Source organism: Nocardioides sp. WJ219, assembly GCF_058559815.1.
Map to the genome: position 1 here is coordinate 1 of NZ_JBZUJV010000004.1, position 56,037 is coordinate 56,037.

The 56,037-nt window shown below is 71.8% G+C and carries 52 protein-coding genes, 3 tRNA genes and 1 pseudogene (1 of these 56 only partly in view); 28 read left to right on the forward strand and 28 right to left on the reverse strand.

Annotation, left to right across the window (positions count from 1 at the left end; all coding sequences use genetic code 11):
* Positions 1-25: 25 nt before the first annotated feature.
* From AC4MBH_RS10865 to AC4MBH_RS10875, 3 genes and pseudogenes are all read right to left on the reverse strand, one after another.
* Positions 26-1,324 (reverse strand): IS110 family RNA-guided transposase, encoded by a 1,299-nt coding sequence (locus AC4MBH_RS10865; protein WP_491794885.1) that lies wholly within the window; start codon positions 1,322-1,324, stop codon positions 26-28.
* A gap of 528 nt (positions 1,325-1,852) precedes the next feature.
* Positions 1,853-2,014 carry a DUF4913 domain-containing protein gene (locus AC4MBH_RS10870; RefSeq protein ID WP_491794886.1) on the reverse strand — a complete coding sequence of 54 codons (162 nt, stop codon included), beginning with the start codon at positions 2,012-2,014 and terminating at the stop codon, positions 1,853-1,855.
* A 38-nt stretch (positions 2,015-2,052) separates the two neighbouring features.
* Positions 2,053-2,172: pseudogene (locus AC4MBH_RS10875) on the reverse strand (DUF4913 domain-containing protein); the annotation flags it as partial.
* Positions 2,173-2,471: 299 nt separating this feature from the next.
* Here AC4MBH_RS10875 and AC4MBH_RS10880 point away from each other — a divergent pair.
* Positions 2,472-2,981, forward strand: coding sequence for a SigE family RNA polymerase sigma factor (locus AC4MBH_RS10880; protein ID WP_491794887.1), 510 nt, complete (start codon positions 2,472-2,474; stop codon positions 2,979-2,981).
* On the forward strand, positions 2,965-3,852 hold the full coding sequence (locus AC4MBH_RS10885; RefSeq protein ID WP_491794888.1) for a hypothetical protein: 888 nt from the start codon (positions 2,965-2,967) through the stop codon (positions 3,850-3,852). Before AC4MBH_RS10880 ends, AC4MBH_RS10885 begins: the two co-directional genes overlap by 17 nt.
* A gap of 188 nt (positions 3,853-4,040) precedes the next feature.
* Here AC4MBH_RS10885 and AC4MBH_RS10890 read toward each other — a convergent pair whose 3' ends face one another.
* The 4 genes from AC4MBH_RS10890 to AC4MBH_RS10905 form a co-directional block, all read right to left on the reverse strand.
* Positions 4,041-5,177, reverse strand: a complete 1,137-nt coding sequence (locus tag AC4MBH_RS10890; RefSeq protein ID WP_491794889.1) for a hypothetical protein — start codon at positions 5,175-5,177, stop codon at positions 4,041-4,043.
* On the reverse strand, positions 5,174-6,385 hold the full coding sequence (locus AC4MBH_RS10895) for a hypothetical protein (RefSeq protein WP_491794890.1): 1,212 nt from the start codon (positions 6,383-6,385) through the stop codon (positions 5,174-5,176). The genes AC4MBH_RS10890 and AC4MBH_RS10895 overlap by 4 nt, the downstream gene beginning before the upstream one ends.
* Positions 6,382-6,894, reverse strand: coding sequence for a SigE family RNA polymerase sigma factor (locus tag AC4MBH_RS10900; protein ID WP_491794891.1), 513 nt, complete (start codon positions 6,892-6,894; stop codon positions 6,382-6,384). The genes AC4MBH_RS10895 and AC4MBH_RS10900 overlap by 4 nt, the downstream gene beginning before the upstream one ends.
* A gap of 80 nt (positions 6,895-6,974) precedes the next feature.
* Positions 6,975-7,826 carry a hypothetical protein gene (locus tag AC4MBH_RS10905; protein ID WP_491794892.1) on the reverse strand — a complete coding sequence of 284 codons (852 nt, stop codon included), beginning with the start codon at positions 7,824-7,826 and terminating at the stop codon, positions 6,975-6,977.
* Between the two features lie 738 nt (positions 7,827-8,564).
* Between AC4MBH_RS10905 and AC4MBH_RS10910 the strand changes: the two genes are divergently transcribed.
* Both AC4MBH_RS10910 and AC4MBH_RS10915 read left to right on the forward strand, forming a co-directional pair.
* On the forward strand, positions 8,565-8,858 hold the full coding sequence (locus tag AC4MBH_RS10910) for a helix-turn-helix domain-containing protein (RefSeq protein WP_491794893.1): 294 nt from the start codon (positions 8,565-8,567) through the stop codon (positions 8,856-8,858).
* Positions 8,859-8,930: 72 nt separating this feature from the next.
* Complete coding sequence (locus AC4MBH_RS10915; protein ID WP_491794894.1) at positions 8,931-10,151, forward strand: tyrosine-type recombinase/integrase; 1,221 nt, start codon at positions 8,931-8,933, stop codon at positions 10,149-10,151.
* Positions 10,152-10,213: 62 nt separating this feature from the next.
* Here the strand turns inward: AC4MBH_RS10915 and AC4MBH_RS10920 are convergent.
* Positions 10,214-10,289, reverse strand: a tRNA-Lys gene (locus tag AC4MBH_RS10920).
* Between the two features lie 57 nt (positions 10,290-10,346).
* The gene (locus tag AC4MBH_RS10925; protein ID WP_491794895.1) at positions 10,347-11,936 is read right to left on the reverse strand and encodes a phytoene desaturase family protein; all 1,590 of its coding nucleotides are present in this window, start codon (positions 11,934-11,936) and stop codon (positions 10,347-10,349) included.
* A gap of 75 nt (positions 11,937-12,011) precedes the next feature.
* On the opposite strand from AC4MBH_RS10925, the gene AC4MBH_RS10930 reads away from it, so the two are divergent.
* From AC4MBH_RS10930 to AC4MBH_RS10940, 3 genes are read left to right on the forward strand one after another with little or no spacing between them, the layout of a single operon-like run.
* Entirely contained in the window at positions 12,012-12,785 is a 774-nt protein-coding gene (locus AC4MBH_RS10930; protein WP_491794896.1) for a hypothetical protein, read from the forward strand.
* Between the two features lie 43 nt (positions 12,786-12,828).
* On the forward strand, positions 12,829-14,700 hold the full coding sequence (locus tag AC4MBH_RS10935; protein ID WP_491794897.1) for a penicillin acylase family protein: 1,872 nt from the start codon (positions 12,829-12,831) through the stop codon (positions 14,698-14,700).
* Positions 14,697-15,266: a GNAT family N-acetyltransferase gene (locus AC4MBH_RS10940; RefSeq protein WP_491794898.1), complete on the forward strand. Its 570-nt coding sequence runs from the start codon at positions 14,697-14,699 to the stop codon at positions 15,264-15,266. The genes AC4MBH_RS10935 and AC4MBH_RS10940 overlap by 4 nt, the downstream gene beginning before the upstream one ends.
* Here the strand turns inward: AC4MBH_RS10940 and AC4MBH_RS10945 are convergent.
* Complete coding sequence (locus AC4MBH_RS10945; protein ID WP_491794899.1) at positions 15,230-16,090, reverse strand: GNAT family N-acetyltransferase; 861 nt, start codon at positions 16,088-16,090, stop codon at positions 15,230-15,232. The genes AC4MBH_RS10940 and AC4MBH_RS10945 overlap by 37 nt on opposite strands.
* A 508-nt stretch (positions 16,091-16,598) precedes the next feature.
* Between AC4MBH_RS10945 and AC4MBH_RS10950 the strand changes: the two genes are divergently transcribed.
* Positions 16,599-19,274 (forward strand): glycosyl hydrolase, encoded by a 2,676-nt coding sequence (locus tag AC4MBH_RS10950; RefSeq protein ID WP_491794900.1) that lies wholly within the window; start codon positions 16,599-16,601, stop codon positions 19,272-19,274.
* A gap of 46 nt (positions 19,275-19,320) precedes the next feature.
* Here the strand turns inward: AC4MBH_RS10950 and AC4MBH_RS10955 are convergent, their stop codons facing one another.
* Complete coding sequence (locus tag AC4MBH_RS10955; RefSeq protein ID WP_491794901.1) at positions 19,321-20,418, reverse strand: RNA ligase; 1,098 nt, start codon at positions 20,416-20,418, stop codon at positions 19,321-19,323.
* Positions 20,419-20,944: 526 nt separating this feature from the next.
* Between AC4MBH_RS10955 and AC4MBH_RS10960 the strand changes: the two genes are divergently transcribed.
* Positions 20,945-21,085, forward strand: coding sequence for a hypothetical protein (locus AC4MBH_RS10960; protein ID WP_491794902.1), 141 nt, complete (start codon positions 20,945-20,947; stop codon positions 21,083-21,085).
* Between the two features lie 16 nt (positions 21,086-21,101).
* On the opposite strand, the gene AC4MBH_RS10965 is transcribed toward AC4MBH_RS10960, so the two are convergent.
* From AC4MBH_RS10965 to orn, 6 genes are all read right to left on the reverse strand, one after another.
* Positions 21,102-21,638 carry a hypothetical protein gene (locus tag AC4MBH_RS10965; protein WP_491794903.1) on the reverse strand — a complete coding sequence of 179 codons (537 nt, stop codon included), beginning with the start codon at positions 21,636-21,638 and terminating at the stop codon, positions 21,102-21,104.
* The gene (locus AC4MBH_RS10970) at positions 21,622-22,005 is read right to left on the reverse strand and encodes a hypothetical protein (RefSeq protein ID WP_491794904.1); all 384 of its coding nucleotides are present in this window, start codon (positions 22,003-22,005) and stop codon (positions 21,622-21,624) included. Before AC4MBH_RS10970 ends, AC4MBH_RS10965 begins: the two co-directional genes overlap by 17 nt.
* On the reverse strand, positions 22,002-22,793 hold the full coding sequence (locus tag AC4MBH_RS10975; RefSeq protein WP_491794905.1) for a TIGR04255 family protein: 792 nt from the start codon (positions 22,791-22,793) through the stop codon (positions 22,002-22,004). Before AC4MBH_RS10975 ends, AC4MBH_RS10970 begins: the two co-directional genes overlap by 4 nt.
* 37 nt (positions 22,794-22,830) lie before the next feature.
* A complete protein-coding gene (locus AC4MBH_RS10980) occupies positions 22,831-23,895 on the reverse strand; it encodes a tyrosine-type recombinase/integrase (RefSeq protein WP_491794906.1) in 1,065 nt (354 codons plus the stop codon).
* Between the two features lie 281 nt (positions 23,896-24,176).
* Positions 24,177-24,249: transfer RNA gene (locus AC4MBH_RS10985), tRNA-His, on the reverse strand.
* A gap of 59 nt (positions 24,250-24,308) precedes the next feature.
* Positions 24,309-25,004 (reverse strand): oligoribonuclease, encoded by a 696-nt coding sequence (orn, locus tag AC4MBH_RS10990; RefSeq protein ID WP_491794907.1) that lies wholly within the window; start codon positions 25,002-25,004, stop codon positions 24,309-24,311.
* 64 nt (positions 25,005-25,068) lie between these two features.
* Between orn and AC4MBH_RS10995 the strand changes: the two genes are divergently transcribed.
* Genes AC4MBH_RS10995 through AC4MBH_RS11005 form a run of 3 tightly spaced genes read left to right on the forward strand, consistent with a single transcriptional unit; the run spans position 25,069 to position 27,428 of the window.
* Entirely contained in the window at positions 25,069-25,644 is a 576-nt protein-coding gene (locus tag AC4MBH_RS10995; protein ID WP_491794908.1) for a DoxX family protein, read from the forward strand.
* 5 nt (positions 25,645-25,649) lie between these two features.
* On the forward strand, positions 25,650-26,369 hold the full coding sequence (locus tag AC4MBH_RS11000; RefSeq protein WP_491794909.1) for a DsbA family protein: 720 nt from the start codon (positions 25,650-25,652) through the stop codon (positions 26,367-26,369).
* A 33-nt stretch (positions 26,370-26,402) separates the two neighbouring features.
* Positions 26,403-27,428, forward strand: coding sequence for an adenosine deaminase (locus tag AC4MBH_RS11005; RefSeq protein ID WP_491794910.1), 1,026 nt, complete (start codon positions 26,403-26,405; stop codon positions 27,426-27,428).
* Positions 27,429-27,549: 121 nt separating this feature from the next.
* On the opposite strand, the gene AC4MBH_RS11010 is transcribed toward AC4MBH_RS11005, so the two are convergent.
* Positions 27,550-27,623 (reverse strand) — tRNA-Arg (locus tag AC4MBH_RS11010).
* Positions 27,624-27,689: 66 nt separating this feature from the next.
* Between AC4MBH_RS11010 and AC4MBH_RS11015 the strand changes: the two genes are divergently transcribed.
* Positions 27,690-28,106, forward strand: coding sequence for a group I intron-associated PD-(D/E)XK endonuclease (locus tag AC4MBH_RS11015; RefSeq protein WP_491794911.1), 417 nt, complete (start codon positions 27,690-27,692; stop codon positions 28,104-28,106).
* Positions 28,107-28,185: 79 nt separating this feature from the next.
* Here AC4MBH_RS11015 and AC4MBH_RS11020 read toward each other — a convergent pair whose 3' ends face one another.
* On the reverse strand, positions 28,186-28,998 hold the full coding sequence (locus AC4MBH_RS11020) for a hypothetical protein (protein ID WP_491794912.1): 813 nt from the start codon (positions 28,996-28,998) through the stop codon (positions 28,186-28,188).
* 61 nt (positions 28,999-29,059) lie between these two features.
* Positions 29,060-30,508, reverse strand: coding sequence for an aminopeptidase P family protein (locus AC4MBH_RS11025; protein WP_491794913.1), 1,449 nt, complete (start codon positions 30,506-30,508; stop codon positions 29,060-29,062).
* Between the two features lie 82 nt (positions 30,509-30,590).
* Here AC4MBH_RS11025 and AC4MBH_RS11030 point away from each other — a divergent pair, with 82 nt between their 5' ends.
* The 5 genes from AC4MBH_RS11030 (at position 30,591) to ettA (ending at position 37,614) form a co-directional block, all read left to right on the forward strand.
* Positions 30,591-31,712 (forward strand): PrsW family intramembrane metalloprotease, encoded by a 1,122-nt coding sequence (locus tag AC4MBH_RS11030; protein WP_491794914.1) that lies wholly within the window; start codon positions 30,591-30,593, stop codon positions 31,710-31,712.
* Entirely contained in the window at positions 31,709-33,484 is a 1,776-nt protein-coding gene (locus tag AC4MBH_RS11035; RefSeq protein WP_491794915.1) for a dynamin family protein, read from the forward strand. The genes AC4MBH_RS11030 and AC4MBH_RS11035 overlap by 4 nt, the downstream gene beginning before the upstream one ends.
* 61 nt (positions 33,485-33,545) lie before the next feature.
* Entirely contained in the window at positions 33,546-35,222 is a 1,677-nt protein-coding gene (locus AC4MBH_RS11040; protein ID WP_491794916.1) for a GTPase, read from the forward strand.
* Between the two features lie 225 nt (positions 35,223-35,447).
* Positions 35,448-35,852, forward strand: coding sequence for a single-stranded DNA-binding protein (gene ssb / locus AC4MBH_RS11045; protein ID WP_491794917.1), 405 nt, complete (start codon positions 35,448-35,450; stop codon positions 35,850-35,852).
* Positions 35,853-35,931: 79 nt separating this feature from the next.
* Entirely contained in the window at positions 35,932-37,614 is a 1,683-nt protein-coding gene (gene ettA / locus AC4MBH_RS11050; RefSeq protein ID WP_491794918.1) for an energy-dependent translational throttle protein EttA, read from the forward strand.
* A 3-nt stretch (positions 37,615-37,617) separates the two neighbouring features.
* On the opposite strand, the gene AC4MBH_RS11055 is transcribed toward ettA, so the two are convergent.
* Positions 37,618-38,277: a hypothetical protein gene (locus tag AC4MBH_RS11055; protein ID WP_491794919.1), complete on the reverse strand. Its 660-nt coding sequence runs from the start codon at positions 38,275-38,277 to the stop codon at positions 37,618-37,620.
* Between the two features lie 189 nt (positions 38,278-38,466).
* Entirely contained in the window at positions 38,467-38,964 is a 498-nt protein-coding gene (locus AC4MBH_RS11060) for a MarR family winged helix-turn-helix transcriptional regulator (protein ID WP_491794920.1), read from the reverse strand.
* A 325-nt stretch (positions 38,965-39,289) separates the two neighbouring features.
* On the opposite strand from AC4MBH_RS11060, the gene AC4MBH_RS11065 reads away from it, so the two are divergent.
* Entirely contained in the window at positions 39,290-39,757 is a 468-nt protein-coding gene (locus tag AC4MBH_RS11065) for a hypothetical protein (RefSeq protein ID WP_491794921.1), read from the forward strand.
* 83 nt (positions 39,758-39,840) lie between these two features.
* Here AC4MBH_RS11065 and AC4MBH_RS11070 read toward each other — a convergent pair whose 3' ends face one another.
* Together AC4MBH_RS11070 and AC4MBH_RS11075 are read right to left on the reverse strand one after the other, a co-directional pair.
* Entirely contained in the window at positions 39,841-41,055 is a 1,215-nt protein-coding gene (locus tag AC4MBH_RS11070) for an acetyl-CoA C-acetyltransferase (RefSeq protein ID WP_491794922.1), read from the reverse strand.
* Positions 41,056-41,133: 78 nt separating this feature from the next.
* Positions 41,134-41,907 (reverse strand): class I SAM-dependent methyltransferase, encoded by a 774-nt coding sequence (locus tag AC4MBH_RS11075; RefSeq protein ID WP_491794923.1) that lies wholly within the window; start codon positions 41,905-41,907, stop codon positions 41,134-41,136.
* 39 nt (positions 41,908-41,946) lie between these two features.
* Between AC4MBH_RS11075 and AC4MBH_RS11080 the strand changes: the two genes are divergently transcribed.
* Positions 41,947-42,813: an acyl-CoA thioesterase gene (locus AC4MBH_RS11080; protein WP_491794924.1), complete on the forward strand. Its 867-nt coding sequence runs from the start codon at positions 41,947-41,949 to the stop codon at positions 42,811-42,813.
* A 94-nt stretch (positions 42,814-42,907) separates the two neighbouring features.
* Here the strand turns inward: AC4MBH_RS11080 and AC4MBH_RS11085 are convergent, their stop codons facing one another.
* Genes AC4MBH_RS11085 through AC4MBH_RS11095 form a run of 3 tightly spaced genes read right to left on the reverse strand, consistent with a single transcriptional unit; the run spans position 42,908 to position 45,003 of the window.
* Positions 42,908-43,447 (reverse strand): hypothetical protein, encoded by a 540-nt coding sequence (locus AC4MBH_RS11085; protein WP_491794925.1) that lies wholly within the window; start codon positions 43,445-43,447, stop codon positions 42,908-42,910.
* 32 nt (positions 43,448-43,479) lie between these two features.
* Positions 43,480-43,860, reverse strand: coding sequence for a globin (locus AC4MBH_RS11090; RefSeq protein ID WP_491794926.1), 381 nt, complete (start codon positions 43,858-43,860; stop codon positions 43,480-43,482).
* 45 nt (positions 43,861-43,905) lie between these two features.
* Positions 43,906-45,003, reverse strand: a complete 1,098-nt coding sequence (locus AC4MBH_RS11095; protein ID WP_491794927.1) for a mechanosensitive ion channel family protein — start codon at positions 45,001-45,003, stop codon at positions 43,906-43,908.
* A gap of 63 nt (positions 45,004-45,066) precedes the next feature.
* On the opposite strand from AC4MBH_RS11095, the gene AC4MBH_RS11100 reads away from it, so the two are divergent.
* Both AC4MBH_RS11100 and AC4MBH_RS11105 read left to right on the forward strand, forming a co-directional pair.
* A complete protein-coding gene (locus tag AC4MBH_RS11100) occupies positions 45,067-45,441 on the forward strand; it encodes a hypothetical protein (protein WP_491794928.1) in 375 nt (124 codons plus the stop codon).
* Positions 45,428-45,811: a DUF5130 family protein gene (locus AC4MBH_RS11105; protein WP_491794929.1), complete on the forward strand. Its 384-nt coding sequence runs from the start codon at positions 45,428-45,430 to the stop codon at positions 45,809-45,811. Before AC4MBH_RS11100 ends, AC4MBH_RS11105 begins: the two co-directional genes overlap by 14 nt.
* A 117-nt stretch (positions 45,812-45,928) precedes the next feature.
* Here AC4MBH_RS11105 and pepN read toward each other — a convergent pair whose 3' ends face one another.
* Positions 45,929-48,487, reverse strand: coding sequence for an aminopeptidase N (pepN, locus tag AC4MBH_RS11110; RefSeq protein ID WP_491794930.1), 2,559 nt, complete (start codon positions 48,485-48,487; stop codon positions 45,929-45,931).
* 170 nt (positions 48,488-48,657) lie between these two features.
* On the opposite strand from pepN, the gene AC4MBH_RS11115 reads away from it, so the two are divergent.
* The 6 genes from AC4MBH_RS11115 to metG all read left to right on the forward strand — a co-directional run.
* Entirely contained in the window at positions 48,658-50,298 is a 1,641-nt protein-coding gene (locus AC4MBH_RS11115; protein ID WP_491794931.1) for a CHAP domain-containing protein, read from the forward strand.
* 100 nt (positions 50,299-50,398) lie between these two features.
* The gene (locus tag AC4MBH_RS11120; protein WP_491794933.1) at positions 50,399-51,025 is read left to right on the forward strand and encodes a mycothiol-dependent nitroreductase Rv2466c family protein; all 627 of its coding nucleotides are present in this window, start codon (positions 50,399-50,401) and stop codon (positions 51,023-51,025) included.
* Between the two features lie 60 nt (positions 51,026-51,085).
* A complete protein-coding gene (locus AC4MBH_RS11125; protein WP_491794934.1) occupies positions 51,086-52,213 on the forward strand; it encodes an N-acetylmuramoyl-L-alanine amidase in 1,128 nt (375 codons plus the stop codon).
* A gap of 118 nt (positions 52,214-52,331) precedes the next feature.
* Positions 52,332-53,675, forward strand: a complete 1,344-nt coding sequence (locus AC4MBH_RS11130) for a CHAP domain-containing protein (RefSeq protein WP_491794935.1) — start codon at positions 52,332-52,334, stop codon at positions 53,673-53,675.
* Positions 53,676-53,712: 37 nt separating this feature from the next.
* On the forward strand, positions 53,713-54,606 hold the full coding sequence (locus tag AC4MBH_RS11135; protein WP_491794936.1) for an MOSC domain-containing protein: 894 nt from the start codon (positions 53,713-53,715) through the stop codon (positions 54,604-54,606).
* Positions 54,607-54,615: 9 nt separating this feature from the next.
* Positions 54,616-56,037: the 5' portion of a methionine--tRNA ligase gene (metG, locus tag AC4MBH_RS11140; RefSeq protein WP_491794937.1), read on the forward strand. The gene runs 372 nt beyond the window's last position; 1,422 of the gene's 1,794 nt are visible here — the first part of the coding sequence; the start codon lies at positions 54,616-54,618; the stop codon falls past the right edge of the window.

Genomic DNA, 56,037 nt, shown 5'->3' on the forward strand with positions numbered 1-56,037 from the left:
CGCCCGACCATGGCTCCCTTCTGTGTCAAGGGACGCGTTGTAGGGCCTGGTTCCTGAGCTCTTCCGGTTGCGCAGCAGGCGGTTGTAGCGTCGGTTCTGCGGGTCCGTGGAGTGGCTTATCCGAAGTGCCGATGTGCGGGGTCAGGTCGGTCGCGCTGGATTCTTGAGTCGCCCCGCAGTGCCCTCCCGGGCCCGCGCCATCCGCTGGCCCGTCGGCCTCTTTGGACCCAGCTTGGTCATCGACATGGTCCGTGGCAGCAGCCGGCTCGGCGTCGCGTCGGGCGTCGGCGAGCAGTTGGCGGTAGATGGCGTCGCTGATGCGGCGCTTGAGGCATCGCAGTGCTTCGAGTGGGGTCTTGCCGGCGGCGAGCTTGCGTCGGTAGTAGTCCCGGCCGGGGGTGTCGTTGCGGATCTGCACGACCGCAGCGAGGTAGATGACGTGGTTCATCCGCCGGTTCCCGGCCCGTGAGAGTCGGTGGCGGATCTGCTCACCGGAGGAGGCGTCGAGTGGTGCGGTGCCAGTCCACGACGCGAACCGGTTCCTGTCAGCGAACCGCCTCACGTCGCCGACGTCGGCCAGGATCCGGGCTGCACCTGCCGGGCCGATGCCGTACAGGTCGAGCAGGCTCGAGCCGCGTTCGCGCACTGCGGCGGCTTGGTCGGCTTTCATGGCCTTGAGCCGCCGGTCGAGGCGAACCAGGTCATCGATCAGCTCGACGACCATCCGCCGGCGGGTCTTGCTGGCGATGTCGCGCGGACGCACGGTCGCCAGGATCGCCTTGGCCTGCTGGGCGGAGAGGTCCTTCTTCTTCGTTCCCGGCACCAGCTCGGCCAGCAGCCGGTGGATCCGGTTGACCGTCTGGACCCGTTGACGCGACAGCTCGTCGCGGCGGTCGCATAACATTCGGATCGCCTCGAGCTCACCGTCCTCGCATAGTTCCCGCAGCCCGTCGCGGTGCTCAGAGCTGACCGCGACCATCGCGATCGAATGAGCGTCCAGGGCGTCGGTCTTGCGGTTGTGACCGGTGTCGAACAACCGGACCCGAGCCGCCAGCTTGGCCGGCACATCGACCACCCGCTCGCCAGCAGCAAGCAGCCGCTGCGCCACCGACCGGCCCGCCCCATTCGCGCCCTCGACCGCCCACACCCGCCGCGCCCGGTCGGACTCGAGACGATTGACGTAACCCCACATCGCGGCGAACCCCGCCTTGTCGGTGGCGAACCGACCCTCGCCGAGCTTGACCCCGACCGTATTGACGACCTCGATCGTGGCCGACAACTTGTGCGGATCGACCCCGATAACCACCTGCTGCTTGCTGCTCAACACCCACCTCCCGAAACGGACCGCGCCCCGAAACGGGGCCTGAGGACGGTCGGGTGGGCAGCGCTACTACGAGCAGAGCAGTCCCTTCTCGAGCCACACCAGACCACGGTGACCAGCCGGTCGCAGACCATGGAAGAGCCACACCAACACCCGGTGGGCAGCCGCACAGAGAGCCACCCAGCCAGTCACCTAGACCGCAGTCTGGCCAGACCCCGATCCTGCAGTCGAGTCTCTAGTAGCCGCGCTGCGGGCGGTGATGCCGAGAATCGTGCGAGCAAAGTGCCCGCAATTGGCGCGCTCTCAGCGGGAACCGGGTGCAAGACTTCAAACGCATGCCGGGTTCAAGGCGGGCTCCCGGCGCTGGGAAATTCAAGCGGACACCTCACGGTGGCGTCAGGCGTGGCGCTGCGTCCGGGGCCACGTACAGGCCCGGCATGCGCTTTGCCGCGGGCTCCGCCCGCCCGGAGTGGCCGCGAGGAGCACTCGGTGCTGGCGCCGCACCTCGTCACGGTGTCGAGACCGCATCGGTCACGACTGCATTCGGACGTCGGGATACAGGCCGGGCAGTAGTGCCTCGTAGGGCAACGGGTCGCCCAGTCGGAAGCAGTCCTCGGACTTGGCGAACGGTCCGTAGTCGGAGAACAGCACCGCGAGGTGTGGGTCGGTGTGGTCGCGTAGCCACACGCTCATCCCGTCGTGGGGTCCAGGCGCAGGAACTCCCAGGATCGCTACAGCGCCTCGAGGCGCACCGCGGCCTCGGGGTAGCGCCACCAGTCGGCGGCCCATCGGGGGCTCCCGTGGTCTCCGAGCTTGCGTCGGAAGGTGGGGACGATGACTTCGCGGACGAAGTCATTGACCGAGCCAAGTAGAGGGTCGGCTCATGGGCCCCACCGGGCCCGGTCGGTTGCAGGACGACCGCACAAGTCCTTTCCAAACGCGCTGGGCGACCGGGTACGACTCCAGAATTGCGGATTACTAGACCCACTGTGAGGAGTCGGCCGACGCCGCCACAAGGCGCAGCTCGGGCGAATCCGTTCGAACGTGCCGGGTAGCGGGTTTCGCCTGCCCTTCGGGTCGGCTCCCTGGCGTTGCGTTCTGGCAACCTCGTGGGCACCGCCGTGCGTATGAGGAGTGTGAGGGTGTCTTGGTGAGCCGGCGGCATGACGGGTTCGACGAGTTCTTCGCAGCTCGGGGTCCGCACCTGCGTCGGGTGGCGTACGTGATCGTGCACGACTGGCACGAGGCCGAGGACGTGGTGCAGGCGGCGTTCGTGAAGCTCTACCTGGCCTGGCCGCGCATCCGACCGGAGAGTCTCGAGGCTTACGCACGCAAGACCGTCGTCAACGCCAGCATCTCCCAGGCCCGCCGGCCGCGCCGCGAGCGCGTCACCGAGGCCGTCCCTGACCAGGTGGCGCTGGATCCCGAGTCGTCGCCGCCGCTACCGGCTGCCCTCATGGTGCTGCCACCGGCCCAACGCGCCGTCATCGCCCTGCGGTTCCTCGACGACCTCTCGGTCACCGACGTCGCAGCTGCACTCGGCGTCACCGAGGGCACGGTCAAGAGCCAGAGCGCCCGAGGGTTACAGGCCCTACGCGCGGCGCTTTCACCCATCCAGACGACCAACACGAAGGAGCCCAGCGGTGAGCAGCACGAGTGAAGACGACCTCCGCGACGAGCTCGTGACGTGGCTCGTCGCCACCGAACCGGCGTTTGTGCCCGACACCGGCGAGGTACGCCGCCGCGCCCAGCGGACCCGACGACGTCAGGTGGCCGCAGCTGCTGCGGTCTGTGCCGTCGTGCTGGTGGGCGGCCTGCTGGCCGGCCAGACACTGAGCACGCCGTCCCCGCCACCAGCCGATCCCGCACCGCCTGACCGTGCCTCGTTCTCGCCGCAGGCGTACGAGGACAATATGAAACGGCTTGCCGGAGGCGCGTCGACGCCGTTCCAATCCAGGGCGAGAAGTCCCATCGAGGCCCTTGACGGCAAAGGCCGCCCCATCAGTGGTGACGATCGGCGCTACGCATCTCGATGGCACGGCCAATTCCTGCTTGCCGAGAACCACGTCCTGGCCATCAACGTCCCCGACGACATGACAGACCAACCGCCCGGCGATCTCGCGGAGCACATGCGTGCAGAATGCGAGGCCGATCCAACGACATTGGTCCCCGACGAAACGTGCGAGGTCGCGACCCGCCCGGACGCCGCGATCCGTTACGTCGAGCGAGCCTCGGAGCCTCGTGGTGGCGGCTGGGTCTACCTGCACGCGGACAAGGGCGGCCTCTCAACGGAACGGACGTGGTACATCCAGGAGGTGAAACTGGCGCGCTCCCGCTTCCCCGTGTGGGTAACGGAAGCCGTCAAGGTACCCACCATGGAGGCAGCGCGGCGTGCCTTCAAGTACACGCGCCCCGGCCTCGTCGCGATCGCCACCGATGAGTCGCTCGAGTTCCCCGGGGCGCCACGCAACTCACAAGGCTGCCCCTGGACAGTCGCGAACGGCACCACGCCGCAAGCGTGCTACCGATGACAAGTTGCGCCAACCCGAGCGCCAGTTGCTATCAACTGCGATCGCACTCGACCATCACGGAGGTAGAAGACATGTCGGGACCGGTTGCGGCAGATCGGCCGTCGCCCGATCATGCCGCGCAAAGGGCACTGCTGCCCGTCGTACGATCCAGGACGGTCGCTCGTTTGAAACCAGAGGTCATCGACTGGTCATGACCCCACCGCGACGCCACCTGCGCCGGCGCTCGCGGCCCACGACCAGTAGCGGTCGCGCGGTGCGACCGGGATATCGACGACGCGGAACAGTCGACCGTCAGCCGGTCGCCAGGCCACGAGGCCGTCGTCGGTGCCGACAAGGAGGGTCGCCGGGTCAAGCCAAGACCACCCGCGGATGGTGTAGTCGCGGTTGTCGAAGCGCAGCACGTGCTCGACCCGCGAGGTTGCGGTGTGGACGACGATGATCTCGACGCGCCGAAAGTCGTGGAGCCTCGGCTGGTGGCCGACGGCGTAACGTCCGTCGGTGGGTGAAACGGACCAGACCCGGGTCAGGCCCCGACCCAGGCCGGGGATCGTGAGCCGGCCGCGGGAGACCACGTCGCGGTCGACGTGCTCGATAAGTTCGGCGGTGCCGACCTCGATGCGACGCAGAGACAGCACGGTGCCGTCAGGCTCGGTGCCGACCTGCCATAACCGGAAGGAAAGGTCGGTGACCTCGAGCCCAGGCACCGTGACACGCTGGCTGCCGCCAGGGAAGCTGCCATCGTCGACGTCGTAACCCCTGCTGTCGGCGAGCCAGCGGACTTCGGAGACCCAGTCGGTGCCGGTGTCGACGACACGGTGCGTCCCGGAGCCGAGGTCCAGCAGCACGACGCCGTCGCGCGACCGTCCCGCCCACCATCGACCGTCCGGCGACAAACTGCCAGCGCCGTAGGTGTCCTCCCCGGGGTGCGACGCCTCCGGCAGCCCGAGGTCACCCAGGTCGAGCCGCCGCCAGCGCCGGTCCGCGCCGAAGAGGAGCACGGTCTCGCTCGACCACCCCACGGCCCCGTCGAAGCCCTCAGGCGGGTGGTAGGCGAACAGCGCCCGGCCGGGCGGGTCGGACAGCAATGAGGGCAGAGCGGCCAGGTCGCCCGGCACCGTGCGCGGCAGCCGCGTGCGCAGCCGGGGCAGGTCGGAGAGGTTGCGCGGCAGGCGCAGGACGTCGGCGGGGTAGCCGCTCTGGTTCGGCGACGCAGTGGCCGTTGCAGTGGCCGTCGGTGACGTGGGACCCGGCTTTCGCTCAGCCCCCTCGAGGCTGCACGCGCCGAGGACGAGCAGCGCTACAGCCAGCGCCGCCGCTCTCATCATCGGGCCAGCAGGTCGGTAGCGAAGGAGGCGTCGTACGAGGTGGGCCAGCACGCAACCCGGGACAGGTCGCCGGTCCTGACGTTCCAGGCCACGAGGTACTCCTTGACGGCGTCCTTCGGGACCACCGCGACCAGCACGGTGTCGTCGTCGAGCCAGGACGTCGGCTTCAGCGCGCCGCCTCCGGAGTAGTAGCCGTTGGTGTACGGGACGGGCAGCAGAGCGCGGGTGGCCAGCGTCTTGCGGTTGACAGCGATCAGACCGTCGACGTCGTGCGGCGCCGGAGTGCTGCCGTAGACGCCGGTGTCGGCGCGGGTCGCAACCATCGCGGTCTCGGACAGCGTCGGGTTCTGCAGACTTCCCAGCGCAACCCGGTCGGACTCGAGCTCGGTGCCGTCCGCCTGCTCGCTCACCAGTCGACCGTCAGACCCATTCGGCAGCCAGGTGAGACGACCGTCGGGGTCGGCCGCCCAGGCGACGTAGTCGGTGAGCTGGTGGAGCGAGCGCTGCTCGCCCGTGGCGAGATCAACTCGGACCGCGGACAGGTGGCCGCTGAGCACGACGGTGCCGCTACCGGCCATCCAGGTCAGCTTGATCCTCTCGCCGCTGACCGATGCCGGGACCTCGACCCGTTCCCAGGACCTACCGTCGAGCTCGCGCCAGAAGAAGCCGCTGCGCCCGACTGCGGCGACCCGGCGTCCGTCGGGCGAGAGCCGGACGGTGCGTTGCGCACCGAGTCGCTCAGGCAGGCCGAGCACCGTCTGGGACCCGTCGTCGCCGACGAGCAGGGTCTCGTCGTCGCCGTCGAGCAGCGCGACCGCGGTCGTCACCGTACCGCCGTCGGTGACCGGGAGCACCCGCGGGACACCGAGGTCGAGCACCGAGAGGCCCTCCACGCCGCGTGGGTCCCAGGGGTCCTGGATGCGGTCGAGCGGGATGTCCGGGGCGACCAGCGGCTCAGCCGGTATTGGAGCGGTGCTCGTGGTGGCGGGCGCCGGTGTCGTCGGCGGGCCGGCGGCGGGACTACCCACACCCTGGACGGCGATCACCACCCCGGCCACAGCGACGGCCGACACGAGTCCGGCCGCGATGCCCCGGCGCCGGGTCCGGCGGCGGCGCGCGGTTCTGCGCGCCCGGGCCGCCAGCCCGACCGGTTCGACAGCGTCCGTGGCACGGTCGAACAGGTCTTGCAGGTCGTCGGGGAGGGTCATCGTTGTCCTCCGATCAGGTCGAGCAGCTCGGGTGCACCGTCGCGGAGCCGCGCGAGCGCGACCCGGTTCTGGCTCTTGACGGTGCCGACCGCGATGCCCAGGACCTCGGCGGTCTCGCGCTCGGTGAGGTCGTCGAAGTACCGAAGCACCACGACAGCCCGTTGCCGCGGCGTGAGGCGGGCGAGCGCACGGCGTACGACCAGCCCGGCCTCCGCGTCGGTCGCGACGGCCGGTTCGCGCTGCACCGCCGAGGCGCTGGGACCGACGACGACCTCGTGCCGCCGCCGGCGCCACCAGGAGACGTTGTCGCGCGCCACGATCGTGCGGGCGTACGCCGTCGGTTGCTCGTCGCGCAACCGTGGCCACCGCATCGCTACCTTGACCATCGCCTCCTGCACCAGGTCCTGGGCGCGGTGGAGGTCGCCGGTGAGCAGCACGGCCGAGCGCAACAGCTGGCGCTCGGCGCCTGCTGCCCACGCAGTGAACCCGTCGCTTTCGTCGTCCCTCATCCACACCTCCGTCGCAGGAGTAACGCTCACACGGACGGGTTTGGTGGGGGTGGAATTGGTCGAGGTACTCATGGCCGTGTTCACGGTGTCGCGGCCGCAAGTTGCGGGGCAGCGCTGACCTCCCAATAGCTGCCGAGCGTGCGGGCGTCGGTGACGCGGAAAAGGTCGCCGGTGGCGGGGCGCCAGGCCACGAAGTGCGGGTGTCGCGCGATCAGGAGGGTCTCGGGGTCGAGCCACTGGTGGATGTAGGAGAGCTCGAAGTCGCGTCGTTGCCAGCTGAGTTCTCCGACGGTGCGCCCGGTGTGGGCGTCGGCCACGACGACGGCCAGGCCGCTTCGCCCTCGGATCTCGTTGACCGCGACCTTGTCGGTGGTTGCGACGACGCTGCCGAGGCCGCGCAGACCGACCCGCCCGTCACGCGTGTCGGCGGCGACAGTCCGTCGCGGCGGGGTGATGCCCGGAACCGCGGCGCGGGTGCGCCGACGGCCGCCGTTCCACTCCACGAGCAGGGCGCGGCCGTCCGGCCCGCGTTCGATCGAGAGCGGTGTGCCATCGGGCTGGTACCCGACCCCGAACATCGACCAGGGCACCGGGGAGACGCGTCCACTAGGGACCGACACCTCCGAGTGTCCTGCCAGCAGCACGTGACGGCCGTTCGCCCATGACCACGCGCCGTCGTCGACCGCCTGGGTCCGAACCGTGCCGGTGCGGAGGTCGACCAGCACGACGCCGTGCCGCGTGGGGCCGGCCCACCAGCGCCCGTCGGACGACAGCTGTCCGGCACCGTAGGTGTCGTTCAGCCGCCAGGCCTCGGGGAGACCGAGTGTGCCGAGGTCGAGGTGCCTCCAGCGACCGTCGACGCCGTAGAAGAGCAGGTCGAGGTCGGACCATTGGTCGACAGAGGTGCTGAGGACGGTGATGGAAGGGTTCACGACGAGGGTGGCCCGGCCGGGCAGGGCCTCGAGCAGCGGTGCCAGATCGGCGCTCAGGGGCGGGACTCTGACTGGCAGACCGGCGGCAGCACGGCGAGGGAGGAGGGGCAGCTCGGCAGGGTCGACGCCGCGCAGGCTCGCCCGGACAGCGTCGTCCGATTCCTCGGCGGGAACGAAGGTGGACGACGCCTGGGTCGGCGTTGTCGTCGGTGCAGCGCGCTCGTCGCCCGAGCACCCCGCAAGGACGACACCGGCGACCAGGACCGCCCCCAGCACGAGGTGCCGGGTGATTCCGTTCATGATCTGCATATCGGTGGCTCTCCTGGCTGCGATGTGCACGTATCGAAGGGACAACGCAGCCAGGTCCAGTCATGGTTGGGCCGAGATTGCTCCAACCGCGGACGGTGGGCCGCCCGGTACTGCACCGCCCGCTCACGCCGCGCAGAGGGCATGGCGTCCGAGCCCGCGCCACCCTCGTTGCAGCAACTGAGGAACGGACCCCTCGTCCTCGCCAAGGTCTACCGCCGCGGCGACCGGTGGCGCTTCCGTATCGTCGGCTAAGTACGACCTGGCCCAGCGCGTCACCGACCACGGCGTCGCCATCGTCTGACCCGACGGCCCTCCGCCGGCCACGATGCGCCGCGGCCGTCCGAAACCCATCGGCCCTCATTGATCGCCAGGAGGGCCTCACGCGCCTTAGCAGTAGTGAAAGGACTTCTCACCGCTCGGAGGCGCGACATGACAACCGACTACCGACCCACCCCCCATCCCCACCGCGACTGGTCCGGGACCAGCACGGCAGCGACGGGGCCGACCGCAACCACCGCAAGCCGGGCCACGGAGGACGGGCCACGTCGCGACCTCCTCACGCCCTCGCAGCTCGCCGACCGGTGGGGCGTCTCGGTCGGGCACCTCGCGAACCTGCGCCACCAGGGCGAGGGCATCGGCTACCTCAAGATCGGCAGCCGCATCGCCTACCGCTTCGCCGACGTCGTCGCCTATGAAAACGACCACTACGTCACCACTCGCTAGTGCAGTGAGCAGTTATCCACAGGCTCCCGAACCCGAGTATCCGTTCTGCTCAGTCTTGTTAGTTTCAGTACCGTGGCACGACCCCGACTGACGCTGGGAACGGCGGGCCACATGACCCTCACGCCGCAGGTCCAGTCGCCTGCAGGTCGCTGGGTGACGGCCACGCCGGGGACGAAGGCGGACCGCTGGAAGGCCCGGACCAAGTTCCGCGACGCCGACGGCGGCGTCCGCGACGTCACCAAGTTCGGGTCGACCAAGGCGAAAGCCGAGGCGGCGCTGAAGGCGGCGCTGGTCGACCGGGAGACTCCGACGAAATCGGTCGGCCTGCGGGCCGACATGACGCTGGTCGCCGCGGGGGAGTGGTGGCTGGAGCGGATCGAGAAGCCGGGCTCCCGGCTCAGCAGCAACACCGTGACCCAGTACCGATCGAGCTTCGAGCGGCTGGTCCGCCCGAGCGGGATCGCCGGTTTGTCCCTGCGCGAGGTCAACCGCGTCCCGGTCCTCGAGCGCTACCTGCAGGACGTCGCCGACAAGCACGGCAAGGGCTCGGCCAAGACCGCCCGGTCAGTCGTCTCGAGCATCCTCACTCTCGGGGTGCGCCACGACGTCCTCGACGGCAATCGCATGCGCGACGTGGAGAACCCGACGGTCGCGCCCAGGAAGACCACGCGCGACCCGGAGCGCGCCCTCACGCTGAACGAGCTGGCCCACGTGCTCGAGGTGACCCGTGAGCACCCGGTGGCCCAGGAGTTCGACCTGGTCGACCTTCTCCACTTCCTGGCCGGCACCGGCGCGCGGCACTCCGAGGCACTCCACCTGCGCTGGGACGACGTACGGCTCACCGACGCCGCCGGACAGCCGCTGGCGTGCGGCGAGGCGCACCTACGGGGCACCAAGACCGCCGGCGCCGACCGCCGCATCCCGATGCCGCCGTGGCTGACAGTCAGGCTGCGCGAGCGGGTCCAGCGCCACGGCGCGACCGGGCTGGTCTTCCACACCCCGGGACGGTGGGAGTCGGCCAGCCGGGAGGTCGCCCGCGACCGACGCAACGTCAGCCGTCACCTGCGCCGCGTCCTGGACGACGCCGGCGTGCCATGGGCCAGCGCCAACACGTTCCGCACGACCGTCGGCGACCTGGTGACCAAGACCATGAGCGGCATCGAGGCCGCCAACGTGCTGGGCCACGCCCGCCCGTCGATGACCTACGACCGCTACGGCGACCGGCGCCAGACGCCGGTCGGTGCGTCGGTCGTACTGGCCGACGTCGTCCCGCTCGACCAATTAGGGGAGTAAAGGGGTAACTGACCGGAAACGACAACAGCCTCCGACCTGTTTGACCAGGTCAGAGGCTGTCTTGGTACGGCATCAGGGACTCGAACCCCGAACCCGCTGATTAAGAGTCAGCTGCTCTGCCAATTGAGCTAATGCCGCATGCGTCGAACGCAGGACAGAACGTTACCAGCGCCCCTCGGGCCGGTGAAATCGACATCAGCGCGAGGCGAGCACGGCCTGCGCGGCGTGGTGGCCGCCCAGGCCCGAGACGGCGCCGCCGCGCCGCGAGCCCGACCCGCAGAGCAGGACGGCGTCGCGGTCGGTCTGGACGCCCCACTGCTGGGCCGGGGTCTCCAGGCGCGCCCGGACGGGGGCCCAGGGCCAGTCGAGGTCGCCGTGGAAGATGTGGCCGCCGGGCATGGCCAGGTCACGCTCGACGTCCTGGGGGATCTTGGCCTCGATGCAGGGGTTGCCGTCGGCGTCGCGGGCCACGCACGAGGCGAGCGGCTCGACGAGGTGCTGGTCGAGGGAGGCGAACGCGCGCTCGACCGCGACCGCCCGGGTGGTCTCCGGGTCGGCGTCGAACAGCGAGGCCGGGGTGTGCAGGCCGAAGTAGGTGAGCGTGTGGGTGCCGGCCGGGACGTCGCCGAGGATGCTGGGGTCGGTCAGCGAGTGGCAGTAGACCTCGCCCGGCATCGTCGTGGGCACGCGCCCGGCCGCGGCGTCGGCGTACGCCGCCTCCAGCTGGGAGTAGTCCTCGCCGAGGTGCAGCGTGCCCGAGAACGCCACCGCCGGGTCGACGCCCGAGCGCAGCCGGGGGAGCCGGTCGAGCAGGACGTTGATCTTCAGCTGCGAGCCCTCGGGCTTGGTGGCCGGGTCGGCGGGTTCGCCGAGCAGGATCCGCAGCACCCACGGCGCCACGTTGGCCAGGACGAACCGGGCGCCGACCGTGTGCGACGAGCCGTCGTCGGCCGTCCAGGTGACCTCGCCTCCGCCGGAGGCGTCGGCCCGGATGGCGCTCACGCCGGCGCCGGTGAGGACCTCCGCGCCGGCGGCGACGGCGGTCCGGTGCAGCGCGCCGGTGACCGCGCCCATGCCGCCGACCGGCACCCGCCACTCGCCGGTGCCGTTGCCGACCAGGTGGTAGAGGAAGCAGCGGTTCTGCACCAGCGACGGGTCGTGCAGGGAGGCAAAGGTGCCGATCAGGGCGTCGGTGGCCACGACCCCCCGGACGGTGTCGTCGGCGAACCGGCGCTCGACCGCCTCGCCGAGCGGCCGCTCGACCAGGTCGCGCCAGGTGCCGGGGTCGACCCGGTCGCGGACGTCGCGCTCGGACGGCAGGGGCTGCAGCAAGGTCGGGGAGACCACGGCCGCCATCGCGGCGACGTCGGCGTAGAACGCCCGCCACGCGTCGTGCTCGGCGTCGGACCCGGTCACCTCGGCGAACGACCGGCGCGTGGCCTCGCGCTCGTTGCGCTCGACGAGCAGGCCGCCGGGCTCGCCGCCGCGCAGCGTGGGTGTGTACGACGCCGTCCGCCGCGACATCAGCGTGATGTCGAGGCCGAGGTCGGCCATCAGCGGCTCGGGCATCAGCGAGACCAGGTAGGAGTAGCGCGACAGCCGGGTGGGCACGCCCGGGAACGCCGTCGCCGACACCGCCGCGCCGCCGGTGTGGTCGAGCCGTTCGAGGACGAGCACCGACAGCCCGGCACGGGCGCAGTACGCCGCCGCCACCAGCCCGTTGTGGCCGCCGCCGACCACCACGACGTCGTAGGTGCGGTGACGGCTGTCGAGGTCTGCGGTCATCCCGTCACGGTAGCGACCGGCGACGTCCGCCTGCCCGCGCGGGAGGGGGCGTGCACGTCCCGGCATGATGACCCGGTGCGCGCCCCCGACCGCCCGCTGACGCCCGAGAGCGTCCTGGCCTGGGCGCGGTCGCTCTCGTCGACACCCGACCGGGTGCGACCGCACCCGCACCCGTTCGACGGCGACCCGGTGGCCGGAGGCCACGCCTGCGTCAGCGACACCAGCATCTACTGGGCGATGCACGACGGCGGGTTCGGGTCCGGGGTGCGCGGCGACCGCGACGTCGACGCCCTGTTCGACACCCACTGGGCGCACTCTCGGCACGCCCAGCGCGAGCTCCGCCCGGACGAGCTCGGGCCCTGGCAGCGCGCGGCCGTGCGGGCGCTGGAGTCCGGCGTCACGGTCGGCCGGCTCCCCGCCGAGCTGCGCACCGGCCTCGAGTCCGACCTCGACCGCGACCACGCCGACTGGATCTGGCTGCGGCTGCGCCGCAGCCGCCACGCGCCGATGCGGGCACTCGCCGGCGACGACTCCCTCCTCGCGCCGCCGTCGCCGCCGGGCCGGTTCGGGCGGCGTACGCACCCCTGTCCGTTGTGCGCCCTTCCCGCGCCGCACCTCGACCGCTACCCGCGTGCCGTCTGCGACGACTGCGCCGACCGCACGGTCGACCGCACCGGGCGCCGGGTGGTCGGGACGAACGTGTCGCTCTCGGGCGGGTTCGAGGCGCGGTACGCCGACGACGGGGAGCCCTGCTCCGAGGTCACGGGGACCGGCGAGGTGTGGGTCGACGGGCACCCGTGCCGGATGGGCGAGGCCCGGTTCGGCGGCATCGTCGTGCAAGCCACGTGAGCCACGTGAGCCGCCCGACCGGCGTGGCTTAGGGTCACCTCACATGGCTCGGATCTACCGTGACGCGCACGGCATCCCGCACGTCCGCGCGTCCGACGTGCTCGACCTCGCGCGCGGCCAGGGCCTGGCCGTCGCCCGCGACCGGGCCTGGCAGCTCGAGTGGCTGCGCCGCCGCGCGACCAGCACCACCGCGGGTGTCCTGGGTGCGGCGGGGGAGTCGTGGGACCGCTTCGCGGTCCGGGTCCGGGTCGCCGAGACCGGCCGGCGGGCCCACGCCGCGCTGTCGGAGGAGAGCCGGGCGTTCGTGGCGGCGTACGTCGAGGGCGTCAACGCCGGGCTCGCCGCGGCCACCACCACCCCGCCGGAGCTCGCCGCCGTCGGGATCGACGCGGAGCCGTGGCCCGACTGGATGCCGCTGGCGACGTTCCACGCCCAGCAGGTGCTCTTCGCCGACGTCGGCTCCCACCTGTGGGACCGGCGGGCCCGCGAGGTCCTCGGCGACGACGCCGACCTGCTCTCCCACGAGGGCCCGCTGCCCGCCGGCAGCAACGCGTGGGCGGTGGGCGGTGCGCGGACGGCGTCCGGGCTGCCGCTGATCGGCGGCGACCCGCACCGCACGTTCGAGTCGCCCGGCGTCTACCACCAGGTGCGGCTGGCGTGCGAGGACCCCGACGACCCGTTCGACGTCGTGGGCTTCAGCTTCGCCGGCGTGCCCGGTGTGCAGCACTTCGCCCACGCCGGCGACGTCGCGTGGGCGATCACCAACGCCATGGCCGACTACCAGGACCTCGACGACGTGGGGCCCGACCACGACGGGCCGACCGTCCTGCCCGGGATCGGGTTCCGGGGCCCGTCCACCGAGCTCGGCGACGTCGGGTTCGAGTCGCTGCTGCCGCTGCTGCGTGCCCGCACCGTCGACGACGTCGACGCCGCACTCGAGCACTGGGTCGAGCCGGTCAACAACGTCGTCGTCGCCGACGTGCACGGCACCGTGCGCTACCGCTGGGCCGGCCGTGTGCCCACCCGCGACGCCGAGCGCCGCTGGACCGGCTGGCGCACCGACCGGCACCGCGTCGACGTCGGACCCGACGGGCAGGTCGTCTCGGCCAACGACCGGCGCGGGCCGGAGAGCGCCGAGATCGGCGTCGAGTTCGCGCCGCGGCACCGCGCCGACCGGATCCGCGAGCTGCTCGGCGACCGGACCGGTCTGACCGGCGACGACTTCGCCGCGATCCACGACGACGCCCTCCTCGGCGGCCGCGAGGCGATCGCCCACCTCGCGCCGGCGCGGTTCGCCGACTGGGACGGCCACATGCGCGCCGACTCGGCCGAGGCCGCGGCGTACGCCGCCTGGCGCTCGGCGTTCGTCACCCGGATCGCCGCCCATCCCGTCTTCGACCCGCTGCGCGAGCCGGCGCCCGACCCGGTGGTGGCGCCGTGGTTCGACGTGACGGTGCGGGTGGGGCTGGCCCTGCCCGTGCTCGCCGCCACGGGCGCGCCCTTCGGCATCGACCTCGCCGGGTGCGCCCGGCTGGCCGAGCAGGACGTCGCCGCCGGTGCCGTCCCGGCCACGTGGGGCGAGACGCACGTCTTCGACCCCATCCACGCCTTCGACCTGGCGTCGGAGCCCGGGCGCGGGGCGCCGGCCGTGCCGGCCGTGCCGCTGAGCGGAGACCAGGACTGCGTGCGCTGCGTCGGGTCGCTGCCGGGCATCACCGACGCCGCCTACCGCGGCGCCGTCGCCCGCTACGTCTGGGACCTGGCCGACCGCACCGCCGGCGGCTGGGTGGTGCCGATGGGCGCCAGCGCCGTCCCCGGCGACCCGCACCACCTCGACCAGCTGCCGCTGTGGGCCGAGGCCCGGCTCGCCCCGATCGTGACCGACTGGGCACTGCTCACCGAGGAGGACGCATGACCCAGCGCTCGACCCAGCGCCCGACCCTGCACCTGACCCCGCTGGACCCCGCGCCCGGCTCCGGTGACGTCGAGACCGTCCACGGCTGGGTCGTGGAGGACCGCGCGCAGTTCTGGATGATGCAGGACCACACGCTCGAGGAGGTCCGCGAGATCTACCGGTGGATCACCGACCAGCCGACGCACGCGGCGTACCTGCTGCGCGAGGGAGACGTGCCGGTGGCCCTCTTCCAGACCTACGACCCCCGGGCCGAGGAGGTGGGCGAGCACTTCGACGTGCTCGACGGAGACGTCGGCATCCACCTGATGATCGCGCCGGCCACCTCGGTGCGCCCGGGCTTCTCCGCCGAGGTGTCGGCGTACCTCGCCGGCTCGGTGTTCGCCGACCCGGACGCGCGTCGGGTCGTCGCGGAGCCCGATGACCGCAACACCAAGGCCGTCGCCCTGCTGCAGCGGCTCGGGTTCGAGCTCGGACCGGTCGTCGAGCTGTCCACCAAGCCCGCCCGCCTGGCCTTCCTGACCCGCGAGGCCTACGAGAGGGCCTTCTCGAAGAACAGCTCGGCGTAGGGGTTGTCGTTGTAGCGCTCGACCTGCTGGTAGCCCGACCGCTCGTACATCGCGATCGCCTCGGCGAGGGTGCCGTTGGTGTCGAGCCGGACGACGCCCGACCCTCGCCCGCGCGCGACGTCCTCGAGGTGGCGCAGCAGCCGCGACCCGAGGCCCGCGCCGCGCCAGGACGGGTCGACCCACATCCGCTTGATCTCGTCGACGCCCCGCGGGTCGTCGCGGTCGATGGCCTGCAGCCCCCCGCACGCCACCGGTACGCCGTCGCTCGTCGCGAGCGTGAACGTGTCGGGCGGGGGAGGGTCGCCGGCGTCGAAGCCGCCGGGGACGCGCTCGTCGAGCTCGGCGAAGTAGCGGCCCATGGCGGCCGTCGCCGGGCCCCCGGCCGGGTCGACCTCGTGCAGGTCGACCGTGGCGGCGCGGACCAGGAGGTCGGCGGTCGCGAGCGCCTCCACGAGCCGCTCGCGCTGCCGGTCGGTGAGGGGCGCCACGAGCCGCGCCGCGAGGTCGTCGGAGCGTTCGTCGAGACGGCGGCGCAGCGCCGTACCGCGTGGGGTGAGGGTGACGCGACGGCGCCTCCGGTCGTCCGGGTCGGGCGCGGTGGTGGCGAGTCCGCGTGCCTCGAGGTCGCGCAGCAACCGGCTGAGGTAGCCCGAGTCGAGGTCGAGCCGCTCCCGGAGCTCGCCGACCCCCGCGCCGTCACCGGTCTCCCAGAGCAGGCGGGCGGCGCCGAGCGGGAGCCCCAGCCCGAGGAACGACTCGTCCAGCGCACCGATGCGCCGGGTGTAGGTGCGGTTGAAGCGGCGGACGGTGTCGACGGCGTTCACGATCACTGACCCTAGTCAGGTATCCATCGGGGCGCGAGGTCGCGCCCACCGGGATCCAGGTCGTCGCGACCGGGATCCGGTTCATCGCGACCCGGACCCGGTTCGTCGCGACCGGGATCCCGGTCGTCGCGACCGGCGTCCCGGCCACCCCGGTCGCGGCAGCGCTCTCGGCGGTGGTACGGCAATTCGCATGTGTACGACGGTCGGACCCGGATACCGTTGAAGGAGGAACGCAGTCCTCGGGTGAAGGTCGCTCGCATGGCTCGATCCGAAGGCGCCGTCCTGCTACATGTCAGGTAGCAGGGCGGCGTCTCCCACGCCGTCACCCTCCACATGCCGCTTGCCCCGCCGCGTGTTACACCGGCGCGGGTGGGCGGTGCCCCACCTCGAGCCGTTGTGTCGCACCTCACAGCAGCGCTAGGCTCCGGCTACTTCTGACGGGCGCTGGTCTGAAGTCGCGCAGCGCCCCGTCGGAAGTAGCCGCTCGACCCCCCGGCGAGGAGCAGCCATGACCGACCGACGACGACGTCGGGGCCTCGTGGCCCTGGCGACCGTGCTGGCCCTCGCTGGATCGCTGGCCGCGGGCACCACCACGGCCGCGCTGGGACCTGCGCCGACCGAGGTGCGGGCGTCCCCGCCGGCTCTCGCCGCGCCCGCCGCTCCTCCCGCGGCCGCCGACGTCCTGCCCGAGTTCCCCACCCGGGTCCCGGTGCCGCCACGGGTGGACCCGGGGGTCATGCCCCCGACCAACTCGTGGATCAGCGGCGCGGTCTACGCCCGCCCCGAGGCCGACGCCCTCGACCCGCCCACCTGGGTCGGCGGCGGGCTCGCCTTCCGCTCGCACGACGACGGCTTCGGCGTCGCCCTTCCCGTCGTGCGCGGCTTCAGCGACTACGCGCTGCTGCAGTCGTGGGAGGACGCCCAGGCCCTCCGGCTGGCCCCGCCAGGCGCCACCACCTACCGCCTCACGCGGTGGGACGACCTGTCCGCCGACCTCACCTGGTACGCCGGGCAGACCGAGCTGGGCACGCTGCGCGCGGTCGAGGGCTGGGCGTACGTGATGTACACGGCGGCGTCCGACCAGACGGTCGCCGTCAACCGGGTGCTCACGGCGACCGACGGCCGCCACACCTGGCAGGCGGGCACCGGTCAGGTGCTGAACGTCGTCACGGCCGGCACGGTCGGCGGCGGCGGCATCTCGCTCGACGCCGGCGAGACCGTGCACGTCTTCGGCACCCCGCAGGGGGCGACCCCGGCCGACGTCACCGCGCTGGTGGACGGGGCCGTGCCGGTCCTGGGCACCCGCACCGAGCACGACGTCAGCGGCGGCCTCGCCCGCGCCACCTTCGTGCTGCAGACCGGCGGACGGCCCACCGTGCTCACCCAGATGCCCCACCAGGACTACGGCCGGCCCACGCTCACCGGGCGCTGGGAGAACGCCACCGGCTGGGCGCGCGGCGCGGTCGGCACGTCGTTCACCACCACCGCCAAGACGTGGGACGTCGCCAGCCGGCTCGACCTGTCCGGGCTCGACGAGGCCCAGCTCGCCCTGCTGCGTGACCAGGTGCGCGCCGACGTCGAGGGCGTCCTCACGTTCCCCGCCGACACCTACTTCGGCGGCAAGGCGCTCTACCGCGCGGCCAACCTGTACCTGCTGGCCGGCCAGCTCGGCCTGCCCGACGAGGCGGAGCGCATCGCTGCCGCGATGACCGCCGAGCTCGACGTCTGGCTCGACGCCGACCGCTGCGCCACCGAGCGTCGCGACCGCTGCTTCGGCTACGACGCCGTCACCGGCACGGTGGTGCCCGAGGGCGACTCCTTCGGGGTCTCCTCGTCCGTCAACGACCACCACTTCCACTACGGCTACTTCCTCTACGCCGTCGGCGTCCTGGGGCGCGACGACCCGACGCTGGTCGACCGCTACCGCGAGATGGCCGATGTCCTGGCGGAGGACATCGCCGGCCTCGAGACGACCGGCTCGACGATCCAGCGCCGTGCGTTCGACGACTGGCGCGGTCACTCGTGGGCCAACGGCATCGGCGGCGGCATGGACGGCAACGACCAGGAGTCGACCTCGGAGGCGATGAACGCCTGGGCCGGGCTCTCGCTGTGGAGCGAGGTCAGCGGTGACCAGGTGCAGCAGGAGCACGCCCGGTGGATGCTGGCCTTCGAGGCGGCCACCGCCCGTGCCTACTGGTGGAACCCCTACCGCAAGGACACACTGCGCGCCCCGATCGTCTCGATGGTCTTCCAGGGCAAGTCGACCTACGAGACGTGGTTCTCGGGCGACCCCAGTGCGAAGACGGCGATCATCGTGATCCCGATGGGCCCCAGCCAGCTGGGGTTCCTCTCCAGCCTCGGGAAGGAGCGCATCCGCGCGGTCGCCGAGCCGTTGTTCGCGGGGGACTACGCCAACCGGCCCCTCATCGACTGGAACGCCGCCCTGCTCGGCCTGGCCGACCCCGAGCGGGCGCTGGCCATCGCGCAGGGCCTGCCGCGCGTCGACAACGGCAACACCCGCAGCTACCTCTACGCCGTGATCATGGCGGGCGCCGCCGAGCCGGCCGTCGACGCGCCGGCCGCGACCCGACTGCGACTCAGCGCGCCGGCCGGGCCCGCCGACGAGCCGGTGGCCCTCGGCCTGGCCCTCGAGACCGACGACGGTTCGCCGGTGCCGGGTGCGCGGCTCGTCGTCGAGCGGCGCCGTGACGGCGTGTGGGGCCCGGCCGGCGCCGTCGTCACCGACGAGCGCGGCCGCGCCACGACGCGACCGGTCCGGGCGCGGTCGGCGCGCCACAACGTCTTCCGTGCCCGCTGGGCCGGCGACCCGTCGTTCACCGCGAGCGCGAGCGCCGCGGTCACCAGCACGCTCGTGCGCCGCCGGTCGGTGCTGACGGTACGTGGCCCGGCCCGCGCGAGGGCGGGCGAGCGCGTCGTGCTGCGGGTCGGGTGGCGGACGGCGTCCGGTACGGCGGTCGACGGCGTCCTGCGCCTGCAGCGCTCGGTCGACGGGCGCACCTGGCAGCGGGTCGCGGGGGTCCGCACCGACCGGCTGGGTCGGGGGGCCGTGCGGGTCGTCGTACCGCGCGCCGGCGCGCGGTGGCGCGTGGTCGCGGCGAGCACCGACTGGACGCGTGGCGGCCAGAGCGCCGCCCACCGGGTCCGCGTGCCGGCGTCCGGCTGAGCACCCCGCTGGTCAGCCGGAGCCCGCCAGCCGGGTCGAGCGTGCGTCAGGCGACCGCCTCGGACACCGGTCGGAACCGAGTGTCGCCCGCCGGCTTGAGGCTGCGCAGGATCGCCGGGCGCGGGTCGCGACCGTCGAGGATCTGGAAGAGGTACGGCTTGAGGTCGGCGTAGGCGAGGGCCCGGAGTGCGTAGTCCTTCCGGCTCCAACCAGCAGCCAGCTCGGCCACGATCGCTGCGTGGGCCGTGTCGACCGACTGCACCCAGTGGTCGACGTCCGCGCTCAGGCGCTCCCAGACCTCACGAACCCATCCGTGGAGCTCGTCGGGAATGCCGTCGAGTAGGGCCTTGATCGGGGCCTCGGAGCGCATGTGCTCCCACACGGACCGCTCGGACAGGCCCGTGACGATCCGGTGGAGGCGGACGTACTCCTCCTGCTTGATCTTCACGATGTGCGGCCGGTCGACCCACCGCACACACAACCCCTCCATGCCCGGCCGGGGACCGGCAGCGAGCGCCGCCGCCAGAGTGCCGTACTCGAACACCTCGGTCAGCGGGCCGCCCCACCCGACGACGCGTGCGGTGGTCAGCGGGGAAAGGTAGTCACCCGAGTCGATGTCCACGCCGCCCAGGAGCACGAGGTCGTCGTTGTCGCCGTAGTCGACGACGAGCCGGTTGGCGGGGTAGATGATCTCGACCAGCGGCGTGACGTCCTCGAGGTCGTGCAGGTACGGGTAGCGCTCGCGCAGGACGTGGGTCGCGTGGATGGCCTGGTCGGAGTCGAAGGACCCGCGGGACGCCACCTGGGCCGACCCGTCGGCGGCCAGGTGGATGATCCCCAGTGAGCCGTCCATCTTGTCCGTCACCTCGACCGGCGCGTCCATGTCGAGCTCGCCCGCCTCGGCCTGGCCGTGGTTGAAGAACTTGGCCCACGGTCGGGCGCGGATCGTCCAGTTGGCATCGACGACGAGTCCGCGGCACTGGCGGACGGCGGGGTTGTCCCACGCGCCCGGGGTGTACAGGGCGGCCTCGGAGTAGTTGAGGATGCGCAGACCTGCGCCGTCCTCGCGGACGTTGATGAGCCTGTCCTGGACCGCAGTCCTGAGCTGCTCCTCGGTGAACAGGGTGAATGCGTGGACGGTCATGGTGACCTCACGCCCCTTCGGTCCAGAGCGCGATCGGCTGGGCCACGAGCTCACCGTAGACCGGACCTCGACGCGCACGCCTCCGGTTTGTGGGAGGTCCCGCCAGGTGCAGCCTCGGGATCCTCGTCGCGGGGCCACCGAGGGTCCGGTGTGGCGATGCCGTGGCGACGGGGCGCGACGAAGAAGGCCCCTGCCCTGCGTCTCTGCAGGTCAGGGGCCTTCTTCATCGGGGTGAGTAACGGGACTTGAACGCGATCACCCGCCCCCGGGGTACCTACGGTTCGGCACGGTTGACACGAAACAGGATCGGTTCGGTCGAGACCACACCAATTCTTCGTTGACACGTCAACGTCGCACTGAGGTTGTTTTCGCCGACGACCGCAGGCATCGGCCCTAGCCTCCTGCACATGCGCTACCTCATCTCGGCCGCCTGCTCGCTCTCTCCCGGCCAACGAGCGCCGGGCATGGCAGTACGGTGCCGCGCTGCTCAACACGCCGGCCGACCTACCGAGCGGCCGAGCGCGCCATGGGCCACCACCCGGCCGCGCTGGCGCTTGCGCTCGGCATGACGCCCCGGCTGATCGACGCCTGGCGCGTGTGGTGGCAGCAGCGGGGCCACCGACTCGACCTCGACGATGACCTCCTCGGCTCCGATCACAGCGGGTGAGAGCGCGCCTTCTTATCTACCGGATCTTCGGAAGAGGGAGGGGCAGTCCGACGCGCATGGTGAAGCGAGCGTAGGCCTGCGCGAAGTATTCCTTGTACGGGCTGAGGAGACGGACGCCCCCAATCCCCATCGCCTGTTGCACGTACACCTTCGGGACAACATGCAGCTTGCGAAAGCTCGCCACGAGGAAGTCCGCCTGTTCCGGCTTCGGCGGCAGCGCGAACTCCGATATCGCCGTTCCTCGGCTTAGTGAATCGCGAAACGCCGAGGACGCGAATGCGTCGTTTCTCTTACTAAGGTCGGAGTAGGAGAACACAACTGCTAGTAGAAGGTCAGTTTGTGCTGGCTTCGGGATGTCACAAGTCTGAGTAACGACGATGACGTCACGGCTCGCTCGCTCTAAGCCAAGTTCGGCGGAGCTCAGATCGTAGGTGATGGCGGGCAGCGGGAAGCCGAACAGGACGTCGCCTTGTTCGAGATCTCCGTCGATCTGGCCGTACCACTCGGCCGAGAGTTCGGCGAACTCGTCGTCCTTATTACTCGATCCAGACATCGAAATCGGTATCTGTGAATCCGAACGTGTCGGCGGTGGAGTTCTCCACCACTTTCACTTCGAGAACCTCAATTAAGTCGGGTTCTGGATAAATGGCCGAACTAGGCGTCTCGTACCATCCGTTCGCGTCCACGAACCTACGAACAGTGCTCCTTGCGACAACTTCACCCACCATCTGCTGGAGTCGCATCCAGTGATTCTCCACGGTTTGAGCCGCGTCGCTCATGGCGCTAGAGCGCGCAGTCGACCTCGGCGCTGCCGCTTCGTGGGTAGGCGCGTAGACGGGTGCAGCGAGGCCAAGCGGCACGGCCACCACGGTCACTCCGTAATTGACGACCTTCTTTGGCGTGACGTCCGCAACCTTCATTGGAATAACTCCCTCGTGCGGTCCGTAATGCACGCCTCGAACTCTGCGTTTTCCAGAACCTTCAATTCCTCTGCAACGAGCATCGCATCCGCGAAACTACTCGGCAACGCGAACCGTCGAGTGAACTCGATATCAAGTACGAACGCTTGACCCTCTACCTCGTCCTTAAGCGGCTCGACGCTGGACATTGTCAGGATGCCCTTGGTGACGCCATCGGGAAGGGTAGACTCCACCCGCTGCAACAAACTGTCCGTAACGCCATGGCTGCCGCCGACGGGGCGATAGGGGATGTTGAAGTAGGCGTTGAACGGCTCGGTGCCCGACAACGGAATGAATATGCGATTGATGTAACGGACGGACACGCCAGCCACGGCGGCTCCCTTGAGCAGATCACCGGTTCGCCTGATGATCTCCTGGAAGCGATGGAGGAGGCTGGGCCAGCCCTCATACGGCGCCAGCGAGTTTGCGCTGACTGAGGATGGACTGATCACCGCCAGGCGGTTCAGGTCGTCGTTTCGATAGATCATCCGTTGCTCGCCCTGACCTACGCTGAGCTGCGCTTCGCCGGCGGCGTCGTTCGGGAATTGCACGTTTGCCTGGACCTGCTGTTGCACCTCGGGTTCTGCAGGGTAACTGCTACGGATTCTCTCGAAGAGCATCCCTGGAAGGATCGGGCCCCATGGGATGGGGGAGGCGAAACTGAACTGGCACAACGCTTCGATAATTGGCGGTCTTGCGTACTCGCGCCGACCTGCGGCGCCGACGGTCACGCCTTGTTCTGCGGTCATGGTCCTGAAAGCCTAGCGGCTCGCTCGTTCTTGAGCGTCAGCAACGCCGGGTTGCGGATCGTGTCCAGCGCTGGTTAAGAAGTCGGGAGACCTCAGGTGCTTCGACCACTTCGCCGGCCACAATTCTCCCACCCGGTGATGGCGGCTCGAGCATTCGGTCGATGGCACCAAGGGCCTCGTCGCTGATCTGGTCGATCATGCCGCCGTACGTGCCGATGGTCGTGGTGATGTTCTCGCGCCCGATGCGACGTTGGATCTCGGGCATCGACACCTTGGCGCGGTCCAGCATGGCCACGTGGCTGTGCCGCAGCGCGTGAGGGGTGATCCGGCGCTCGATCTCGGCGCGCTCAAGGATGGCGGTCCAGGTGCGGCTGAGGAAGTTCTGCTGGTACCACTTCCGACCGGCGTTGTTGGTGAAGACGAGCTCGTGCGGAGCGCGGCCAACGCATCGGCGCTCGACCATGAATGCGACCCGGGGTGAGAGGCGGGAGCGACGGAAGTCGGCGTCGGACTTCGCGGCGTCGTCGGTCAAGATCTGCCGCTGCTGGGCGTCCTTGCGGAAGACGGCCGTCATCACGGCGGAGGTGTGGGTGACGCCGTCCTCGTCGTACTGCTCGACGTTGCCGACGCGCAGCGCGGCCGCCTCCGACCAGCGCCAACCGGTAACGGCGAGGAACTCGACCAAGTCGGCGGCGTCGGGGTCGACGGCGCGGGCGGCGGTGATGATCGCGTGGTACTCGGCAAGGGTGGCGCCCTTCGCGGGCTTCTTCGTCCGCTTGGGCAGCTGGGTCTCGAGGCAGGGGTTGTGGTCGACCAGGCGCCGGGTCTTGGCGGAGCCGAACTTGAACATCGAGAACAGCAGCATGTGGCGGTCGGCGACCGACTTTGGCTCGAGCCGCTTGCGCATGCCGTCGACGAGCCGTTGCACGTCGAGCTCGTCGATGCTGTCGGCGAGACGCGAGCCGAGCGCCGGACGGATCCAGTTGGCGTAGTCGCGGCGGTAGTCGGCGAGCGTGCGTGGGGTGACGTCACCAGCCTTCCAGTCGAAGAACCGTTCAGCGAGCTGATCGACGGTGAGGCCGGAGTCCTCGGCAGCGGCCAACGTCGCCAACGCCTTGTCGGCTCCGAGGATCTCGACGAGCGCCCTTGAAGTGGGCGGCGAACTTGTCCGGCTTGTGGGGCTTCGGAGCGGGGTCGAAGGTCTTCGATCGCTGCTTGTCGCTGACCCGGAACAGCACGGCGTACGTCGTCGCGCCGGCGCTCGACACCCGCTTCCTGATGTTCGCCACGGGCCACGGTGGGTTCCGTTGACGTGCTGTTGACACAGCGAAGGACGAAGGCCCCTGCCCTGCGTTTCCGCAGGTCAGGGGCCTTCTCCATCAGGGTGAGTAACGGGACTTGAACCCGCGACATCCGCCACCACAAGGCGGCGCTCTACCAGCTGAGCTATACCCACCATGGACCCGGCGTCAGCGGCGAGGCCACCGCGCAGGACCGGGATGAAGTGTAGACGGATCAGGCCCCGGGTTCAGAATCGGATTGCCCCTCGGCGTCCGGAACCGGGATCGGGGCAGTGTCCGGAGCAGCCGTCGGCCCCAGTCCGGTGAGCGCGCCGCCGTGCTTCTCGGCCGCCACCCGGGCGGTGGCGGTGTCGGGTCCGGGGGCCGGCACGAAGACGGTGTCGCGGTAGTAGCGCAGCTCCTCGATGCTCTCCTGGATGTCGGCCAGCGCGCGGTGGTTGCCCCGCTTGGTCGGCGCCGCGAAGTAGGCCCGCGGGAACCAGCGCCGCGACAGCTCCTTGATCGAGGAGACGTCGACGATCCGGTAGTGCAGGAACCCGTCGAGGTCGGGCATGTCGCGGGCCAGGAAGGAGCGGTCGGTGGCGACGGTGTTGCCGGCCAGCGGGGGCCGGCTGTCGGGGGCGCAGTGCTCGCGCAGGTAGGTCATCACCGCGGCCTCCGCCTCGGCGAGGGGTACGCCGGCAGCGAGCTCGTCGAGCAGGCCCGAGGTCTCGTGCATGGTGCGCACGAAGGGAACCATCTGCTCCAGGGCCTCGTCCGGGGGCCGGATGATGATGTCGACCCCGTCACCGAGGACGTTGAGGTCGAAGTCGGTGACCAGGGCGGCGACCTCGACGAGCGCGTCGGCGCCGAGGTCGAGACCGGTCATCTCGCAGTCGATCCAGACCAGGCGTTCGTTGGCGGCACTCACGGTGCGCCACCCTACGGTGCCGCACCCTCAGGATGGGTTCAGCCCCGCGGGCTAGGTTGCTCGCGTGGACCGTACGAGGGGCGTCGTGCCGAGCCGGCCGGTGCGGCAGTGGATCTCGCTGCTCGCGCGGCTGGTGGTCGGTGGCGTGTGGATCTGGGCCGGCGCCGCCAAGCTCGGCGACCCGTTGGCCAGCGTCCGCGCGGTCCAGGCCTACGAGCTGTTGCCGACCTCGCTCGAGGAGACGATCGGATACGCCCTGCCGGCGGTCGAGGTGGTCGTGGGCCTCGCGCTGGTCCTCGGGGTGATGACCCGCGGAGCAGCGGTGATCTCGGCGGTGCTGTTCGTCGGGTTCGTGATCGGGATCGCCTCGGTGTGGGCCCGCGGCATGGAGATCGACTGCGGCTGCTTCGGCGGCGGCGGCTACGACCCCGACGCGTCGTCGTCGTACCCGATCGACATCGCCCGCGACGTGGCGCTGCTCGCCGCGTCGTTGTGGGTGGTCTGGGCAGGGCCCGGCCGGCTGGCCCTCGACAACGTGCTCTTCCGGCGCCGACCGGCGCCACTGCTGGACGACGACGATGATGACGACCTGGGCGACGTGGACGACGTCGCCCGGCGCAACGACCTGGAAGGTGTCTAGACCCGATGGCTGGCAAGTCGAAGACCGATGCGAGGGCCGCCGAGCGCGCGGCCCGGCTCGAGGAGCTCAAGCGTCAGGCCAAGGCGCAGGAGCGCCGGCGCAACCTGATGGTCGGCGGTGTGGTCGCGGTGGTCCTCGTGATCGTGGCCGCCACGGTCTACCTCGTCAGCCGCGGCAACGACGTCGACGCGACGGCCGCCGGCGAGAGCGAGTACGGCGTCACGATCGGTGCCGACGACGCCCCGCACGAGCTCGTCATCTACGAGGACTTCCTGTGCCCGGCCTGCGGCACGTTCGAGGCCGACAGCAACGAGCGCCTCGCGGCGCTGGCCGAGGAGGGGCAGGTCCTGGTCGACTACCGGCCCTTCGAGCTGCTCTCGCAGTTCGGCGACTACTCCGCCCGCAGCGCCGCGGCGTTCGGTGTGGTGCTGGCGGAGTCCGGTGACGAGGTCGCCAAGGAGTTCCACGACCTGCTGTTCGCCGAGCAGCCCGAGGAGGGCGCGGCGTCCTATCCCGACGCCGAGTGGCTGGTCGACAAGGCCGTCGAGGCCGGCGCCGACGAGGACGCCGTACGTCCCGGGATCGAGGAGGGCGAGAACGACTTCTCCAGCGGCGCCACCGACGAGGCGCGCGACGCCGGCGTCTCCGGCACCCCGACCATCGTCCTGGACGGCGAGGTCTTCAACGGCAGCGCCGAGGAGCTGTTCGAGGCGATCGAGGAGTAGCACCGGCGCGGCGGGCGCTGGCAGCATCCGAGCGTGACCGCTCCTCATCCCCTCGGCACCTTCATCGCCGGGCTCCCCAAGGCAGAGCTCCACGTCCACCACGTCGGGTCGGCGTCGATGCGCATCGTCGGCGAGCTGGCCGAGCGCCACCCCGGCACCGTGCCGTCCGAGCCCGAGGCGCTGCGCGCGTTCTACGAGTTCCGCGACTTCGCTCACTTCATCGAGGTCTACCTCGCCGTCGCCGACCTGGTCCGCACCGCCGACGACGTGCGCTACCTGACCTACGAGGTGGCCCGCGAGCTCGCCACCACGCAGTCGGTGCGGTACGCCGAGCTGACCTGCACGCCGTACACCTCGGTGGCGCGGGGGATCCCGATCGAGGGCTACACCGCCGCGATCGAGGACGCCCGGGTCGCGGCCGAGCGCGACTTCGGCCTGGTGCTGCGCTGGATCTACGACATCCCCGGCGAGTCGGGCGTCCCGGCCGCCGACGCGACCCTGTCCTACGCCCTCGAGCACCGCGTCGACGCGCTGGTCGGCTTCGGGCTCGGCGGTCCCGAGATCGGCGTGCCGCGAGCGCAGTTCCAGCCGCACTTCGACGCCGCCCGCGCGGCCGGCCTGCACTCGGTGCCGCACGCCGGCGAGACCACCGGTCCCGAGACGGTCTGGGACGCCCTGCGCCTCCTCGGCGCCGAGCGCATCGGCCACGGCACGTCGGCGGCCGCCGATCCCGACCTCCTGGCCCACCTGGCCGACCGAGCGATCCCGCTGGAGGTCTGCCCGTCGTCCAACATCGCCACCCGGGCCGTCGTCTCGCTCGAGGAGCACCCGCTGCGCCGGTTCGTGGAGGCCGGGGTGGTGGTCACCATCAACTCCGACGACCCGCCGATGTTCGGGACCAGCCTCAACCGCGAGTACGAGGTCGCCGCCGACCTGCTCGGCCTCGACCAGCACGGGCTCGCCGACCTGGCCCGGGCGGGCGTGGCGGCGTCGTTCGCCGACGACGACACCAAGACCCGCCTGTACGACGAGATCGCCGACCACCTGGCCCGCGGCTGACCGAGCGGGTCCGGGCAGACGTCGGCCCCGCGGGCTCATACTCCGCGGGGCCACCCCAGTCGTACCGCGACCGACGTCGGCCGCGGTGGAGGCTCGCCGCGGCGGGTCGACGACGGGTGGGCGCCCCCGGCAGGACTCGAACCTGCGACCAGGACATTAGAAGTGACCTGCTCTATCCAGCTGAGCTACGGAGGCGGGGCGGCGCCAGAATACTGAGCGACGCTGCCGGAAGTGAGACGGGTGCTCGACTAACCTCCGGGAATGGCGCCCCACCACACCAAGGACAAGGGCGACCTCGGGGTGGCCAAGACGCACGCGGACCTGGTCGGCAAGGGGTACTCCGTGCTGTTCCCCGCCACGGAGCATGCCCCGTTCGACCTCGTGGCCTATCGCAGCGGCCGCTTCTGGCGTGTGCAGGTCAAGTACCGGTCGACGTACCGAGGTGCCCTCACGATCCACTTCAGGTCGGTCTGGGCCGACCGACAGGGCACCCACCTGAAGCCCACCGACAAGTCAGAGGTCGACCTGCTGTGCGTGTACTGCCCCGACACGGACGCCTGCTACTACCTGCGGCCTGAGGACCATGGTCAGTCGGTGACCCTCCGGGTGGAGCCGAGTCGCAACCAGCAGGTGGTCGGGGTGCTCCGTGCCGACGACTTCCGCGACGTTCCGGGCTGACTCCGACGAGGCTCCGTCGAAGGCCGCTGCTCCATCCAGCTGAGCCACGGAGGCGGAGACTCCAGGACAGACAGTCCGCTCAGCCGAGCGCCGCCACCCGCTCGGCCTGGGCGGGGGCGAGCAGGTCGAGGGGGGCCAGGAGGGCGTCGCCGAGCGAGGAGGCTCCGACGATCGAGATGTAGGGGCCGGCGAGGGCGACGACGAACTCGTAGATGAAGTCGACGACCTGCCCGCCGACGGCGATCGTGCCGCTCATCTCGATGCGGAGCTGGTCGTCGGCGCCGGGGACCTCGACGGTGTCGTCGTAGGCGATGTCGAGGTCGTAGGTGACGCCGTCGGCGTCGGTGGTCGAGATGTTCGTGCACGACTGCAGCGAGTCGGTGAAGTCCGCGAACGCGGGGGCGACGGTGGCGGGGTCGGCGTAGGCCTGGACCTTGGAGTCGACGGAGGACTGGCCGGTCTGGCTCTCCGCGACGTACTCGACCTCCGCCTCGGAGTCCGGCTCGAACCCGAGGGCGTCGCTGAACTCACCGACGTCGGCCAGGCAGGTGCCCTCGAAGACGTCGGTCTCCTCGTCGTCGGTCTCCGGCTCCTCGGGCTTGACCGCGAAGCCCTCGGGCAGGTCGTCGACGGTCAGCAGCGCCGAGGCGAGCTCCTCGTCGCTCGGCACGTCGGCCGGGGCCTCGGTCTCCTCGGTCGGCTCGGTGTCCTCGGTCTCCTCGCTCGTGGGCTCCTCGGGCTCGGCCGCCTGCGAGCTCGGGGACTCGTCGCCGCGCTCGTCGGGCTCGTCGGAGTCACCGCCGCAGGCGGCCAGGGTGAGGCCGAGCAGCAGGGCGGTGGCGGCGGCCGTCGTACGACGGCGGAGCAGGGCGGTGCGCGCGGGGGAGGTCACGGCCGCAGACTAGTGGCCGGGGCCGGCCCGGGCAGGGCGTTTCGACGACCGAGGGCGAGCCTCAGCGGCGGTGCTGGGCCATCCACGCCTCGACGTCGTCGGCCGTGCGCGGCAGCGAGGCCGAGAGGTTGCGGTGGCCGTCGGTGGTGAGCAGGACGTCGTCCTCGATCCGGATGCCGGTGCCGCGCAGCTCCTCGGGGACGAGCAGGTCGTCCTCCTGGAAGTACAGGCCGGGCTCGACGGTGAGCACCATGCCGGCCTCGAGGGTGGCCTGCTTGTAGGCCTCCGGCGCCGCCTGGCCGCAGTCGTGGACGTCGAGGCCGAGCATGTGGCTGGTGCCGTGCAGCGTCCAGCGGCTGTAGACCCGGGAGTCCGGGTCGAGGGCCTCGGCGGCCGGGACCGGCAGCAGCCCCATCGCCTCGAGCCCGTGGGCGAGCACCGTCATCGACGCCTCGTGGATGTCGGCGAACGCCAGCTCGGGGCGACAGGCCGCGATGCCGGCGTCCTGGGCCGCCAGGACGAGGTCGTAGAGGTCGCGCTGCACGGAGGTGTAGCGGCCGTCCACCGGGAGGGTGCGCGTGACGTCGGCGGTGTAGAGGTTGCGGCCCTCGACGCCCATGTCGAGCAGCACGAGCTCGCCGGGGATGATCGGGCCGTCGTTGTCGATCCAGTGCAGCGTCGTGGCGTGCGACCCGCCGCCCACGATGGAGTCGTAGCCGATGTCGTTGCCCATCGCGCGGGCGCGCCGGAAGAACGTGCCCTCGATCCAGCGCTCACCGAACTCCAGGACCCGGTCCCACTCGGCGACCGAGTCGGCGAAGCCGAGGGCGGTGATGTCGCAGGCCTCCTGCAGCTGGTCGATCTCCCACTCGTCCTTGACCAGGCGCATCTCGGAGACCACGCGTGCGAAGTCGGTGTCGAGGGACGCGTCGGCCGCGACCAGCCGGTCGACCTGGGCCGAGACCCCGCGGTGCACCCGGGTCTTGCCCGAGCCGGCGAGCGCGTCGCCGAGCCGGTCGATGTGGCGCACCGGCAGCCCGAGCCGGTCGGAGAGCTCGCCGAGCGAGGGCCGCTTGCCGACCCACAGCTGCCCGTACTGGCGGTCGCGGAAGAACTCGTCGGTGTCGCGGCCCGAGCGCGGCCGGGCGTAGAGGACGGCCTCGCCGTCGTCGATCACGAGGACGGCGTCGCTGGTCTGGTTGCCGCTGAAGTAGACGTGGGCGGTGTCGACCCGGAACCGGTAGTCGGTGTCGTAGGAGCGCACCTTGAACCCGCCGCCGGGCAGCACGAGGCGCTCGCCGGGGAACATCGCCGCCAGCCGGGCGCGCCGTGCCGCGGTGCGGTCGACGAACGACGCCGCCGGCACGACCGTGGAGGCGTCGTCCCAGCCCTGGCGCATGAACTCCGAGTAGGCCTCGGGGACGGCGGGGTCGTGCGACTCGACGTGGAGGCCGGTCGCCGGGTCGAGGGTGGGGTCGAGTGCGGGGTCAGGGGTGGTCTCGTCGCTCACCTCGACGACTCTACGCTCGGGACGGGACGCCGTGGAGTCCGGCGACCCCGGCTCGAGGGAGCCCTCCCGATAGGGTTGCGCCGTGCCCGGACGCCGTCTCGACAGCCTCACGTTCACGGTCGTCGTGACCGTGGCGGTGGTCGGCGGCGCCGCGGTGATGCTCACGGTCCTGGCGCTGTCGGGGGCACCCGCGGTGACCTTCGTCGCCACCCTCCTGGCGGCCCTGCCGGTGGTGCCGCTCGTGGCGGCGTACCTCTGGCTCGACCGCTACGAGCCCGAGCCCCGCGGCCTGCTCGTCAACGCGCTCCTGTGGGGCGCGTTCGCGTCGACGGCCATCGCGATCGTGGTCGGCGGCGTCGGCGGGCTGTTCGTGCCCATCACCGACGAGGTCTCCCTCGCGGTCGTCGCGCCGGTGACCGAGGAGGCGGCCAAGGGACTGTTCCTGCTGCTCCTGCTGTGGTGGCGCCGGCACGAGCTCGACGGCATCCTCGACGGCATCGTCTACGCCGGCATGGTCGGCATCGGCTTCGCGTTCACCGAGAACATCCTCTACCTCTCCGCCGCCTACGACGGCACCACCAGCACGGGTCCGGGCGGCGTCGCCGGCGTGACCACGACGTTCGTCGTGCGCTGCGTGGTCAGCCCGTTCGCCCACCCGCTCTTCACGGCGTTCATCGGCATCGGGATCGGGATCGCGGTCGGCTCGCGCATCCGGACCATCCGCGTGCTCGCACCGGTCGGTGGGTACCTGGTCGCGGTGCTGACCCACGCGACCTGGAACGCGTCGACGATCTTCGGCGTCGGCGGCTTCGCCGTCGTCTACGTCGTCCTGATGCTGCCGGCGCTGGGCGCCCTGCTCGCCCTGGCGCTGTGGGCCCGCCGGTCCGAGGCCACCATGCTCTCCGCAGCACTGCACGACGCCGCCCGCCGCGGGCTGATCCCCGCCACCGACATCCCCTGGGTCGTCGACCTCCGCGCCCGGCGTACCGCCCGGGTCGAGGCGCGCCGCCGCGGCGGGCGGGCCGCTGCGCGCGCCGTGGCCGACTACCAGCAGGCGCTCATCGAGCTCGGCTTCCTGCACCACCGGCTGCTCCGCGGCACGCCCCCCGACGACTGGCAGCAGCGCGGTGCCGTCCACGTCGAGCGCATCCGCAGCACCCGCCCCCACGTCACCCTCCCCGGACAGCTGGTACCCACCTCATGACCACCCCCGACAACACGCCGGCGGTCGCCACGGCCGACGACGGCCGCATGGTCACCGCGCTCGTGCAGCTGCGCCAGGGACTCGTCGAGGCCGAGCTGCCCCTCGACCTCCCCGGCACCGACGAGCTGCGCGCCTCGCGCTCGGCGATGATCGACCAGCTCGAGGACTACGTCATCCCGCGCCTGATGACCCTCGAGGCGCCGCTGCTGGCCGTCGTCGGCGGCTCCACCGGCGCCGGCAAGTCGACGCTGGTCAACTCCCTGGTGGGGGAGCGGGTCACCACGTCCGGCGTGCTCCGACCGACCACCCGGTCGCCGGTGCTCGTGCACCACCCCGGCGACGCCCACTGGTTCGGCCAGGACCGGCTGCTGCCCGACCTGGTCCGGGTGGAGCACAGTACCGACGACCCCGACGCGATCCAGCTGGTCGCCTCGTCCGCGATCCCGCCGGGCCTGGCCATCCTCGACGCGCCCGACGTCGACTCCGTCGAGGAGCGCAACCGCCTCCTCGCCGCCCAGCTGCTCGCGGCCGCCGACCTGTGGCTGTTCGTCACCTCGGCGGCCCGCTACGCCGACCAGGTGCCGTGGGGGTTCCTCAAGCAGGCCGCGGAGCGGTCGACGGCGGTCGCGATCATCCTCGACCGCACGCCCGACGAGGCCATCCAGACCGTCTCGACCCACCTGGCCCGGATGCTCGCCAGTCGTGGGCTCAAGGACTCCCCGCTGTTCGTCGTGTCCGAGGGCAAGGTCGACGAGGACGGCATGCTGCCGGCCCACCACGTCGCCGAGGTGCGGGCCTGGCTCGAGTCGCTCGCCGACGACGTCGACGCCCGCACGGCCGTGGTGCGCCAGACCCTCGACGGCGCCGTCCGCGGCGTCGCCCGGCGTGCCTACCCGATCGCCGACGCGTGCGTGGAGCAGACCGAGATCGCCGTCCGGCTCAAGAAGGACGTCGACAGCGCCTACGACGACGCGATCAAGACCGTCAGCGCCGCCACGGCCGACGGCACGCTGCTGCGCGGCGAGGTGCTGGCGCGCTGGCAGGAGTTCGTGGGCACGGGCGAGCTGCTGCGCTCCCTGGAGTCCCGCGTCGGCGGCCTCCGCGACCGGCTCGTCAACGCGATCAAGGGCAAGCCGCACCAGGCCGAGCGGGTCACCGTGGCCGTCGAGTCCGGTCTCGAGACCCTCGTGCTCGAGCACGCCGAGGCCGCTGCCGAGCGCGCCCACGCCGCGTGGTCGCAGCAGCCCGCGGGCGTCGGGCTGCTCGAGGGCGCCCCGGCCGACCTCGGCCGCGCGTCGCGCGACCTGCGACGGCGTACCGAGCAGATGGTCCGCGAGTGGCAGGGCGACGTGCTCGAGATGGTCCGCGTCGAGGGCGCCGACAAGCGCACGACCGCGCGGTTCCTGGCCTACGGCGTCAACGGCCTGTCGGTGGCACTGATGATCGTCGTCTTCGCCCACACCGCGGGCCTGACCGGTGCCGAGGCCGGCGTCGCAGGTGGGTCGGCGGTGCTCGGGCAGAAGCTGTTGGAGGCCGTCTTCGGCGACCAGGCGGTGCGCTCGCTGGCCGAGCGGGCGCGGCGCTCGCTCGAGGAGCGGATCACCACCCTCTTCGCCGACGAGCGCGCCCGCTATCTTTCCCGGGTCGACGCGCTCGCGATGCGTCCGACCGCGGCGGAGGGGCTGCGGGAGGCCGCCCGCCGTGTCGACGACCTGCGTTTCAAGGCGTCCCAGACCACCGGGGCCGACGCCGCCCCTGGAGACCACCCGTGATCCACCCCCAGACGTCCCCCGTCCTTCCCACGACCCACCGGACGACGTGCGAGGCGCGCCCATGAGCTCCCTGCTGGAGGGCGCGCGCAAGCTCGTCACCCGCGGCACCGAGGTGGGCGCCCGGATCGAGGCCCTCGAGACCGCCGCCGCCGCGGCCCGTGGCCGGGTCGACGACGAGGTGGTCGACGACGCCCAGACCGTCGCCGCCCGCGCCGCAAGCCGCCTCAAGCTGTCGGCCGATCACACCGTGGTGGCCATCGCCGGGGCGACGGGCTCGGGCAAGTCCTCGACGTTCAACGCCCTCACCGGGCTCGAGCTCTCCTCCACCGGCGTACGCCGGCCCACCACGTCCTGGGCGACCGCGTGCGTGTGGGGGAAGGCCGGCGCCGAGGAGCTGCTCGAGTGGCTCGGCATCCCGCCGCGCCACCAGACGATGCGCGACTCGCTGCTCGACACCAGCAACGACCGCACCGCCGCCGGGAGGGCCGACCGCGAGCTCGACGGCGTCGTGCTGATGGACCTGCCCGACCACGACTCCACCGAGGTCAGCCACCACCTCGAGGTCGACCGGCTCGTCCTGCTCGCCGACCTGCTGGTGTGGGTGCTCGACCCGCAGAAGTACGCCGACGCCGCGATCCACGACCGCTACCTCGCACCCCTGGCCACCCACTCCGGCGTGATGGTCGTCGTGCTCAACCACATCGACACCGTGCCCGAGGACCGCCGGCAGTCGATGGTCGACGACGTACGCCGCCTCCTCGACCTCGACGGCCTCACGTCGGTGCCGGTCTTCGCCGTCAGCGCCCGCGAGGACATCGGCATCGACGAGCTGCGCCAGGAGATCGCCTCGCGGGTGACGGCGAAGAAGCTCACCCGCCAGCGTCTCGAGGCCGACCTGCGCACCGCCGCCGGCGCGCTGCAGGAGGCCAGCGGTGGCGACGCCAAGGCGCGCGAGCTGTCGTCGGCGCGGGTCGCCCAGCTCGAGTCGGCCCTCGCCGAGGCCTCGGGCGTGCCCGTCGTGGTCGACGCCGTCGAGCGGTCGACCCGGCTGCGCGCCGGTCGCGCGACCACCTGGCCCGTCGTCTCGTGGGTCTCGCGCCTCAAGCCCGACCCGCTCAAGAAGCTCCAGCTCGACCTCGGCTCGGCCGGCGCCGAGCTGTCCGGCACCGCCCGGCGGCCCCGGCTGCCCGCGACGACGCCGGTCCAGCGCGCCCGCGTCGACTCCGAGGTGCGGGCCCTGGCCGACGACGCGTCGTCCGGCCTCGGACCGTCGTGGGTCGGCGCCGTACGCCGCGCCGCGTCGGCCCGGCTGCCCGAGGTCGGCGACCGCCTCGACCGCGCCCTCGCCGGCACCGACCTCGGTGCCGACAAGCTGCCGGTGTGGGCCGGGCTGGTGCGGGTGCTGCAGTGGGCGCTCATCGTGGCCGCCCTCGTGGGCGGCCTGTGGACCGCGCTGCTCCTCGTCGGTGGCGGCGTGCGCGACCACGCCCCCCAGGTGGCCGGCATGCCCCTCCCGCTGCTGCTGCTCATCGGCGGTATCCTGCTCGGGGTGCTGCTCGCCCTCGCCTGTCGGGCGCTGGTCGCCGGCACCGCCCGCTCCCGGGCGGCGGCCGCCGACTCCCGGCTGCGCGACGCCGTCCACGAGGTGACCCAGGAGCTGGTGGTCGCGCCCGTCTCCGCCGAGCTGGCCGCCCACGCCACCGTGCGCACCCACCTGGCGACGGTGCTCAAGCAGTAGGTGCGGTGGCCCCCGGTTGGTGCAGGGGGAGGGTCGGATTCCCCGGCTGGCCGGGGATTCCGCCGCCGGGCGCAACCTGTGGAAACGTCCCGGAGTCGTCCACAGCGCCCGCGCCACCGCCCGTCGTCCACAGGCACCGGAGCGCGGCGGCCGGACTGTCGGAGCCGGCACCTTGGCTCGTGCTGCGCCCACGGTGGGCGCTCCACGAGACGAGGAGATGGGCAGATGTACAACGAGACGATGGTGACCCTGCAGGGTCGGGTCGGCACCGACGTGGTCCTGCGGCAGGCCGGCGGTGCCGCGGTCGCCAACTTCCGGGTGGCGTGCACGCCGCGGCGGTTCCAGCGCCAGAGCGGGGAGTGGAGCGACGGGCCGACCCAGTGGTACTCCGTCAGCGCCTGGCGCGGCCTGGCCGAGCACTGTGCGGCGTCCCTCGGTCGCGGTGACGCGGTGGTCGTGCACGGCCGCCTCGGCATGCGGACCTACGTCAACAAGGCGGGGGTCGAGACCCTCGACATCACCGTCGACGCCGCGACCGTGGGCCACGACCTCACCTGGGGGACCTCGGTCTTCACCCGGTCCCAGCGTCCGGCGCCCGCCGCGGCGACCCGCGAGGAGGCGGCCGCGTGATCGCGTCCTGCGGCCGCAGCCGCGACCCGCCCCGACCCGGGCGGGCGGTGCGCCCGGGTCGTGGCTAGGCTCGCTGATCATGGCGGACTATGTCTTCACGCTGCGCAACGTGCGCAAGGCCCACGGTGACAAGGTCGTCCTCGACAACGTCACGCTCTCCTTCCTCCACGGCGCCAAGATCGGCGTCGTCGGACCCAACGGCACCGGCAAGTCGTCGTTGCTGCGGATCATGGCGGGGCTCGACCACGCCAACAACGGCGACGCGATCATCGACCCCGGCGCCACGGTCGGCATGCTCCAGCAGGAGCCGCCGCTGACCGAGGGCAAGACGGTCCTGGAGAACGTCGAGGAGGCCGTGGTCGAGCTCAAGACCAAGATGGCCCGGCTCGACGAGCTCTACATGATGATGGGCGACCCGGACGCCGACCAGGACAAGGTCGCGACCGAGGCCGGCGACCTGCAGTCCGAGCTCGACGCCGCCAGCGTCTGGGACCTCGACAGCCGGCTCGACCAGGCCATGGACGCGCTGCGCTGCCCCCCGCCCGACGCGATCGTCGACCACCTCTCCGGCGGTGAGCGCCGCCGCGTCGCGCTGTGCAAGCTGCTCCTGCAGCAGCCGAGCCTGCTGCTGCTCGACGAGCCCACCAACCACCTCGACGCCGAGTCGGTGCAGTGGCTCGAGGGCCACCTGAAGTCCTACCCGGGCGCCGTCCTGGCGATCACCCACGACCGCTACTTCCTCGACAACGTCGCCGAGTGGATCCTCGAGCTCGACCGCGGCTCGGCCCACCCCTACGAGGGCAACTACACGACCTACCTGGAGACCAAGAAGGACCGCCTCAAGATCGAGGGCCAGAAGGACGTCAAGCGCGCCAAGATGCTCGACCGCGAGCTCGAGTGGGTGCGCTCCAACGCCAAGGCCCGCCAGACCAAGAGCAAGTCGCGGCTGGCGCGCTACGAGGAGATGGCGGCCGAGGCCGACCGGATGCGCAAGATCGACACCTCCGAGATCAACATCCCGGCGGGTCCGCGCCTCGGCGACATCGTGCTCGAGGCCGAGCACCTCGGCAAGGGCTTCGACGGCCGCACCCTCATCGACGACCTGACGTTCTCGCTCCCGCGCGCCGGCATCGTCGGCGTCATCGGGCCCAACGGCGTCGGCAAGACCACGTTGTTCCGGATGATCACCGGTCAGGAGGAGCCCGACAAGGGCGACCTCAAGGTCGGTCAGACCGTCAAGCTCAGCTACGTCGACCAGAGCCGCGGCGGCATCGACCCCACCAAGAACGTGTGGGAGGTCGTCTCCGACGGGCTCGACTTCATCAAGGTCGCCAACTTCGAGATGAACTCGCGCGCCTACGTCGCGTCGTTCGGCTTCAAGGGCCCCGACCAGCAGAAGAAGGCCGGGGTGCTGTCCGGCGGCGAGCGCAACCGCCTCAACCTGGCGCTGACCCTCAAGATGGGCGGCAACCTGCTGCTGCTCGACGAGCCCACCAACGACCTCGACGTCGAGACCCTGAGCTCGCTCGAGGACGCCCTGCTGGAGTTCCCGGGCTGCGCCGTGGTCACCTCCCACGACCGCTGGTTCCTCGACCGCGTCGTCACCCACATCCTCGCGTGGGAGGGCACCGACGAGGACCCTGCCCACTGGTACTGGTTCGAGGGCAACTACGCGGCCTACGAGGCCAACAAGATCGAGCGCCTCGGCATCGAGGCCGCCCGGCCGCACCGGGTCACGCACCGACGGCTCACCCGCGACTGAGCGTCATCCGCCGCTGACCGAGCGGTCGACCTCCTTGCCCTTGAGGGTGACCTGGACGTAGGCGGACTCGCCGTACTCGTTGCTCACGTGGGCCGAGATGGTCGCGGGGCCCCGGGTGGCCGTCGGGGGTCCCTGGATGATCGCGTACCAGGTCTCGGGGTCATCGACGAGCGACTTGGCCCCGGCGATCGCCTCCAGCACCACGGTGGAGTCGACCGTCGTGAGGTCGACCCGGCGCGTGGTCGAGGTGCCCTTGAGGTCACCGCCGAGGTCGAAGTCGTCGAGGTCGCCGTCCCAGTTGAAGGTCTCGTGACGCTGGCTGCGGGCGTCGACGGGGAGGTCGACCGAGGCGTACTCCGGGTACACCACGGCGCGGAACACCTCACTGCCTCCCGTCTGGTCCTCGACGTCCCCGCGCAGGTCGTCGAGCCCGTCGGCCGACAGCGCGTCGACGGAGTCGGAGGAGTCCAGCCCGGGCAGGTCGTCGGGGTCGATCACGAACACCGCGACGGACAGGGCGGCTCCACCGAGGATCATCAGGGTCAGCAGGACCCCGAGCAGCCGTCCCCACGGGTTGCGTCGGCGTCGCCCGTAGCCCGGGGCGGGCTGACCCCAGGCGGCGCTGCCGGCCTGGTGTGGCGGCCACTGCTGGTTGGTTCTCATGGCGGCAACCTAGGAGGGCGGAACCGGGCCCGACAGGCCCGAAATGACTAGTTTCGGTGGATCTCGCTCGTTCCTCGCGGCACCCGGGCCAGGTGGTCTCGACGCGCGGTCGCGGGTTTCGCAGGCCACCCGCGCGCTTGCTCGACCCGCTGACGCCCACGCCGCGCGCTCGTGCCTCGCGCGCCTGCGTCAGCGCATCTCGCGGTCGGGGTGGCCGGCGATGAGGTGGTCGGCGACGGCGTTCATCACCCGGCCCAGGGCCGCGAAGTCGTCGGGGTCAGCGAGGTCGACGAGGTGGTCGCGGACGCCCTCGACGTGGGTCGGGGCGACGTTCTCGAGCAGGAGCTGGCCGCGGTCGGTGATCACGGCGATCACGCCGCGCCGGTCGTCCTGGGAGAGCTCGCGCACGACCAGCTTGGCGTCCTCCATCCGCTTGATGGTGTGGGTGACCCGGCTCCGGCTGTGGGCGAGCGACTCGGCCAGCTGGGCCATCCGCATCCGCCCCTCGCGCTCGGAGAGACGGACCAGGATCTCGTACTCGACCAGCGAGATCCCGTGGCGCCGGCGCAGGTCGTCATCGAGCCGGTCGAAGAGCAGCGTCGAGCCGAGCACGAGCGCGCGCCACGCCACCTGCTGGTCCTGGTCGAGCCAGCGAGGCTCGGGACGGGTCGGGAAACGGTCGGCCACCGGGCCCACTCTAGGACGCGCAGCGCCCGGCCGAGCAGGACCGCAATGGCCCCTAGGGGTGGAGGACGTGCCGCCGGGGCCGTCCTACGTTCGAGGAGCGGCTTCCGCCGCGAGTCGGATGGGGACGGCTTTCCACACCTGAAGGAAACCCCCCACAATGAACCGTCTCGCTCAGCTACTTCACCCTGCCCGCGCCGTCGCGATGTTCGTCGCGATGACCCTCGCCCTCTCCTTGGGCCTGATGACGGGGTCTGCGTCCAGCAGCGCCGCGTCCGCGTCCCCCACGGTCGCCGAACGGACCGTCGCCAAGGGCCCGAAGGGGACCATGACCTCCCGGATCGCCGGGACGACAGCCAACGGTCGTCGCGTCACCGGTCACTTCGTGCCGCTGCGCTTCGTCAAGCGCGACGGCAAGGTCCGGGTCCGCGGCCTGGTCAACGGCGTGGTGCATCAGGCCAACGGCACGACCCGCACGTTCGCCGTCGTGCGCAGCCTGCGGGTGCGCTCGATCAAGGGCACCCCGGTGGCGGCCAGCCGCGCCGCGGCGGCCCAGCCGGCCACCTGCGACGTCCTGCACCTCGACCTCGGCCCGCTCAACCTCGACCTCCTCGGGCTGGTGGTCAACCTCAACCGGGTCGTGCTCGACATCGTCGCCCGCACCGGCGCCGGCAACCTGCTCGGCAACCTGCTGTGCGCGGTCACCGGGCTGCTCGACGGCGGCCTCGGCGGTCTCTTGGGCCGGCTGACCCGCCTGCTCAACCGCATCCTCGGCCAGCTGGGGCTCGGCCTCTGACCCGTCCGCGACACCCGTGGACGAACCGCCGCGGACCCTGGCGGAGCCAGGGTCCGCGGTCGGGCGTCAGGGCCTGGTGGTGATCAGACCCGCTCGATGATCAGGGCCATGCCCTGCCCGCCACCGACGCACATCGTGATCAGGCCGGTGGTCTTGTCGTGCCAGTCGAGCGAGTTGAGCATCGTGTTCTGCAGGCGGGCGCCCGTCATGCCGAACGGGTGCCCCACCGCGATGGCGCCGCCGTTGACGTTGAGCCGGTCGAGGTCGATGCCGAGGTCCTGGTAGGACGGCACGACCTGCGCCGCGAACGCCTCGTTGATCTCGACCAGGTCGATGTCGCCGATGCTCATGCCGGCGTTCTTGAGGGCACGCCGGGTGGCCTCGACCGGACCCAGCCCCATGATCTCCGGCGACAGGCCGCTGACGCCGGTCGACACGATCCGGGCGAGCGGCTTGAGCCCCAGCTCGGCTGCCTTGGTGTCCGACATCAGCACCACGGCGGCGGCGCCGTCGTTGAGCGGGCAGCAGTTGCCGGCGGTCACGACACCGTCGGGGCGGAAGACCGGCTTGAGCTGTGACGCCGCCTCGATGGTGACGCCGGCGCGCGGGCCGTCGTCCTGGCTGACCACCGTGCCGTCGGGCGTGGTGACCGGGGTGATCTCGCGCGCCCAGAAGCCGGACTCGATGGCCTTCTCGGCGAGGTTCTGCGACCGGACGCCGAACTCGTCGAGCTCCTGGCGCGACAGGCCGCGCATCCGCGCGACGTTCTCCGCGGTCTGGCCCATCGCGATGTAGACGTCGGGAAGCAGGCCGTCCTCGCGCGGGTCGTGCCAGTCCTGCCCGCCCTCGGCGTACGACGCCGTGCGCGCCTCGCCGTCGGCGAACAGCGGGTTCTTGGTGTCGGGCCAGTGGTCGGAGGTGCCCTTGGCGAAGCGGGAGACCATCTCGACGCCGGCGGAGATGATGACGTCGGCCTCACCGGCCTTGATCGCGTGGAAGCCCATCCGCGTGGTCTGCACCGAGGAGGCGCAGTAGCGGGTGACCGTCGCGCCGGGGACGTCGTCCATGCCGTTGAGCACGTTGACGACGCGGCCCATGTTGTTGCCGGACTCACCGCCAGGCAGGCCGCACCCGAGGTAGAGGTCGTCGACCGTGTGCGGGTCGAGCTCGGGGATCTTGTCCAGCGCGGTCTTGACGATGGTGGCCGTCAGGTCGTCGGGACGCAGGTCCTTGAGCGATCCCTTGTTGGCGCGACCGATCGGCGACCGGGTGGCGGAGACGATGACTGCTTCGGGCATGCGGGTGGCTCCGGTTCTCTGCGGGTGAGTGCGGTGAGGTGCGGGGACGTGCGGACGAGCAGGTGGTCTCCCGCCACACTAGGACCCGTCGGCCGCGGCGTCGGGGGGTGCCGGTGTGACCGTCGCCACGAAGACCAGCTCCAGTCCGGGGCGGTCGGGTGCCTCGCGGACGTCGAGCACGTCGTAGCCCGCGTGCCCCAGTGACGCCTCGATCTCGGCCTGCTCGTGGAACCGCAACGTCGACTCGGAGACCAGCACGTCGTCCGCGGTCGCGCTGTCCAGGAACTCGGTCGTCGACCGGAAGGACACGAGCGGCAAGCGCACCTGCGTCACGGTCATCCGCGTCGCGACGCGACCGACGACGGGCACGTCCACCACGTGTGGCGCGTCGTCGGTCCAGGACTCCCAGGCGCGCCGCGAGGGGTCCCGGGTCTCCAGGACGAGGTGGCCGCCGGGCCGCAGCGCGCGTCGTACGCCGCTGAGCGTCGTCAGCCAGTCGCGGTCGGTGAGGAAGACCTGGGCGACGTTGCCGGTCATTACCGCCAGGTCGACGGTTCCGCGGATCGCCGGCGGCAACGTGGTCGCGTCGCCGTGCACCCACGTCACCCGGTCGGCCCCGGGCTTGACCCGGGCGACGTCGAGCGACGCCGCGGCCGGGTCGACCCCGACCATGGTGTGCCCCGACGCGGCCAGCCGCACCGCGAGCGACCCGGTGCCGCACCCGACGTCGAGCACCGTGCGCGCGCCGAGCTCGGCGACGAGCGCCTCGTACACGTCGAGGTCGCTGCGGTCGTCGTCGAGGACGTCGTACAGCGGAGCCAGCCGCGGGTGGGCGAACGCTGCGTCGGGCACCCGCCGACGCTATCGCCCGATCCCTGCCAGGATCCTCGAGTGCGCCACCTCTACCGCTGCCCGATGCGCTGGGCCGACCTCGACCTGCTGGGCCACGTCAACAACGTCACCTACGTCGACTACCTGCAGGAGGCCCGCGCCGACATGGTGCGGGCGATCGGGCTGGGTCGGCCCGCGCACGACGACCTCGAGGTCGGCGTCGTGGTGGTCCGCCACGAGGTCACCTACCTCGCACCCCTCGCCCTGCGGTTCCGGCCCGTGAGCATCGAGTGCTGGGTCACCGAGGTCCGCGCGGCGTCGTTCACGCTGGCCTACGAGGTCTTCCACGACGACCCCGACGTCGAGGGCGGACGGCAGGTCTACCTGCGTGCCACGACGCTGCTGACGCCGTACGTGTTCGCCGACGAGCGCCCCCGGCGGCTCGCGGCCGAGGAGAAGGCCGCGCTCGCGCCGTACGTCGAGCCGGCCCTGGCGCCGCCGACGGCCCGGATCACGCCGGTCGACCCGGCGCACGCGCACCACTTCGACCTCCACGTGCGCTTCTCCGACGTCGACGTCTACCGCCACGTCAACAACGTGCTGTACTTCGAGTACCTCCAGGAGGCACGGATCCGGATGATGGCCGACCTCACCCGGGGGTCAGGGCTGACGATGCCGCAGGTCGTGGTCGCCCAGACCGACGTCGACTACCTGCGCCCGATCCTGCTGCGTCCCGAGCCGTACGACGTGTGGTCGCGGATCGCGCGGGTCGGCACGCGCTCGATGACCGTGGAGGCCGACGTCGCCGACGGCACCGAGACGCTGGCCCGGTCGCGGGTCACGCTGGTCTTCTGGGACCCCGAGACCGGTCGCTCCACCGAGCCCGGCCCGGAGCTGCGAGAGCTCCTCGACCGACTCCCGGGTTGACCGGGATCCGGGTCACGACGACCGGGATCCGGGTCGCGACGACCGGGATCCGGGCCGCGACGACCGGGATCCGGGTCCACGTCATCGGCGGCGCTCAGTCGCCGCGCAGGGCGACCTTGCGGTCGATCCGGGCGTCCAGCTCGGCGATCTCGTGCAGGAGGGCTCCGTACAGGTCCATCTCGACCGGCTCCGGCTCGTCGGGCGCGTCGTGTCGCCAGACCACCAGCCGCCCGTCGGCGTCGACGCAGTAGGGGTCCGGGTCGCCGACCACCTTGATCACCGGCACGAGCCCGGCGGCGCCGCCGGCGACGAGGGCGTCGTACGCCTGTCGCAGGTCGAGGAAGTCGGGTGCCCCCGGGGAGAGCGAGTAGGCCTGGACGGCGTAGCAGAACGACCAGAACGGGCCGACCTCGAGCGGGGCGGGCCGGGGCCACAGCTCCTCGACCGCCTCGACGTACAGGCCGCCGAGCGGGTGGCACAACAACGTCCGGACGTCGTCGGGCAGCCGGAAGCCGACCCGCGCCTCGAACGCCTCGACGTCCTCGAGGGTGGGTTCCTCGCCCTGCTGGGCGAACAGCGCGAACCGGTCGCGGTCGCGCTCCTGGACGAACCGGACGAGGTCATCGATCGACATGGCACGAGCATGTCAGGACCGCGGCGCGGACCTCAGGAGTCGAAGGTGTTGACCATGAACTGGGCGGCGTGGGTGACGTAGTCCCAGAACTTCTGGTCCTGCTCGGGCGTCAGGTCGACCGAGTCGAGCGCGTCGCGGAAGTGCCGCAGCCAGTGCTCCTTGGCCTCCTGGCCGACCGCGAACGGCGCGTGGCGCATCCGCAGGCGCGGGTGGCCGCGGGTGTCGGAGTAGGTGGTCGGCCCGCCCCAGTACTGCACCAGGAAGAGCAGGAACCGCTCCTCGGCGGGGGCGAGGTCGTCCTCGTACATCGGCCGGAGCACCTCGTCGGTGGCCACGCCCTCGTAGAAGCGGTGGACGATCGCCCGGAAGGTCTCGAACCCGCCGACCTCGTCGTAGAACGTCGTCTCAGCCATGGTCCCTCCATTGTGCCGACCGCGCCGCCACGACCGGTCGGAGGGCTACTCGCGACCCTCGGCCTCGGCGGTGGCCGCGTCACCGGCGCCGACCGCCTGCTGACCGTCGGGCGCGTTCTCGTGGCGGTGCCACACGACGCGCTGCGGGAGCGGGATCTCGATGCCCTCGTGGTCGAAGCGGGCCTTGATCCGCTGCCGCAGCTCGCGGGCGACGGCCCACTGCTCGCCGGGGGTGGTCTTGAGCACCACCCGCACGGTGATGCCGTCGATGGCCAGTGCCTCGACGCCCCAGATCTCCGGCTCCTCCAGCACGCGGCCCTTGAAGTCCTCGTCCTCCCAGACGTCGCGGGCGACCTCGCCGAGCACGCGGCGGACGCGGCCGAGGTCCTCGGAGTAGGCGACGGCGACGTCGAGCACGGTGCGGGCCCAGTTCTGGCTCTGGTTGCCGACCCGGACGACCTGCCCGTTGGGCACGTACCAGACGGTGCCGTTGACGTCGCGGAGCCGGGTGACCCGCAGCGTCACCGCCTCGACGACGCCGGTGGCCTCGCCGAGGTCGACGACGTCGCCGACGCCGTACTGGTCCTCGATGATCATGAAGACGCCGGAGAGGAAGTCCTTGACCAGCGACTGGGCACCGAAGCCGAGCGCGATGCCGACGATGCCGGCGCTGGCGATGATCGGGGCGATGTCGACGCCGATCTCGCTGAGCATCATCGTGCCGATCACGGCGACGATGAGGCCGGTCACGATGCTCTTGAACAGGCTGCCCATGGCCTGCGCGCGCTGGCGGCGGCGCTCGGAGGCGATCAGGTTGACCCGGTCGGGCAGCACGCCCTTGGCGGCCCGGTTGACCACGCGGTCGATGGCCTTGTGGGCGACCCACCGCATGGCGACGGCCAGCGCGAACAGGCCGAGCAGCACCACGGGCTTGCCGATCAGGACGTCGGCGTAGCCGGCCAGGGTGTGGTTGTCGCTGAGGTCGAAGACCGCGTTGCAGATGGTCTCCCCGGGCTCGCACGGGTCGCTCATCGAGTCGGTGACCGAGTCGAGCGGGGAGTCGGTGGAGGTGTCGGTCGGGGCGTCGGTGGGGGAGTCGGTGGGGGAGTCGGGATCTGTCGGGGTCAGGGCGGCGACAGGCATGGGTGCATGCATAACAGGTACGCCGTCGTCGTTCGACCCGACGGACGGCGATAGTCTCTCCCCGTGACTGGGACCGTGATCAAGCACACCGTGGGCCGCGCCCTCGTCCTGGCCGGAGCCGTCGCTGTCGGCAGCGTCCTGCTGGCCGGGCCGGCCTCGGCCGAGGTGCCCGAGGGCTGGCCCGACACCCAGGAGGTCGACACGCTCTTCGTGCTCGGCGTGCTGGTCGGCATCCCGCTGCTGCTCTTCCTCCTCATCGGCCTGGCCGTCTACCTCCCGGGCCTGGTGCGCGGCGAGCGGGTCGCCCCCGGCGCCACCGGCCCCGAGGACCAGTGGCTCGGCGGACGCCGGAGCGCCGGCGAGCTCGCGGCCTCGCCCTCCTCGTCCCACGCCGACGACGTCACGACCGCGGACGGTGGGGCCAGTGCCCGCTGGTGAGTACCTCAGCGCCGCCGACCGGGCGTCGCTCGACGTGACGATCCGCAAGTCCGAGCAGCTGTGCCGCTCGGAGTTCTCGGTCTTCGTCGGCACGGCCCAGGGTGACCCGCGGGCCTTCGCGGTCGGCCTGCACCGCTCCCTCGTCGCCCCCGACCGCAGCATCCTGATCATGGTCGACCCGACCGCGCGGGTCGTCGAGGTCGTCACCGGCGCCGTCGTACGCCGTCACCTCGACGACACCCGCGTCGAGCTCGGGGTCGCCTCGATGGTCGCGCTGTTCCGCGACGGCGACCTCGTCGGCGGCCTGCGGCGCGGCATCCAGTACCTCGCCGAGCAGGCGCGCCCGCAGAACACCCTGCACGTCTCCTAGGACCGCGCCGAACCACCCTCCCCGCCAGGTCGGCGCGGGTCCCGAGCGGAGCAGACCCTTCTCGGAGGCCACCACCACCCTTTTTTCCTTGCGGGTTCGCCCCGGGTCCCGGCGGGATCAGCCGGCCGCGGCGTCGCAGGCCTGCGCCGCCAGGGCCCGGGCGACCTCGTCGCGGCCCTCGCGCACGTAGCGCAGGGCACCCGCGTTGGCGGTCGAGGTCTCCAGGTAGGCGTCGACCCGGTCGAGCAGGTCCTGGGAGGCCAGGACCTTGGGGAAGATGAACTCCAGCGCCACCGAGGCCTTGTGGGCCCCGAGGCGCTCCCAGACGTGCTCGACCTCGTCGAGGTACTTCTCGACGTACGGCGCCAGCACGTCGTCCTGGCCGGAGACGTTGAACGCGCAGACGACGCTGCGCGCGGTCTCGTTGGGCGTGGAGGGGTCGAGCACCGCCTGGTGCCAGGCGCGCTCCTTGGCCTCGGCCGTCGGCATCGCGGCCCGGGCGGCGGCGGCGTGCTCCTGGCCGGAGATGGTGTTGTCCTCGGCGAGCTCGGCGTCGACCCGGGCGTCGTCGGCGCGGCCGCGGGCGGCGAGGGCGGTGAGCAGGACCCAGCGCAGGTCGGTGTCGACGCCGAGGCCGTCGACGACCTGGCTGCCGTCGAGCAGCGCCTCGAGATCGGCGAGCGCCTCGTCGCTGCGGGCGGCCGAGGCGTAGGACCGGGCGAAGGTGAGCTGCTGGTCGCTGCCGGGGGCCGCCTCGTCGAGCAGGCGGCGCAGGCCGCGCTCCCACGTGTGGCGCAGGGCGTCGCGGTGGTCGGGCGCGGAGTAGGAGCCGACCGCGAGCGCGGCGTACGTCGGGATCCGGGTCACCCCCCAGGCGTCGGTCTCGGCGCCGATGTTGGCGAGCACGAGGGCGACGAAGTCGCGGGCGGGCAGCTCGGCGTCACGGGTCATGTCCCAGGCGGCGCCCCAGACCAGGGCACGGGCCAGGGAGTCGTCGAGCCGGGAGAGCCCGGTGGTGACGGTGGTGAGCGACCGCTCGTCGAGGCGGATCTTGGCATAGGCCAGGTCGCCGTCGTTGAGGAGGAGCAGGTCGGGCTGCCGCTGGCCGACGGCCTCCTTGATCTCGGTGGTCTCGCCCTCGACGTCGACCTCGATGTAGTCGCGGCGCACGAGACGCCCGTCGACCTCGTCGTACAGGCCGATGCCGAGGCGGTGCCGGCGCAGCGTGGGGTGGTCGGGGTGGGCCGACTGCCGGACGACGAGGCGGCTGTAGGCGCCGTCGCCGTCGAGCTCGAACTCGGGGGCCAGCGTGTTGACGCCCGCGGTCTGCAGCCACTCCTCGGCCCAGCTCGAGAGCTCGCGGCCCGAGGAGCGCTCCAGGGCGGTGAGCAGGTCGGAGAACTCGGTGTTGCCGAAGGCGTGGTCGGTGAAGTACTGCCGCAGCCCGGCCACGAACGGCTCCAGGCCGACCCAGGCCACCAGCTGCTTGAGCACCGAGGCGCCCTTGGCGTAGGTGATCATGTCGAAGTTGACCTCGACCGCCTCGAGGTCGTGGTTGTCGGCCGCGATCGGGTGGGTGCTCGGCAGCTGGTCGGCGCGGTAGCCGGTCTGCTTGCGGGCGTTGGCGAAGCCGGTCCAGGCGTCGTCGAACTCGGTGGCCTCGGCCTCGCACCAGTAGCAGGCCCACTCGGCGAAGGACTCGTTGAGCCAGAGGTCGTCCCACCACTTCATGGTCACCAGGTCGCCGAACCACATGTGTGCCATCTCGTGGGTGATCACCGAGCACCGGAACTCGTAGAACGACCGCGGCTGGCGCGAGCGCGGGAGGTACTCGTCGCGCAGGGTCACGCACCCGGCGTTCTCCATCGCGCCCATGTTGTACTCCGGCACGTAGAGCTGGTCGTACTTCTCGAACGGGTAGGCCATCGCGAACTTCTCCTCGAAGAACGCGAAGCTCTGCCGGGTCAGCTTGACCAGCTCCTCGCGGTCGAGGTGCTCGACCAGCGACTGGCGGCAGTAGTGGCCGAGCGGGATCTCGCCGTACGGGCCCTTATAGGTGTCGAAGACGCCGTGGTACTCCCCGGCGACGACGGCCGTGACGTAGGTCGACATCCGCTTGGTCGGCGGGAAGGACCAGACGGCGGTGCCGTCGCCGGCGGCCTCCGGCTCGGGCGTCGGGGCGTTGGACACGACCACCCAGTGGTCGGGCGCGGTGACGCGGAAGGTGAACTCGCCCTTGAGGTCGGGCTGCTCGAAGGTGGTGAAGACCCGTCGGGCGTCGGGGACCTCGAACTGGGAGTAGAGGTAGACGCGGTCGTCGGCGGGGTCGACGAAGCGGTGCAGGCCCTCGCCGGTGTTGGAGTAGGTGCAGTCGGCGCGGACGACGAGCACGTTGTCGGCCTGCAGGTCGGGCAGCGGGATCCGGCTGTCGGCGTACGACGCGGGGTCGAGCGGGACGCCGTTGAGGGTGATCTCGTGGATCGTGGCGCCGACGAGGTCGGCGAACGTCGAGGCCCCGGGCTCACGGCAGCCGAAGGTCAGCGTCGTCGTGGAGCCGAAGGTGCCGGCGGTGGCGTCGGTCGCGGTCGTGAGGTCCAGGTCGATGGCGTACGACGCGACGTCGAGGAGGGCGGCGCGGGTGGCGGCCTCGTCCCGGGTCAGGTTGGTTCCAGGCATGCCGGCCATCTTGACACCCGGTCGCCGGCTTCCCCGAGGCGCCGGGCCCGACCTCACCCCGTGGAGCGGTGAACGACACGCCGGTAATTCACGGTGCTTGATTGTGGGGCTGGAGTGAATTATGGGCTTTCTGTTGCGAAACGCTACGGATGTGCTTGACAGTGGTCCCCGTGCCTCCTGCTCCCCGCCCCGTCCGACGCCTGCGCCACCGGGTCCTCGCCCGGCTGCTCGCGCCCCTCCTGGTGGTCACCGCCCTCGTGGCGCTGCCGTCCTCGACCCCACCGTCGGCGGCGTCCTCGCGCTACCTGTGCTCGGGCTACACCGGCTGCGCCAACGCCGGCTACAGCCACGCGGGCTACGGCTCGCGGAGCAACCAGATGTACTGGCGGATGTACGCCGGCCACAACTGCACCAACTACGTCGCCTACCGGATGATCCAGCGCGGCATGTCGACCGAGCGCCCGTGGACCGGGTCGGGCATGGCCTACAACTGGGGCTTCGCGATGGCGCGGCTCACCGACGACCGGCCGGCCGTGGGCGCGGTCGCGTGGTGGAACCGCGGCGTCTCCGGCGCCGGGTCCAGCGGCCACGTCGCCTACGTCGAGAAGGTCGTCTCCCCGACCGAGATCGTCATCTCCGAGGACTCCTGGTCCGGCGACTTCCACTGGCGCACGATCTACAAGGACGGCTCCGGCTGGCCGACCGGCTTCATCCACTTCGTCGACCAGAAGACGATCGCCCCGGCCCGGGCGCCCAAGGTGTACGGCGTGCCCCGGGTCGGCGAGACCCTGAGCGGCGTGCGGGGCCAGTTCTCCCCGGCCGTCGAGGGGCACGCGCTGCAGTGGCTGGCCGACGGCGTCCCGATCGCCGGCGCCACCGCCACGACGTACGACCCGACGCCGAGCACGGTGGGCAAGGCGATCACCCTGCGCGACACCGGCACCCGGAAGGGCTACGCCCCGGGCGTCGCGACGTCGTTGCCGACGGCGAAGGTGACGGCCGGCGCGCTCGCGCGGGTCGCCAAGCCCGTGCTCTCGGGCTTCCCCGAGGTGGGCCAGGTGCTCACCGCCACGCCGGGGGAGTGGGCGCCCGCCCCCGACTCGGTGGTCTACCGCTGGCGCGCCGACGGGGTCTGGATGCGCGGGTTCACCGGGCCGAGGTTCACCCTGACCCGCGACCTCCTCGGCAAGCGGATCTCCGTCGTGGCGGTCGCCCGCAGCCGCGGCTACGCCCAGGTCGCCAACGCGTCCACCGCCGTCGGGCCGGTCGTCGTCGACACGATCGAGCTGACCGCACCGTTCCGCGCCTCCGGCGCGGCCCGGCACGGCTCCGAGCTCGTCTTCACGCCCGGCACCTGGACCCCCGCCAACGCGACGGCGACCTACCAGTGGTTCCGCGACGGGGTGGCGGTGCCCGGGGTGACCGGGACGTCGTACGCGCTCGGCGACGGTGACGTCGGACGCCGGATCACCGTGCGGGCGACCGTGTCCCGCGACCGCTACCAGGGGCTGGCCCGCACGGCCGACTACGGGGTGGTGACCACGCCGTCGACGGTCTCGCTGCGCGCGGCGGGCCGCAAGCGCGGCGCCGTCGCCCGGGTGCGCGTCACCGCTCCCGGCGCCCCCGCCGCCACCGGCACCATCTGGGCGCGGGTGCGCGACACCGTCGTGCGCGGCACCGTCGTCGACGGTGTCGCCGAGCTGGTGCTCACCGGACTGACCCCCGGCAAGCGGACGGTCGTCGTCCTCTACGCCGGTGACGGCGTCGTCGAGAAGGGCCGGACCACGGCCCAGGTCACCGTCAAGAGGTAGGTCGGGCTGCGGGTCGGGCTGCGGGTCGGGCTGTGGGTCGGGCTGTGGGTCGAGGGCGAGCCACGGGAATGGCTGCGCGGCTGCGGTGTTGGATCGGGGTATGACCTCCACCACCAATGCCGACTTCTGGTTCGACCCGCTCTGCCCGTTCGCCTGGATCACCTCGCGGTGGATCCTCGAGGTCGAGCAGGTGCGCGACATCAGGGTGACCTGGAACGTGATGAGCCTGGGCTACCTCAACCAGGACCGGGACCTCCCGGACGAGTACCGCACCATCCTCGCGCCGGCCTGGGGTCCGGTACGGGTGTGCATCGCGGCCGAGCAGAAGCACGGCAAGGACGTGCTGCTCCCGCTGTACACCGCGCTCGGCAACCGGATCCACCTCGAGGGCCGCGCGCTGCACGAGCAGGACGACGCCGGGCGCGCCCTCGTCGTCGAGGCGCTCGCCGAGGCCGGGCTCGAGCCGGAGCTGGTCGAGGCGATGGACGACGCGTCGTACGACGCGGCCGTCGCCGAGAGCCACCACCGCGGCATGGACCAGGTCGGCGACGACGTCGGCACGCCGACCATCGCGATCGAGGGCGCGGCGTTCTTCGGACCGGTGCTCTCGAAGATCCCGCGCGGCGAGGAGGCCGGCCAGCTGTGGGACGGCTGCGTCGCGGTCGCCAAGGTGCCCTACTTCTACGAGCTCAAGCGCTCCCGGACGGGTGAGCTCGACTTCAGCTAGGCCGCGGGCTGGCGCGCCGCGTTGTTGCTCCTGTGACTGATGTGACGCATGATCGGTGCGATGCCGCTCACGCACACGTCATGGGGACGCCGGGTGGCCGCGCTGGTCGTGGTCGTCGTCGGCGCGGGTCTGCTCGCGCCCGCGGCGCCCGGCGCACCCGCCGCGCCGCCTCGCTCCCCGTCCGCCCAGCAGGACCGGGACCCCGGGCCGGCCGCCCGGTTGACGGGTGCCGGCCGCGGGCTGCGGGCGGCCGACGTACGGCTCGGTGCCTCGACGCAGACCGTGGAGTCGGACCGGTTCGCGATGGTCGCCGTGACCTGGCGCGGCGCGCCGCGCGAGGTCCGGATCCGGACCCGCAGCGACGGCACCTGGTCGGGCTGGCGTGCCCTGGAGGTGCTGCGCGACGGACCCGACGAGGGCGCCGTCACCGGCACCGACCTGGCCTGGGTCGGTGCGGCCGACGCGGTGCGCGTCGACGTCGCGGGACCCCGGCCCGACGCCCTGACGCTGGTCCTGCTCGCTCCGGACGCCACCGGCCGTCCGTCACGGCAGGCCGACCGGTCCGGGCGCGCCCGGCCCGAGCGGCTCAAGCCGCGGCTGCGCAGCCGCGCCTCGTGGGGCGCCGACCCGTCGTGGCGCGACGGGCGCCCGTCGTACAACCGCACCATCCAGCAGGTGCACGTGCACCACACGGTCAACAGCAACAGCTACGCCGTCGCCGACGTGCCCGGCCTGCTGCGTGGCATCTACCGCTACCACACGGCCAACCTGGGCTGGTCCGACATCGGCTACAACTTCCTCGTCGACCGCTTCGGCCGGACCTGGGTAGGGCGCGCGGGCGGCGCCCGGAAGGCGGTGCAGGGGGCGCACACCCTCGGCTTCAACAGCACCTCCACCGGCGTCGCGGTCATCGGCAGCTTCGAGACCACCAGCCCCAGCCGTCGCGTCATCGGTGCACTGGCCCGCCTCGCCGCCTGGAAGCTGCACACGTACGACCGGCGCCCCACCGGACGGGTGCGCGTCTGGTCGCACGGCTCGGACCGCTACCCGCGGGGCCGCAAGGTCACCCTGCCGGCCATCGACGGGCACCGCGACACCAACGAGACCGCCTGCCCCGGCGCACGCCTGTACGCCGACCTGCCCGACGTCCGCCGCCGCGCGGCGCGGCGGGTGGCCCGGCTGGGGTGACGCCGGGCCGTCCTGACCGGGCTCCCGGTCAGGACGACCGGGACCCGGGTCGTCGCGACCGGGATCCGGTTCGGGCGTTCGGCGACGGACCGGCTCGGGTCGCGGTTGACTGGGGTCGGTGACCCTGGGACCCCGCCGCACCGCCGTCACCGTCGCGACGGTCCTGTTCCTCCTCGGCCTGGTCGCTCCGGGCCCGGCCCGGGCGGCAGAACGGTTGTGCACCGGCTACGCGTCGTGCGCCGGCGGCGGCCACTCCCACCACGGCTTCGCACAGCGGTCGCAGTCGACCTGGTGGGGCATGACGCCCGGCCACAACTGCACGGGCTACGCCGCCTACCGGATGGTGCGCGGCGGCATGCCCAACACCCGACCGTGGACCGGCGAGGGCGACGCCAACCGGTGGGGCCACGAGATGGCCCGGATCACCGACCAGGTGCCGCGGGTCGGCTCCGTGGCCTGGTGGGACGGCGGCGCCGGTGGCCGAGGCCCCCAGGGTCACGTCGCCTACGTCGAGCGGGTGGTCTCACCCCACGTCATCGTCGTCTCGGAGGACCTCTACGGCGGCGACTTCCAGTGGAGCCGCGTGAGCCGCGGCAGCGGCTGGCCCAGCGGCTTCATCCACTTCAACGACGCCCGGCTGCGGATGCGCGCCCGTCCGGTCGTCGGGGGCCGGCCGCAGGTCGGCCGCACCCTCCGGGTCACCGCGGGACGCTGGGACCGCCGGGTGGGCGCGAGCTACCAGTGGCTGGCAGGCGGCCGGCCCGTGCGCGGCGCGACCAGGGCGGCGTACACCCCGACGGCGCGGCAGCTCCGCGACCGGATCCGGGTACGCGTCACCGTGCGCAGCAGCGGCTACGCACCGGTCGCCGTCACCACCCGTGGCACGGCCCCGGTGGCTCGCGGCGTCCTGCAGGTGGCGCGGTCGGCGCGACTCGCCGGTCGGCCGCAGGTCGGCCACGAGGTGCGCGTCGACCCGCAGCGCACGTCGCCGAGGACCGAGCGCACCCGCGTGCGGTGGCGCCTCGACGACCGGGTGGTCCGAGGCGCATCCGGCAGGACGTTGCGTCTCGGTCCGGAGGCGGCCGGACGCCGGCTGGTGGCCGAGGTGACCGCCTTCCGCGCCGGGTACGAGCCCCGGACCGTGCGCGTCCGGGCCGGTCGGGCCGACGCGGGCGACATCGTGGTCCGCGTCCCGATCGGCGTCGAGGGCGCCCCCGCGGTGGGGCAGGAGCTGCGCGTCGTCGGCGGCGGGTCCACGCCGTCGGACGTGCAGGTCGCCCACCGGTGGCTGCGGGACGGCGAGCCGATCGACACCGCGACCGGTCCGACGTACGTCGTGACGCCCGACGACGCCGGGCACCGGCTCGACGTCGCCGTCGGCCTCACCCGGCCCGGCTACCGGCCGCTCGGGATGACCGTCGCCGCCGGTGAGGTCGCCGCCCCGACGGCCGGCCGGCGATAGCCGCCGTGCGGGCCGTCGCGGCAACTACGGTGGGCACGTGCCCCTGTCGCTGACCCGGATCGCCCGCTACCCGGTGAAGTCGTGCCGCGGTGAGTCACTGGACGAGGCCACGGTCGAGTCGCAGGGACTGGCCGGCGACCGGCGCTGGATGCTCGTCGACGCCGCCGGCAAGGCCGTGACGGCCCGTGAGGTCAACCGGCTGGTGCTGGTCCACCCCGAGATCACTGACGAAGGGCTCCGCGTCACCGCCCCCGGAGCGTCCGGGCCGCTCGTGGTCCCGGAGCCCGATCCGGTGAACCAGGTACCGGTCACGGTGTTCAAGTCTTCCTTCACCGCGGCTGCGGCGGGGCCCGAGGCCGACGCGTGGTTCAGCGACGCGCTGGGGGCCGACGTACGCCTCGTGCACCTCGACGACCCGGCCCGCCGTCCCACGAGCGCGTCGTCGCCGGGCGGGTTCGGCGACCCGGCCGACCGGGTCTCGCTGGCCGACGGCTTCCCGCTGCTGCTCGCCACCGAGGAGTCGCTCGCGGCGCTCAACGACGAGGTGCTCGCCCGCTCCGAGGGCGCCCACGAGCCGTTGCCGATGACGCGGTTCCGCCCCAACGTCGTGGTCGCCGGCGCCGCGCCCTGGGCCGAGGACGACTGGCGGGTGCTGCGCATCGGCGGTGCCGACGGCGCCACCTTCCGGCTGGTCAAGGGGTGCGCCCGCTGCGTGCTCACCACCGTCGACCCCGAGACCGGTGAGCGCGGCAGGGAACCGCTGGCCTCCCTGGCCCGCATCCGGCGCTTCGACGGCAAGACCTGGTTCGGCGTCAACCTGGTCCCCGACACGCCCGGCGCGGTGATCCGCGTCGGCGACGAGGTCGAGGTGCTCGAGACGGCCGACCCGGGCGGCGGTCCCCTGCGAAAGTCCCTGGTGCCCGCTCACTAGCCTGAGGGCATGACCCACGTCCTGTCAGCCGTCGCCTGGCCGTACGCCAACGGCCCGCGCCACATCGGCCACGTCGCCGGTTTCGGCGTGCCCTCCGACGTCTTCAGCCGGTACTCCCGGATGGCCGGACACGACGTGCTGATGGTCTCGGGGTCCGACGAGCACGGCACGCCGATCCTGATCGCCGCCGACGAGGCCGGGCTCGCGCCGCAGGAGCTCGCCGACCGCAACCACCGGGTCATCGCCGAGGACCTGGTCGCGCTCGGCTGCACCTACGACCTCTACACCCGCACCACCACGCCCAACCACCACGCCGTGGTGCAGGAGCTGTTCAAGGGCGTCCACGACAACGGCTACTTCGTCGAGCAGACGACGTACGGCGCGATCTCGCCGTCGACCGGTCGCACCCTGCCCGACCGCTACATCGAGGGCACCTGCCCGATCTGCGGTGCCGACGGCGCGCGCGGTGACCAGTGCGACACCTGCGGCAACCAGCTCGACCCCGCCGACCTGATCAACCCGGTCTCCAAGATCAACGGCGAGACGCCCGAGTTCGTCGAGACCCAGCACTTCTTCCTCGACCTGCCGGCGCTGGCCGACGCGCTGGGGGAGTGGCTCGACGAGCGCGCGGCCACCGGGCTGTGGCGGCCCAACGTCATCCGGTTCAGCCAGAACATCCTCAAGGAGATCCGCCCGCGCGCGATGACTCGCGACATCGACTGGGGCATCGCGGTGCCGCTCGAGGGCTGGCGCGACAACCCGACCAAGAAGCTCTACGTCTGGTTCGACGCGGTCATCGGCTACCTGTCGGCGTCGATCGAGTGGGCCCGACGCTCGGGCGACCCCGAGGCGTGGCGCCGGTGGTGGAACGACCCCGAGGCGCTGTCCTACTACTTCATGGGCAAGGACAACATCACCTTCCACAGCCAGATCTGGCCCGCCGAGCTGCTGGCCTACTCCGGCAAGGGGAGCAAGGGCGGTGAGCCGCACGACTACGGCGTGCTCAACCTGCCCACCGAGGTCGTCTCCTCGGAGTTCCTGACCATGGAGGGCCGCAAGTTCTCCTCCTCCAAGCGCGTCGTCATCTACGTCCGCGACCTGCTCAGCCGCTACCAGGCCGACGCGTTCCGCTACTTCGTCGCGGCCGCGGGTCCGGAGAACCAGGACAGCGACTTCACCTGGGCCGAGTTCGTGCGACGTACCAACGACGAGCTGGTCGCCGGCTGGGGCAACCTGGTCAACCGGACCGCCACCCTGATCGCGAAGAACTTCGGCGAGATCCCGCCCGCCGGCGTGCTCACCGACGACGACGAGCGCATCCTGGCCGTGGCCGAGCAGGCGTTCGCCGTGGTCGGCGACCTGATCGGCCGGCACCGCCAGAAGCAGGCGATCGGCGAGGCGATGCGCGCCGTGTCCGAGGTCAACAAGTAC

Coding starts and splice junctions, on each gene's coding strand:
- AC4MBH_RS10870 (WP_491794886.1), bottom strand. CDS start 2,014: ATGAGCGTGTGGCTACGCGACCACACCGACCCACACCTCGCGGTGCTG.
- AC4MBH_RS10890 (WP_491794889.1), bottom strand. CDS start 5,177: ATGATGAGAGCGGCGGCGCTGGCTGTAGCGCTGCTCGTCCTCGGCGCG.
- AC4MBH_RS10895 (WP_491794890.1), bottom strand. CDS start 6,385: ATGACCCTCCCCGACGACCTGCAAGACCTGTTCGACCGTGCCACGGAC.
- AC4MBH_RS10900 (WP_491794891.1), bottom strand. CDS start 6,894: ATGAGGGACGACGAAAGCGACGGGTTCACTGCGTGGGCAGCAGGCGCC.
- AC4MBH_RS10910 (WP_491794893.1), top strand. CDS start 8,565: ATGACAACCGACTACCGACCCACCCCCCATCCCCACCGCGACTGGTCC.
- AC4MBH_RS10925 (WP_491794895.1), bottom strand. CDS start 11,936: ATGACCGCAGACCTCGACAGCCGTCACCGCACCTACGACGTCGTGGTG.
- AC4MBH_RS10935 (WP_491794897.1), top strand. CDS start 12,829: ATGGCTCGGATCTACCGTGACGCGCACGGCATCCCGCACGTCCGCGCG.
- AC4MBH_RS10940 (WP_491794898.1), top strand. CDS start 14,697: ATGACCCAGCGCTCGACCCAGCGCCCGACCCTGCACCTGACCCCGCTG.
- AC4MBH_RS10950 (WP_491794900.1), top strand. CDS start 16,599: ATGACCGACCGACGACGACGTCGGGGCCTCGTGGCCCTGGCGACCGTG.
- AC4MBH_RS10955 (WP_491794901.1), bottom strand. CDS start 20,418: ATGACCGTCCACGCATTCACCCTGTTCACCGAGGAGCAGCTCAGGACT.
- AC4MBH_RS10960 (WP_491794902.1), top strand. CDS start 20,945: ATGGGCCACCACCCGGCCGCGCTGGCGCTTGCGCTCGGCATGACGCCC.
- AC4MBH_RS10965 (WP_491794903.1), bottom strand. CDS start 21,638: ATGTCTGGATCGAGTAATAAGGACGACGAGTTCGCCGAACTCTCGGCC.
- AC4MBH_RS10970 (WP_491794904.1), bottom strand. CDS start 22,005: ATGAAGGTTGCGGACGTCACGCCAAAGAAGGTCGTCAATTACGGAGTG.
- AC4MBH_RS10975 (WP_491794905.1), bottom strand. CDS start 22,793: ATGACCGCAGAACAAGGCGTGACCGTCGGCGCCGCAGGTCGGCGCGAG.
- AC4MBH_RS11000 (WP_491794909.1), top strand. CDS start 25,650: ATGGCTGGCAAGTCGAAGACCGATGCGAGGGCCGCCGAGCGCGCGGCC.
- AC4MBH_RS11015 (WP_491794911.1), top strand. CDS start 27,690: ATGGCGCCCCACCACACCAAGGACAAGGGCGACCTCGGGGTGGCCAAG.
- AC4MBH_RS11035 (WP_491794915.1), top strand. CDS start 31,709: ATGACCACCCCCGACAACACGCCGGCGGTCGCCACGGCCGACGACGGC.
- AC4MBH_RS11040 (WP_491794916.1), top strand. CDS start 33,546: ATGAGCTCCCTGCTGGAGGGCGCGCGCAAGCTCGTCACCCGCGGCACC.
- ssb (WP_491794917.1), top strand. CDS start 35,448: ATGTACAACGAGACGATGGTGACCCTGCAGGGTCGGGTCGGCACCGAC.
- ettA (WP_491794918.1), top strand. CDS start 35,932: ATGGCGGACTATGTCTTCACGCTGCGCAACGTGCGCAAGGCCCACGGT.
- AC4MBH_RS11055 (WP_491794919.1), bottom strand. CDS start 38,277: ATGAGAACCAACCAGCAGTGGCCGCCACACCAGGCCGGCAGCGCCGCC.
- AC4MBH_RS11065 (WP_491794921.1), top strand. CDS start 39,290: ATGACCTCCCGGATCGCCGGGACGACAGCCAACGGTCGTCGCGTCACC.
- AC4MBH_RS11070 (WP_491794922.1), bottom strand. CDS start 41,055: ATGCCCGAAGCAGTCATCGTCTCCGCCACCCGGTCGCCGATCGGTCGC.
- AC4MBH_RS11085 (WP_491794925.1), bottom strand. CDS start 43,447: ATGTCGATCGATGACCTCGTCCGGTTCGTCCAGGAGCGCGACCGCGAC.
- AC4MBH_RS11090 (WP_491794926.1), bottom strand. CDS start 43,860: ATGGCTGAGACGACGTTCTACGACGAGGTCGGCGGGTTCGAGACCTTC.
- AC4MBH_RS11095 (WP_491794927.1), bottom strand. CDS start 45,003: ATGCCTGTCGCCGCCCTGACCCCGACAGATCCCGACTCCCCCACCGAC.
- pepN (WP_491794930.1), bottom strand. CDS start 48,487: ATGCCTGGAACCAACCTGACCCGGGACGAGGCCGCCACCCGCGCCGCC.
- AC4MBH_RS11120 (WP_491794933.1), top strand. CDS start 50,399: ATGACCTCCACCACCAATGCCGACTTCTGGTTCGACCCGCTCTGCCCG.
- AC4MBH_RS11125 (WP_491794934.1), top strand. CDS start 51,086: ATGCCGCTCACGCACACGTCATGGGGACGCCGGGTGGCCGCGCTGGTC.